This is a genomic window from Myxococcus xanthus, assembly GCF_013116825.1.
GTDB lineage: Bacteria > Myxococcota > Myxococcia > Myxococcales > Myxococcaceae > Myxococcus > Myxococcus xanthus_B.
Genome location: NZ_JABFNS010000083.1, coordinates 1 through 42,528, shown reverse-complemented (window position 1 = coordinate 42,528; position 42,528 = coordinate 1). Strand labels below are relative to the sequence as shown.

Sequence of the window (42,528 nt, the reverse complement as noted above, 5' to 3'; positions counted from 1 at the left end):
CACCACCCCCCAGGGAGGGAGCCTGGAGACGCAGTGTGAGCCACTCCCCTATCGTGTCAGGCTGACATCTCCGAGTCCCGCCTCGCCCTACCCGTGGCGCCTGCTCGCCCCACGTCCCACCCGCCACCTTCCAGGTCTCTGAGAAGACGCGGAAAATCCACCCCGCCAACCCCCACTGAAACACGCCAGACACGCTGGCGCGATCACGCAAGCAATTGGCGCGGAGGCGGAAAACTCCATCCTGGGTCTGAGCCAGTATGCCCTTGTCGCCAGTCACTTCGGCGGACCGAACGGGGGGAAGACGCATGTCGCACGTCGCGTATGGACCGGGCCGGGGGGCATCTGGGGGAAACACGAGGCTCGGTGCAGTGTCGCACGGCGACAAGGGAAGCAGGGCCACGGCTCAACGGCCGAGGCGCTTTTCCCGGGGGGAGTGGCTCGAGGCCACTGGGGGGGCATTGGAGGGCATCGTCATTCCGGAGTTGGCCACCTTCGCGGGGGCGAAGCGGGCACAGCTGGCGGTCCTGGCGAATTCAGCCGTGACGGAAGCCATCCAAATCCAGTCGAGGGACGTAACGCGGGTGGCGTCCATGCGCCCGCAGACGTTCGGACGCGCTCAGACACAGGCACGGCTGCGGGCGCTCTCACGGCCCGCGGTGCCCTGGGACGCAGCAGGACAGGTGAAGGGGGGGCCTCGGCTCCCCCGAGTGACGGTGCTGGGGGCACCGGGCACGCGCACCTGAAGGGGCCGTAAGCGGTGCAAGGGGGGAAGGTGTCACACGCAGCTTCGCTGGAGGGGTCCAAGGCCCTCCGGACACACACCAAGGGCGGGTAGGAAGACGGCGCCGCGGGGGCGGCAACGTCTGTGGAAGGGGGACCCGGGGTCACGCTCGCCAGAGGGGGAGGGCGAACCCGATAGATGGGTCGAAATCCGAGGGATGCTCCGAGTCCATCGGGGCATCCCTCGTTGCTTTGCGGGGCACCCGGCCCGTGTACTCACTCCACGAACAGCGCCGCCGAGCCCGTCACGGTCCGGTGGAGGGTGAGCCACAGCGCGTTGCCGGCGTCGTCCACGGAGGCGAAGTAGTCCACGTCCGCGGAGAGCGCCTGGCCATCCAGGGTGACGCGGGTGGGCGGCGTGGACGCGGTGTAGCGGCGCAGCACCAGCACGGGATTAGCCAGGGCGCGGCCGTTCGTCTCGAAGCGCAGCGAGGCGCGGTTGTTGGCGCCGACCTCCGCCTCCCAGGTGGCGTACACCGGGTTGTAGCCGGGCACATCCCGCGCCACGGAGTCATCCCGCCCCACCCCACCGGGGCCCTGGTCCAGGACGCGGCCCTCGGTGGCCGTCAGCCGCACGCCCTGCCAGGCCTCCACTTCCGCCGCCAGCCGCAGCACCGGGTCCGAGGTGTGCGTGCCCAGCACCATGAAGACGGAGTAGCTCTGGTACGGGTAGCCGGACAGCGTGGCGTCGTCGCTGTAGCGCGGGTACTCGCGGAAGCCCACCGCGCCGAAGTTGCTCCCCCACGCCATCCGGTGCGAGCGCGTGGGGCCCTGCTCGGGCAGTTCGTACTGGTTGAGCTGGTAGGTCCAGTTCCAGTCCTCGGGCATGGGGCCGTCCTCGTCCACCTGCCCCCAGGACGGGTATTGCCAGTAGCCGCCCGCGGGCTTCTGCGCCCACGTCTGCGTCTGCACCACGCCCATCTCCGCGTCGGGCGACGCAATCCACATGCGGGTGTAGGGCACCCCGTTGGGCTCGCGGTAGTCCCAGCCGCTCGCCCGCGTCAGCGGCCCCGCCCCGAGCGTCACGAAGCGGTAGCGGTCTCCCCAGCCCACGCCGGAGATGTCCGCGTTGCCGTCCCCATCGAAGATGATGTCGCCGTAGGGCGAGCGCACGTCCGCGTTGATGACGTCGGGCGGCGCGCCGGACGCATCGTGGGTGATGGCATAGAGCGGATGGCTCCGCCCGGTGGCGAAGAGGTAATGCACCGTCACGTCGACGACGTGGCCGCCAAGCTCCATGGGCCAGCGGAACTCATGCAGCGCGTGGTGGCGGCCCTCGAAGAGCGTGCGCCACGTGCCCCGGATGTCCCGCGTCCAGTTGCCCCACGGCGGGCTGACGCGCAGGTGGCTCGCGACGATGCCCCAGCCCGGCACCATGCCGTCCGAGCCATCACAGACGCGCGTCGCGCCCGCGACCTCGTAGGTGTAGCGGCGCAGGTAGCCGCCCGTCCATCCCTTGGGGTCCGTGGCGTCATTGCGCACCAGCGACGCCGAGCGGGGCTTGCAGTCCGCGTCACGCCACTCGAAGCGGTCGGCGCGGAAGCCTTCCAGATTCACATCCCGCTCCAGCCGGAGCGGCGCACAGTCACCCGCGGGCGGCGCCCCCGGCCGCACGTCCTTGCCGCCGCACGCGGCCAGCAGCGCGGCCAGCAGCACAGACGTGCCGCGCACACGGAGGATGGGTGATACGGCGTCCTTCAGCAGGTCGGGCGTCATGATGGTCGTTCCCCCAGGCAGCAGGCCGCGCTGCCCCACCCTTCCTGCCAAACCCGAATCCCTGGACGCAAGGACGGGCCGTGCGAGCAGGCGATTCACCTGCCCCATCCGCCCGCCCCCGCGCTCGGAGGCCCGCTCAGCCCGCGTTGGCGGTGCCGCGCTCCTGATGCCAGGCGGCCAGCACTTCCTTCTCGCGCTCGGCGGACAGGCCGGAGCGCGGCTTCGCCTGACGCTCGGGAGGCAGCGTCTTGAACCAGGCCACCGTGTCGCGAATCGTCTCCGCGGCCGGGCGGAACGTGATGCCCGCCGCCAGCGCCTTGGCGATGCTCACCTTGCCGATGCCGCCCTCTTTCCCGTTGCGCGGCATCCAGGCGGGCATGTCCGACCACGCCTCCACCTTGTGCTTCGTGAGGAAGTCGGTGTCCACCCACGTGAAGCGCGCGTCGCTGCCCAGGGCCGTCTTGTTCGCCTCCAGGAAGTCCCGCATCAGCAGGTCCTGGCTGGGGCCGGTGGCGTTGAAGATGCCGGCGGTGCGGGCCTCCACGGCGCGGATGATGAACGCCGCCAGGTCCCGCGCGTCGATGAACTGCAGCGGGTCCACGCCGTCGCCGGGCGCCAGCACCTCGCCGCCGCGCGCCACGCGCAACGGCCAGTAGGTGAAGCGGTCGGACGGGTCATCCGGCCCGACGATGAGGCCCGGCCTCACGTTGAAGACGCGGCCCGGCATGGCCGTCTCCGCGGCCTGCTCACACAGCGCCTTCAGCGCGCCGTAGTGCTTCTCCACGTCTTCGGTCGCCGCGTCCTCCACCGTCGCCACGGTGGCCGTCTCGTCGAGCCCTTGCCGTGACAAATCCTTGTAGACGGAGATGGAGGACACGAAGGTGTAGTGCTGGACGTGCGGGGCCAGCAGCTCCGCGGAGGCGCGCACGACGCGCGGCACATAGCCGGAGGTGTCCACCACCGCGTCCCACTTGCGACCCTCCAGCGCCTTCAGGCCCTCGCCCTTGTTCGGGTCGCGGTCGCCCGTCAGCTTCTCCACGTCCGGGAAGAGGCCCGGCTTCGTCTTCCCCCGGTTGAAGAGCGTGACGGTGTGGCCGCGCGAGCGCGCGAACTCCACCAGCGCCGGCCCCAGGAACGCGGTGCCGCCCAGGATGAGGATGCGCAGCGGCGCGGCGGGCGCGGAGGACTGCTCCCCTTGCCCCTGGGTGGAAGACGCGGCGGTGCCGGACGAGCCCGTGGTGGCGCACCCCATGGCCCAGAGCGAGCCGACCGCGGCCGCTCCCTGAATCACACTCCTGCGAGACAGCGTCATGCGGGATTCCTCCTGCGTGTGTGGACTGACTGCGTGTGGATGAGCGCTAGCGGGCCGCGACCTCTTCGGACACCGGCGCCTCGGGCGCTGCGGCCGGCACCGGCTCCGCCTGCCTCCGCTGGTGGCGCGCGAGATACAGCGACACGCCCAGCCACAGCCCGGCCAGGGGCACCGCCGCCAGCGACAGCCCCGTCATGCCCAGGCCCAGCTTCGTGAGGCCCCCCTGGAGCCAGGCGCTCACCGTGTCGCTGCCGCGGTACACCACCGTGTCGATGAAGCTCTTCGACTTGTAGCGCGCCTCGCGGTCCACGGTGGTGAAGAGGACCTCGCGCGAGGGCCGCTCCAGCGCGTAGTGGCTGGCGCCGCGCACCGCCTTGAACAGGATGAGCACGGTCAGCACCGGCATGGCGGCCAGCCCCAGGAAGCCCAGGCCCGTCACCACCGGCGCCACGGCGAGCCCCGCCCCCAGCCCCAGCCAGGAGATGACGCGCCCCGTGACGAGCGTCTGCAACCCCAGCGTCGCCAGCTGCACGTAGAAGTCGATGTCACCGAAGAGGGCGGTGCGGCTGGCCGCGTCGCTGCCAAGCGCGGCGACGAGCCGCACCTCCTGGAAGTAGAGGAACGTGGAGGTCGCCGCGTAGAGCAGCACCTGGAGCCCCAGCGCCAGCAGGAACGGCGACGTCACGATGAGCCGCACCCCCGCGAGCACGCCGCCGCCCACCGGGCCCTGCGCCGCCGCGGGCTGCTGCTGGACGTCCTGGGCCCAGCCGCTCAGCCGGCGCACACACTGCGCGCTCACCTCCAGCAGCACCACCGAGATGAGGATGAGATTCACCGGCCCCACCGGCTCGGCGAGCCGGCCCACCAGGAAGGGCCCCACCAGCATGCCCGTGGTGCCGCCCGCGGCGATGAAGCCGAAGAGCCGCTTGCTCTGTCCGCTGGCGAAGACGTCCGCCATGAAGCTCCAGAAGATGGAGACGACGAACAGGTTGTAGACGCTCAACCAGACATAGAAGACGCGCGCCACCGTCTCCCGCGCCACCCCGAACTTCAAGAGCACGAAGAAGCCCAGCAGGTTGAGCAGGAAGAAGCGATAGATGCGAGGAATCACCACCCGCCGGGGCCAACGCGACACCAGGGCGGAAAAGGCAGGCACCGCCGCGAGCATCACCAGGAAGGTGGCGGTGAAGAGCCAATCCAAGCCCTTCACGCTTCCCGCCGTGCCCATCTCGTTGCGGATGGGCCGGAGGATGGCATAGCCACACATCAGGGTGAAGAAATACAGGAACGACCAGCGGACGGCGCCGACTTCCTCATCCCGAACGTCCACGAATCGCCTGAGCATGGAGGAATTCACGTGAGCGGCCCAACGAGGCCCCGGGCAACGTATTCCCAGGACCTCCAAGATGGAACGAGCGCGGCGGGAAGATGTCGCAAGGATTACGCGCCGGCGGACAGGACCTCGCGGAGCGCCGCCTCCACCCGGGGCAGCGCCTCCTCAATTTCCTTCACCGACGTGGCCCCCACCGACAGGCGGAACCAGCCCGTGTCCGCGTCCAGCCCGAAGGCCTGGAAGGGCACCACGCCCAGGTTCGCCTTCTCCAGCAGGAGCTTGCGGATGTCATCGTTGGAGCGCAGGCCCCCCTTGCCCACCAGGTCGAAGCGCACCGACAGGTAGATGGCGCCCTGGGGCGCGATGTGCTGCACCGGCAGCCCCGCCTCGCGCATGCGCGTGAGCCCCTTGTGCAAGGCCTCCAGCCGCGCTTCCACGGACCTGCGCATCCGCTCCAGGAAGGACTCCGTCGCCGCCGTGTCGTCGAGGTAGCGCGCCACCGCGACCTGCTCCGCCTTGGGGGCCCAGGCGCCCACGTGGCCGAGCACGTCCCGCATTCGCGCGATGATGGTCGGCGGCCCCACGCCCCAGCCCACGCGCACGCCCGTGGCGGCGAAGGCCTTGGAGATGCCGTCCACGAACACCGTGTACGGCGCCACCTCCGGCACCAGCGACACCGGCGTGACGTGCCTGGCCGCGCCGAAGCTCAGCACCCAGTAAATCTGGTCGTACATGAGGATGAGCGGCTTGCGGCCCTGCTTCTCGCGCTCGCGGTTCTCCGCGACGACGCGCTCGCAGATGGCGCCCAGCGCATCCGGCTCAATCATGGTGCCGGTGGGGTTGAGCGGGCTGCACAGGCACAAGAGGCGCGCGGCGCCCAGGTGCGGCGCCAGCTGCTCCACGGTGGGCATGAAGCCCCGCGCTGCGTCCGTCACCACCACCGCGCTCTTCGCGTCCATCATGTGCGCGTAGTGGTTGTTGTTCCACGAGGGCACCGGGTAGACGACCGTCTCCCCCGCGTCCAGCACGCTTCGGTACGTGCCGTAGATGATGGGCCGCGCGCCTCCCGCGATGACGATGCCCTCCAGCGGATACTTCAGGCCCAGCGAGCGCTCATAGAAGCGCTGCACGGCCTGGCGGAGCTCCAGCACGCCATCCGACGGCGGGTAGTTCGTCTCGCCCGCCTGGAGCGCGGCGGTGATGTGCTCCCGCAGCGGGTCGGGGATGGGGAACTCGCGCGGGTTGAAGTCGCCCACGGTGAGGTTGCACACCTTCTGGCCCTTGGAGATCCGCTCGCGAATCTCCGCCGCGATGCGGAGGATTTCGCTGCCGACGATGCCACGCGCCATCGTTCCCACGGTGGCGTCGTCCTTGGAGGGGCGGGGAAGAGAGGTCAGGTCGAGGGGGGCCATGGGAGGATGCTCTCCGGTGCGTGCGCGTTCGGGGGCCGCGCGGACGACTTGCGGCGCGGACGATAGTCGCGGCCCCATCGTCCTGTGTCATCCATTCGTGGTGACGGCGGCCCTCCGGGGCAACCGGTTCTCCGTGGAAATTTCCAGCGCTCCCGGGGCGGTCCGCTGGTGTTATCTTTGCCCGCTTTCCCTTCGTGACACTGGCCCCCGGGCCGCCGCCCGTGCGAGACGAGGGGCCGCAGTCCCGAACTCGCAGGCCCTGGCAGGAGGGGAATGATGACGCGGTCCGGACGCAGGATGACGTCGCTGTGGTTGGCCGGGTGTCTGGCGTTCGCCGGGTGCTCCAAGAAGGAGGAACCCGCCGCGGCGCCCACCAGCGCGCAGCCTCAGCCCGAGGTCCAGGCGCCGCCCACCTCGCCGCCCCCGGGCACCATCCCCCGCGAGGGCGAGGCCGCCGCCAAGCCCCCCGTGCACACGGCCTCGATGGGTGACAGTGAGACCGAGCCGCCTTCGGACGCCCCCGCGGGAGACGCTCCCGCCGAGGACCCGAAGAACCGCGAGTGGACCACCACCCCAGTGTCGATGAAGCGGCGCCCGGCCCAGACGGTGACGCTGCGCTCGGTGCGCGCTGGCACGCATGCCGACTTCGACCGCGTGGTGTTCGAGTTCGACGGGCCGCAGGTCCCCGGCTACCAGCTCCAGTACGTGGACAAGCCCATCATCCAGTGTGGCTCCGGGGACGAGACGCCGCTGGCCGGCAAGGGCTTCCTCCAAGTCACGCTGACACCCGCGCGTGGCCATGACGACCAGGGCCGGGCCACCGTGGCCGCGCTGGAGATGAAGCCGAAGCTTCCCACCTTGCTGGAGCTGGTGCGCACGTGTGACTTCGAGGCCGAGGTGACGTGGGTGCTGGGAAACAAGGCCCCCACCGACTTCCGCGTCATGGAGCTGCGCGACCCCACTCGCCTCGTGGTGGACGTGAAGCACTGAGGGCCCAAGCGTCACCCGGCCCGCAGCTCGCGGGCCAGCGCGTCCAGCCCTTCCAGCAAACGCTGGTGCCGCGCCCGCGCCGGAGCCCCCTGCGCCCGCAGCGCCATGGCGAGCGCCGCGGGCAGGTTCACCGCGGCGTCTCCCTTCAACCGCTCGCGGTACTCCCGCGCCCAGTCCTGGGGCACGCGCAGGGACCAGTTGCGCTCATCCACCGTGCCGGGCGCGTTGTACGTCTCCGGCATCCCGAGCAGGTCGGTGAAGAACATCATCACGTTGCGCGCGCGGCTGGCGAACAGGTCCGCCACCTTCGCCTGCGCCAACCGTCCCGGGCTCGTGGACAGCTCGCGCGCCAAGGCCTCGCGCTCCGCGGGCTCGGGGCACAAGCGCGCGGCCAGGTACTCCGCCTGCGCGCGCAGCGTGCCCTTCCATTGCCAGTCCGCCACCAGGCGCCACAGGGACTTCGTGTCGTGGTTGCCCACCATCACCCAGTCCTCCGGGCCCACGTTCTCACTGCGGTACACGTCCGACGGGTCGTGCAGGTCCGCCTTCTGCGTCACGCGGAAGCGGCCCAGGCCGAACTGCGCCAGCACGCGCTCCAGCGGGTACGGCAGCGTGCTGAGCACCTCCGCGAGCAAGTCCCCCACCTGCCGCCCGTTGCGCCGGGACGCCTCCACCACCGTGTCGAAGAGGACGCTGTAGCGGCGCACCTGTTCGGGCGTGAGGTCCTTCACCCAGCGGTCCGCGTAGCGCGGCACGGCGCGGTCCACCTGCTCCGGGCGCACGAGCGCGAAGTGCGCCAACTCCGGGTGGTCCGGCAGGTCCGGTGACGAGAAGAGCCGCGCGCCATGTTGTACGGACCACAGCGGGTCCGGCAGGTCCGCGCGGTACACCCACGGGCACACCAGCCCGTGCGGATGGTCCAGCCGCAGCCCGTCGTATTCGCCGAGCATCTTGTCCATGCGCGCGTTCATGAAGCGCAGCACGGGCCCGCTGCGGCTCCCCGCGTTCGTCCCGGCGTCGTCCGGCTCGAAGTACTGCTCCGGGTCCATCACCGGATAGTTCCACGGCTGGCCGTCCGGGTTCGTCCTGCTGGGCGGCGCGCCCATGAGGTAGGTGCGCAGGAAGAGGCCCTGCCAGGCCCACGCGTCGCGCGGAGACAGGCCAATCTGGAGGTCGCCGTACAGCTTCAGGCGCCATGCGCCCACGCGCTCGCGCAGGCCGTGGTGCTGCGCATGGACCAGGAACTGACAGAAGGCGTAGCGCTCCAGCGTGTCCGCGTAGCGCAGCTCCAACTGCGTCAGGCGCGCGGCGGCCGCCGCTTCCTCCTCTGGACGGGGGTTCCACAGCCGACCGTCCAGCGAGTCCGCCCAGCGCCGCCAGTCCGGCTCGCGCTTCTCCTCGCACAGCACGTCGAAGAGAGCATCCCGCACCAGCCAGCCCCGGTGCTGCTGACGGAAGGTGTCGAAGCGCGAAGCCAGGGCCCGGATGGCCGGAGCGGCGTCCGGCGCCGCACGCTTCTGTTGGAAGGTGCGCCACGCTTCGTTCAGCAGGGTGGTCTGCGCGCGGAAGGCGTGACGGAAGCGCTCTCCGGGCGGCAGCGCCGAAGGGCGGCGGGCGGCGAGCTGCGCCACGCGGCCCGGTGGCAGCAGCGCGCCCCAGGGCTCGGGGGCCTCCAGCGGCGCGAGCGCCACGTTGAGGACGTTCCGCGAGAAGAGCGTGCCGTCATACGGCGAGGCGTTGAACTCCGTCACCTGCCCCTGCGGTCCCAACTGGATGCCGTTGAAGCCCAGCTCACGGGAGAACGCGAGGAAGCGCGCCGCCCCTTCCGAGTACGGCGAGCCCCAGCCCGTGTCCTCTTCTGGAAGGCTGGGGAAACTCGGGTCGTGGATGCTGAGCACCCAGTTGCGGACGTCGAGCGCGGCCAGGGCTTCGGTGACGAGTCGGTGGTGATTTTCAGGCAGCAAGGCGCGAGACATGGCGGAAGGGGCTGACCCTACGGCCCCTGGTGCGATGCGCCAACCGTCCTGTCGTCCCGAACCCGCCCGTTCGTTGCCGAGCCCTCAATCGTGCCGCGCCTGAGGGGCGGGCCGGGGCTCTCCACGGCCGCCACCTCCTCCCGGAACGTGAGGCCGCTGTTCGGGAGGCTTCATCCGGAAGAGCTTGCGCAGCATGCGGGTGGACCATGTCCGGCCGTCCACCAGGATTTCGTACACCGTGGGAATCACCAGCAGCGTCAGCAGCGTGGACGTCAGCGTGCCGCCAATCACCGCGCGGCCCAGCGGCGCGCGGAAGTCGCCGCCCTCGCCCGCGCCGATGGCCACCGGCACCATGCCCGCCACCAGCGCGAAGGTCGTCATGATGATGGGGCGCAGACGGATGCGGCCCGCTTCGATGAGCGCCTCGCGCAGGGGCATGCCCTTCTCGTGCGACCACTTGGCGAAGTCGATGAGGAGGATGGCGTTCTTCGCGACGATTCCCATCAGCAGCATGATGCCGATGAGGCTCATGAGGTTGAGCGTGTCACCGGTGATGAGCAGCGCCAGCACCACGCCGATGAGCGACAGCGGCAGCGAGATGAGGATGGCCAACGGGTCCAGGAAGGAGCCGAACTGGATGACCAGGATGAGGTACATCAGCATCAGCGCCATGCCGAGCGCGATGAACACGCGCATGAACACCTCGGCCTGGTCCGCGGACTCGCCGCCCGTCGTCAGCGTGTAGCCCGGCGGCAGCTTCACGCCGTCCAGCCGCTTCTGGATGTCCGCGCCCACCTCCGACAACGAGCGCCCCTGCACGTTCGCCTGGACGTTGATGACGCGCTCACGGTTCAGGTGCGTCACCTGCGCCGGACCCAACGTTTGACGGATGTCCGCCACCTGCCCCAGCGGCACCAGCCGGGGCGGACCGCCCGCTGCCGCGCCCACGGAGATGGGCAGTTGCGACAAGTCATTGGGGTTGTCACGCGCCCCCGGAGCCAGCCGCACCATGACGTCTCGCGTCTCCCCTATCGGGTCCACCCAGTCCCCCACGTCCAGACCCGCGAAGGCCGGCCGCAGCACCTGGGCCACCTGCCCCACCGTCACGCCCAACTGTCCGGCGAGCCCGCGGTTCAGCTCCACCTCCAGCTCCGGCTTCTGCCCCCGCGTGGACAGGCCCACGTCCACCGCTCCGGACACCTGCTCCACTTCCTTCTGGACCTGCTGCGCCAGCTGCGTGAGCACCCGCTGGTCCGGGCCGCGCAGCTCGTACTGGAGCTGCTTGAAGGCCCCACCGAAGCCGGAGGTGAAGACAGAGACGGTAGCGCCGCCAATGCGCTTCATCTCCTCGCGGAACTGGACGCCCAATGCGTCCTGACTCACTTCGCGCTCCGCCTTCGGCTTGAGCCGCACGTACACCAGGGCCTGGTCCACGCCGGGCGCGCTGAGTGCCAGGGGCACGCCGATGGTGGCATAGGTGTAGTCCACCTCCGGGTGGGCGCGCAGGGTGCGCGTCACCTCGTCCACCTTGCGCCGCGTGTACTCCAGGCTGGAGCCCGGCGGTGTCTCCACCAGCAACTCCACCTCCGCGCGGTCGCTCACCGGCACGAAGCCGGCGCCGCCCACGGTGCCCTGGAGCACCAGCGCGCCCACCAACGAGCCCACCGCCACCAGCACCATCACCAGCCGGTGGTCCAGCGCCCAGGCGATGACGTGCTTGTAGCGCTCCGCCTGCCGGTCGAACCAGGCGTTGAAGCGGTTCAGCGTCCGGGTGATGAAGCCCGGGTTCTGCTTCTTCGGCGGCTCCGGCCAGTACGCGCTCAGCATCGGGTCCAGCGAGAAGGACACGAACAGCGACACCAGCACCGCGCAGGCGATGGTGAGGGCGAAGGGCTTGAACCACTGGCCGGCCACGCCGTACATGAAGGCCACGGGCACGAAGACGGCGACGATGGAGAAGGTGGTCGCCGAAACCGCGAGACCGATTTCCGAGGTGCCCTCGCGTGACGCCGTGTAGTGGTCTTTCCCCATCTCCACGTGGCGGACGATGTTCTCTCGCACGACGATGGCGTCGTCGATGAGGATGCCGATGGCCAGCGTCAGGCCCAAGAGTGACATGGTGTTGAGCGTGAAGCCGAAGGCCCACACGCTGATGAAGGACGCCAACACGCTCACCGGCAGCGCCAGACCGGTGATGACGGTGGAGCGCCACGAGTTGAGGAAGACGAAGACGACCAGCACCGTGAGCAGCGCGCCTTCCACCAGCGCGGACTGCACGTTGTGCACGGCGTTCTCCACGCGGACGCCGGCGTCGCGCACGATTTCGAGCTTCACGCCCGCGGGGAGCCGCTGCTGGAGCGCTTGCACCCGCTCACGCACCGCGTCCGCGACCTCGGTGGTGCTGTAGCCCCGGGCCTTGAGCACGTCGATGCCCACCGCCTGGGCGCCGTTGAAGAGCGCCAGGGTGCGCGGCTCCTCGGCGCCGACGAAGACGTCCGCCACCTGCTCCAGGCGGATGGCCTGACCGTTGCGCGAGGCCACCACCAGGGTCCGGAAGTCCTCCACCTTCTCCAGGCGCCCCTTGAGGCGAATGGACTCCTCCGTCAGCGGCGCGTTGATGCGGCCCACCGGCGCCGCCAGGTTCTGCGCCTGGAGCGCCGCCACCACCTCCGCCACCGACAAGCCCGCCGCCTGGAGCGCCTCGGGCTTGAGCTGCACCGTCATCTCCCGCGCCACGTCACCGACGACCTCCGCCTGGGCGACGCCGGGCACCGAGCGCAGCTCGCCCACCACCGTCGGGTCCGCCACCAGCGACAGCGCCGCGACGTCCAGCCCCTCCGAGGTGAGCGTCAGCGACACGATGGGCTGGTCCGCCGGATCGAAGCGCGTGAGGATGGGCTCCTCCATCTCCTGTGGCAGGTCCGCGCGTTTGCTGGAGATGGCGTCCCGGATGTCTTGCGTCGCTTCCTGGATGTCCTTCTCGAAGTCGAAGAACACCGTGAAGGACGCCAGTCCGTCGGTGGCGATGGACGTCGTCTCCTTCGGGTCCACGCCGCTGATGGCGAAGATGGCGTCCTCGATGGGCTCGAGGATTTCCCGCTCCACCGTCTCGGGTGAAGCGCCTGGATAGACAATGGTGACGCTCACCACCGGGGGCTGGACGTCGGGGAACTCATCGGTCTCCAGGAGTCCCAGCGACACGAGACCGAAGACCACCAGCGCCAGCATCGAGGTGATGGTGATGATGGGACGCTTGATGGCGAAGTCTGAGATGAACACGGACGTGACTCCAGGCGTGGCGCATCAGTGGGACGGCGCAACGTCCTCCGCCGGTGGTTGCGTGGCCGCGGGCCGAGGCGTGGGCTGCCTTGCTCCCGACGACGGGTGCGGAGGTGCCTCCGAACCGCCAACGCCGGGCCCCGCCTCCTCCACGGGCTTCGAGTCAGGCCGCGGGGGCGACACCTTCACGCGCCCGCCCTCCGCCACCTCGCTCCGCGCGGCGCCCAGCAACACCACGTCGCCGTCCTCCAGGCCTGAGCGGACCTCGACCTGCCGCGCCACCTCGTCGCGCAGGCCCAATGTGACGCTCACCCGCCGCACGCGCCCTTCCTGGATGCGCAGCACGGAGGGCTCGGTCCCCGTGTCGTCGATGGCGTCGATGGGAATCGCGACCGCCTGCGTGCCCTTCGAGGCCACGCGCCCCTCCGCGAAGAGGCCGGCCAGCAGTTGGAGGTCCGTGTTGGGAATGGCCACGTAGATGCGGACCTGGCCGGTGGCCGGGTCCACCACCGGGTTGATGCGCTCCACCGTGCCGCGGAAGGCGCGGTCCCCGTAGCCCGTCACGTGGAACTCCACCGGCGTGTCCACCTTCACCTGTTCGAGCTGCGCGGCGGGCACGGAAGCCTCCAGGCGCAACGTGCGCGGGTCCACCACCGTGAAGAGCGGCGCGCTTGGCTGGACGACATCGCCCGCGCTGGCCTGCCGCTCGCTCACCACGCCCGCGAAGGGCGCCACGACGCGCGCGCGGTTGAGCTGCTCCCGCGCCAGGGCATGCCGGGAGCGCGCCTCCGCGAGCTGCCCCTTGGCCTGCTCCACGGAGAGCTCCGCCCGTTCGAAGTCGCGCTGGGTGATGACGCCCGCCTTGGACAGCCTCGTGGCGCGCTCCTGCTCGGCCTCGGCCACCTGGAGCGCGCTGCGGGCCGTGCGGACCGCCGCCGACGCCGCGATGAGCTGGTCCTTCAGCGTGACGTCCTCGATGCGCGCCAGCTCCTCGCCCTTCTTCACCACCTGGCCCTGCTGGGCCTTGATGTCGAGGATGGTGCCGCCCACTTCCGCGCGCACCGCCGCCGCCGTGCGCGCCTGCAGGTTGCCGGAGATGCCAGGGCCGGAGCGCAGCCGCCGCACCTCGGCGCGGGCCACGTTCTCCGGGCCCAGCGTCACCTCCAGCTCCTCTTGTCGAGGCGCGGGCGCTGCTTCCTCACCCTCGCGGCAACCAGACAGGGCGCAGAGCCCCATCAGAATCCCCGCCGAGGTTCCGCCGAAGACCTGTCGTATTCGAGCCCGTCTCACAGCGCGTCTCCCATCCCCGCCCCCCACGGCGAGCCGGCTAACCATGGTGTCGGCCCCTTGCCCCCGGTAGCCGAGGACAACAAGGTCCACCGCCAGCAAGCAGGCCGGGCTGACGGGCTGGCGAGCCTTCTCAGGCACGCCAAGCGGACGGCGCCTACTGCGCGGGAGGGACCTCGCTCATGATGAGCGTGCCGGCCTGGAAGTGAGCCCACTTGCCGCATTGGGTGCCCTGCGTCTGCCCCGGGCAGCTCACGGGCTGTGCCGCGCGCCTCGTCTGCGTGAAGCAGCGCGCACCATCGGCGTCCCACTCGGCCTCGTGCAGCCACGCCTCCGTATCCGTCTGCACGTTCACGCCGTCATGGAGGTTCACCCACTGACCATCCGTGGTGTGCGACGTGCCGTCGCCGCAGAAGTCCGCGCGCACCATGCGCGTGCACGCCTGATGGTGCTCCGCCAGGCTCAGGCCGTCCGCCGTGGTGCCCCAGGGCCGGTAGCCGAAGCGCACGCACTTGGCGATGGCCGCACCCTCGCAGGCGAAGGTGAAGCGCGCGGCGTCATCCACCTTCGCGCCGCCGCCCGCCACGCCCTGGCGGTAGTCCCACCGGCCCGCGACGGGGATGGCGCCCAGCGCGGAGCCGTCCGCCGCCGCGCACGCGGGCCTCCAAAGGGCATCCGCCGCGTCGTAGTAGGAGACGTGGTACGCCCAGACGTCCGCGTCCGCGCCCGCTCCAGGCTCGATGCCGTCGACGCGCAGCTCCACGGTGTCACCACTGCTCAGGTTGCCGGTGAAGCGCGCGCCCAGGAAGGACTGGCCGGACACCGGGCCGCTGGAGGCGACGCCGTGGAAGACGCTGCCCTCCAGCCGCACCGCGCCGAGGACTTCCTCCGCGATGCGGGCGCCCGCCAGGTCCACGGACACGAGCAGCTGCCCCAGCTCGGGGGTGTTCAGGTTGCGGCCATTCAGGTTGCGGCCATTCAGGTTCCGTCCGTTCGGCGCCACCAGCTCCGCCACGCCCGAGCGCAGCGCCACCGGCTCCGCCTCCGTCACGTTCCCCGCACAGCCCACCATGCTCACCGCGCTGACCAGCGTCGCCACCGTCTGCTTCCAAGCACCCATCACCCACCACCTTCCCGGCCCGACCACGGAATCAATGTCCGCAGCGGCCGCCCGCCCAGCAACTCGCCTGGGGACCCGCAGGCACTTGCTTCGTCCACTGCGCATCACCCGCCCCAGACGCCAGGGCGGACACAGGGTTCCTCCGTCCGGTAGCGCGCGGAGCGGATGTAGGGCAAGCAGGCGGGCTCAGGGGTGCGCGGTGGATGCCACGTCCGCGCACACCCGCATGCCCACCGTCACGTCGCGCAGGGACGGCTCCGGCAGCTCGCGGTTGGAGGCGCGCGCCGAGGTCGCCGCGAAGGCGAAGCTGCCCCCACGCGCCACGGCCTTGCCCGGCTCCAGCCAGGAGCGGGTCCACTCCCACACGTTGCCGGACATGTCGTCCACGCCGAAGGGACTGCGCGATGCGGGGTGGCTGCCCACCTCGTCGGGGCCGAAGCCTCCGGGCTGCTTACCGTAGGTGGTGTCGATGTTGGCGTCGTCCGGGGCCAGGGTGTCGCCATGCGGGTACTCACGCCCGTCCACGCCGCGCGCCGCGCGCTCCCACTCCAGCTCCGAGCAGAGCCGTGCGCCGGGGACACGGCCGCTTTCAGACAGCCACGCGGCATAGGCTTCCGCGTCTGCGAAGGTAATGCCGCTGACGGGGAAGCGCAGCCAGTCCTGCTCCGCGCGCGACGTGCGGCGGGCGTAGCGCAGCGGCTCTCCGGCCCGCGCCATGTAGAGCTCGTTCCCTGGCTGGAACCGCAACCGCCAGACGCCGTCCACCTGCCCCAGCGTGAGCAGGCCCGCGTAGCCGCCCGTTCCCACGCGCGGCAGCCGCTGTGCGCGTTGCGCGGGTGGCAGCGCCTCCACGTAGGCCAGCCACTCGGCATACGTCACCTCGTGCCGGGCCATCAGGAAGGCGGGGACGTCCACGGGGTGCAGGGGCACGGCGTTGAAGAACTCGCGCACGCTGGCCTCGGCCGCGCTGCCGAACTTCACCTCGCCCGGCGGCACGAAGACGAAGCCCTCCGGCACGCTGCCCATGCGCGGCAGCGGCACGCCGAGCCGCCGCGACTCGCCTCGCCGGAGCAGCACCCACTGCACCACCGGCTCATAGCCGAGCGAGCGCGCGGAAATCTGGTACGTGCCCGGCGCCACGGCTGCGTCCAGCCAGCGCCCCGGGTCCGCTAGCAGGGGCTCTCCCAGCTGAAACCTGCCCTGCGCATCGCGCGTCAGTGGACGCAGCTCCACCTCCGCCCCTGGGACAGGTGTCTCCAGTGTGAGGCTGGCCGCGGCGTTCCAGCGCCGCCAGCGCGTGCCCGCCGTGTCATAGAGCCGCAGACGCTGGAGCAACGCGGGCAGCGCCGCGGTGTCTTCGTCCTGCTCGGCCCACAGGGCGCGCTCGTAGAGGAAGTCCGCCAGGGCCTCGCGCACATCTACGCGGCCGGGCGCCAACGCCAGCGCGCGCTCCAGCCGCCCGGCCACTTCGTCGAAGCGTCCGCGCAGCTGGCCCGCTTGCGCACCGGCCCGGTTCCAGTGCCGGTCCGCGTCGGCGCGGCGGCCGGTGCCGTAGAGGCGGAAGGCCTCGTCACGCTCGGCGCGCAGCGTGCCCCAGTCCTGACGCACGGCGCTCAAGGCCTGGGCCGCCTGGCCCAGCTCCTCGCGCACCTGCCGGTCCAGGCTCCAACGCTCCCTCAGCTTGAGCCCGCCGTAGACGAGCCCCAGGGACACGACGAAGCCCACCACCAGCGCATGCCGCGTCCGCCGGCTGCGCACCATGGTGCGGCGCGAGGCCTTCAGGAAGTCGCGCTCGCGACGGGTGAGTTCTCCCGTGTCGAGCACCTGCGCCTCCTCCAGCTGACGCGGGCCCCAGAGGGACTCGCTCGGGAAGCCCAGCTTCTCCCAGTGCGCGGCGGCGGCCTCCAGCCGGGATTGGACCTCGCGTCGCTCGGAGGCCTCGGCCAACCAGCGCGCCAGCGTGCCCCAGCCGGAGAGCAGCGCCTCGTGGGCGAGCTCGTAGGACGTGCCCTCCTGGGCCTCGCGCGCCACGAGCAGCCGCGCGTGCACCAGCGCCTCCAGGGCGGCGCGGTAGCGGGCGTCGTCCCCCACCAGCTCGCGGTCCGTCTTCCGCGCGCGGGTGCCGTCCGCGGTGACGAGCCGCAGGAGCACGCCCCGGGCCGCCACCCGCTGGTCCGGGAGCAGCCGGGCCACCGCCGCATCCGCGTGCCGCGCGAGCGCGCCCTCCACGCCGCCCAGCGAGTCGAGCACCGCCTGCGTCATGACACCCGCCGCCGCGTCGCGCGCCTCCCACATCTCGGCCAGCGCGAATTGGAGCACCGGGAGGCCGCCCTCCGCCGCGGACAGGGTGGAGGTGACGAGCGCATCCACCAGCGCGTCGGATTCGAAGCGCACGCCCTTCACGCGGGCGGGGCCCGTCACGGCTTCCCGTGTCTCCTCGGGCGACAAGGCGCGAAGCAGATACAGCGCGCGTGGCACCTCCGCGCCCAGCCCGGGCACGGCGGACAGCCGGGTGAGGAAGTCACTTCGCCCCGTGGCGAGCAGGCGCACGCCACTGGCGCCTTCCGCGAGGGCCCCCAGAGACTGTCCCGCCAGCTCCGCCTCGGACGGCGGCGCCAGCGTCACCAGCTCCTCGAGCTGATCCACGTAGACGAGCAGCCCCTCCTGGGCCCCTAGCTTCACGCGGAGCCGGCGCACCAGGGACGTGGGCTCCGCGCGCAGGGCTTCGGCCAGGGTCTCCTCTTCCGTCTCCAGCACGGGCGCGAGCGCCGCGACCAGGGCCGCCAGGGGCCTGCGGCCCGGCACCAGCCGCACGCTGCGCCAGCGACGCCCGTCCTCCAGGCCCCCTTCGGTGACAGCGGGGAGCAGCCCGGCGAGGCACAGGGAGGACTTCCCCACGCCCGAGTCACCGGTGATGAGCAGGAAGGGCTCCGAGCGCATCCGCTCCAGCACCGCGCGCTGCTCGCGGCGGCGGCCGAAGAAGACGGCGCGGTGCTCCGCCTCGAAGGCCTGGAGGCCGCGGTAGGGATTGCCCTCCGGCACCGCCTGGACGGTGTCGTCACGCGTCAGTGCGTCCAAGGCATCGAGCAGCTGTGAGGCGGTGGCGTAACGCTCGGATGGCTCGCGACGCAGACACTTGTCGATGACGGCGGCGAGCCCGGCATCCACGCCGGACACCACCTGGGCCAGGGGGCTGGCATCCCGGTGGCGCACCCGCTCCGGGAGCTCGCGCCACGGCACGTCCCGGAAGGGGCCCTTGCCCGCGCACAGCTCGTACAGGACGACGCCCAGTGAGTACACGTCACTGCGCGCCGTCAGCGCCTCTCCCGCCCAGGCCTCCGGGGACATGTAATACGGCGTCCCCACCAGCGAGCCGCGCGGCAGCGATGGAAGGAAGATTCCGTCCAGCGAGCGCGCGCCCAGGTTCGGGCTGGCCTCCGGCTCCAGGTCTGGAGGCAGCTCCGGCGGCGGAGTCCCGGAAGCGGGCGGCGCGCCGTCCCCCGCCCCGGCGGCCCGGTCCAGGAGCTTCGCGAGGCCGAAGTCGAGCAGCTTCACCTCGCAAGCCTCGGTGAGCACGGCGTTGCCGGGCTTGATGTCCCGGTGCAACACCCCGCGCCGGTGCGCGGCGCTCAGGCCCCGTGCCAAATCCCGCCCCATGGCCAGCACGCGCTCCCAGGGTTGGGGCTTGGGCAGCCGGTCCAGGCTCATCCCCCGGATGAACTCGGAGACGAGGTAGGGCTGCTCCTCCAATTGTCCCACCCGGTAAAGGGTGACGACATTGGGGTGCTGGATGCGCGCGGCTGCCCGGGCCTCCACGAGGAACCGCGCCAGGGCGTTGGGCCCCAGGGCGGGGATGAACTTCACGGCAACGGGGCGCTCGAGCAACGTGTCATGGGCCAGGAACACCCGCCCCGTGCGCCCACGCCCGATGGCCCGCACAAGGCGGTACTCGTCGAACTCCTGGGGAGGAGTCCACGCATCTGGAGGCGGCGAGGCGGCCGGAGAGCCCACACCCGGTGCCTATGCATCCGTCCGTCAGGGGTCAACTGAACGGGCCGCGAGGGAGGAGACTCCAGGACGCCAGGGCCGATGGAGTGTCCGTTGCCGAGCAGTGGTGTTGTCCTTCGGCCTCAGCCGCCCCGAACCTTCCCCTTGCTCGGCTTCAGCATGTTTCGGATCTTGTTCTCCAAATCCTGCGGCAGGCAGGGCTTGGCGACGAACTCGTCCGCGCCAGCGTCCCGGGCATGCTCCGCGTTCCCCGCGAGCACATGGCCGGTGAGCGCCATGACGGGGATGTCTCGGGTGCGGGAGTCCTGCTTGATGCGCCGCGTCGCCTCCCAGCCGTCCATGACGGGGAGGGACAGGTCCATCAGGATGATGTCGGGCTCGCCCTCGCTGGCCTTCTCCACCGCTTCGACGCCGTTGCGGGCGGTGTCCACCTCGAAGCCGACGAACTCCAGGTACTCCGCGTACATCTCCCGGGCATCGTCGAAGTCGTCCACCACGAGCACGCGCTTCTTGTTCCCCCCCGCCGCGGGCTCCTTGGCGGTTGGCATGTCTTCTGCCGGGACTGTCATCGCCGTGCTCTTCATGGGACAGACGCCTCTTGGGTTGGAACGGGCGTTGAACAATCTATACACGCCCCTCCCGACGTGCCCACCCCACCCGGCTCTTCAACGAATGCGGACCGGAGTGCCAGTACGTGTTCATTGGAGAACAGGTGGGGCGACAGGTGAAACGTTGACCGTGAATCAGTTGTTGGGACGGTAGACGTAGAGGTGGCGACGGCTGGGGGTGCCTGCGGACTCCTCGATGCGGGCCAGCACCCATTGCTCGGGGCCCGTCATGAAGAACTGGGCGGGTCCCACGGGCGTAGCGCCTGGGCGGGGAAGCAGCGGCGCGCCCATAGGCAACCAGGAACTCTCGTCCCACCGGCGGACATAGTGGTTCACGGGACCACCCGCGATTTCAGGTTCGGAGAGCAGTGCGACCAACCGGCCCTCGGGGTCGAAGTCCAGGACCTCCACCGTCGCGTCTGTTTCACCGGGATACAGGCCCTCTTGGTAAAAGCCGAGGAGCTCGGACCCCAAGAACGGGTCATAACGGACGACAGAAGGCCGTCTCCCCTCACCGACGCTCTGACCTGAACTGGCGAGGAGAAGGCGATCCGCTCCATCCAACACAGGTACAACAGGCGGTTCCCCTACCCCAATATCATTCAAAGGGTACATTCCCTCCCAATGTGTCCCCGTCCATCTTTTGACATGAGCGTATGTGGCCCCCCGCTCACCTGACCGAGTGACCCAGAAAACAACCAGACGCCCCAGCGAGTCGAACATCGCCCCAAAGCCAGAATAAACAAGACTCCCATTCAAAGAAAACGAATGCCCCAACTCCTCCCACCGATCCGCCCCCCAACGAAAACCGTATACAACCATCGACGGCCCAGCAACCTGCGCCAGGACAGTCAGATATCGCTCTCCCTGAGAATTCACGGCAAAGCCGAACGAGACAAACCTAGCGTCCGGATTGACTGTCGTGACGGGGGACCCCAAGAGAGACCAACTGCTTCCATTCCAACGCTGGATATGAATACTGGAAGCCCCGTCCACCGTCTCCCTACTCCAAGCCACAAAAATCTCATTCCCTGGCGCAATCAACAAGGAGCAATCTTTGAAGACCGATTCCTCAGCAATGGCCCCAAGTACGCCCCCCAACGGCTCCCACGCCGCCCCTGACCACCGCATGACGTAGACACCATGGTCCGAAGGCGTGCGCCCATCGACAAAGGCAACGACAGGCCTTCCTCTGTCATCCTGCACAAGCGAAAACGTCGAGACAGCCGCTCCGTCGGCAGCATCGGAAGAGATTGCCCTGCCGTAGGGCAAGTACCTGGGGATGCTCCACTCCCAGCCAAGTGCCGTTATATCCAGTTCATTCCCCGCAATGTCTGTCACCGAAGGCGCAATAATCACGGATACTTCTGAATCCACGGGGAGTTGCGCAGCAGGCGCCAGCGTCACCGTCGTGCCCTCGGCTGACAGGCGCACCTCCGCGGCGACATCCATTTGATTGACCAAGAGCCTGACGGACTCAGCAGTCACCGTAGTCGGCTCAACGGCCTCGGAGAATACGGCCTGAATGGGGGCATGCACGGAGACTTCCTGGTCTCCGGACCGCGGATTCTGCGTCACCAACCGCGGTGCCGTCCTGTCGACAATGAGTGCGTTCGCCTCACTCACGAATACGCGGTCCCCCTGTAATACCCTTGCTGTGAAGACGTGCTGGCCCTCATCCAGTTCACGGGTGCTCCAACGCAGTTCGTAGGAAGGCCAGGGCAACGTCGCTGCCGGGACGCCATCGACCAACAGCTCGACCGACTCTGGCACCAACTCAGCGACCGAAACGCGTACATCGACATCACCATTCGTGATCGCACGCGACAGCGACAGCGTCACGGCGGGATTCGAAGGTCCCGCGTCCGGCGTTTCAGGCACAACTTCGATTCCGGGCACGTTGATGCAAGCCCAGAACAATGAACTGAAACACACTGCAAAAACCCTGATCGAGTCCATAGGATCGGCTCACGACTGCAGCGATTGTGCCAGGCAATGCCGGTTCTTTCCGAGAGCAATGCCTGGGAATCCAGCCATTTACCTCGCGAAACCAACCGGAACGTAATCCAAGGCATACAGCGTCGCGGACCGTGGGTCCAAGCTGATGGACGCCACATGGACTGCGTGACCTTATCGCCTGAAATGCAGAGCCCTCCATGGACAACCATGGAGGGCCCTTGAAACAACTTATTGCCGTGTCAGCGACGCAGGCGCGTCACGGAGACGCAGCAAGTGCGGGCAGCTGAACCAGCCCGGTCTTCGCCAAGTCCAAGACAAGAGGCTGCCCCATGTAGTTCTCGTAGGTCCCATTGATGGAGCGCGACGGCAGGGCGGAGAACTTCACGACAATTTCGAAGTTGGCAAAGCTGGTGCTCGGAATCAGGTTCGACCCGAAATACGTGAACACCCATCGCGTGGTGTAACCCGACTTGATGATCAAGAAAGCGGGGAGTTCCTGCCGAGTGCCCGTCCGAGGAGGAATAATTGGCTCCTCCTCGACAAGCGGGAATCCCGTCGGATGCCCCACTTCTCCCGCGTAGTCTCCAATAACCCCAGGCGTAGTCCCCCCAATATCCCAGTTCACATGAGCATAAACGTGACCACTCACGTTCGACGGGCGTGTAATGGGGTGATTGAAGGACAGGAAGACTCTCTCGCCGGAGTTCAACTGGTCCGCACCAGGGGTGCCCACCGCCGACACCTCTTCATACTTGGACTCCACGATGGACATCTGGCGCACGGCCGACGCGTCACCCGTGAAGAAGTACCCGGTCCGCGAGTACATGCTGCCGCCCTCTGCGGACACGGCGCGCACGTCGATATTGTACTCCTTGCCATCCGCAATGGCGCCACCCGGGTTGATGGTCGCGCTGTAGCCACCATTCGCCACGTTGGTCGTCACGGGCAGAAGTTCCGCTGCATTCTCGCCCGTCATCAGAACGGACAGCGACCCCTGCTGGATGGGCTGGTTGAAGAACAGGTGGATGGGCTCACCCACACGGACCAGGTTGCGCAGAGGATGGAAGTCAGCGCCGCCGCCCCGGAGGCTGGCCACGTTGCTGCTCTCGATGCTCAGCGGCACGTTCTGCGGCCGCGAGTACGGCAGGCTGATGAGCCGCGTGGTGCTGTTGGCCACCACCTCGGCCCCATAATACGTGTTGACGTAGCCGCCGGTCTCCGGGACGCCGTCACCGTTGGCGTCGATGGGCGACACCCACAGCCTGTACTCGCCGTTGCCGTTGCGCAGGCGCGCCAGCTCAGACGCGCTCGGGATGCCCGTGAAGGTGAGCAGGCCCTGCTCGTTCGCGGTCGCCTCCACCACCACGGAGCTCACCATCGACGAGGACTCATCGCCGTTGGAGATGGCACCCGCCGGCGTGGCCTCCAGCGTCGCCCGAGCACCCGCCGCGGGACGGCCCTGCGGCGTCACCACCAGGAAGTTCAGCGTGCCGTCCAGCCGCGCCAGGGTGATGGGGCCGAAGCTCGCGTTGCCGTTGTTGATGGGGACGTTGCCCGCGGACGACGGAACCTGCGCCGTCGCGCGCAGCGTGGCATAGCCCGCCTTGGAGAACGTCAGCAGCACGTGCGAACCGGCCGGGACGTTCTTGTAGGTGAAGTTGCCCTTCGCATCCGAGACGGTCGACACCGGCTCCGCCGAGCTGCCGATGGTCATCTCCACCGTGACCTCGGTCAGCGGCCGCAGGTCCGTGCTCAGCACCTGACCGGACACCGTGCCCTTGGGATTGGCTGGCGTCACCACCGTCACAGTGTCCGGTTCGCGCACGCCGTCCGCGATTCCGTCTCCGTCCGCGTCAACCAGGTCGTCTCCACAACCGAACGCCAGGAACGGAACCACGGCCATTACCAGATGCTTCTTCATCATCCCCGCCTTGAAAGAAAAGTCCCCAAGTATCGCCGCCCCAACACTCCATGAGGCGTCAGCCGGACACTCTCCGACACCTGCCCGTTCCGTCAAGGAGCCCCCCTGATTCAGAGCGGGTTCTCATCCGCCGAGACGCCCGTAACCGGGTGTGTCATGGATCACTCGGATAACCCCGTATGTCCTCATGGACATGAGTCACCGCTGACCCGATGGCGTGACCCACCCGGGCTTTCCCCAGACTGCTAGCGTGAGCCCATGCCAGATGTCTTGGATGTAAATGACCCATGTCTCGGCTGCGCCATCGTGCGCGGTGAAACACGACCCGTGGGAGGTGTCATCGCGCGCGCGCCGGGACTGGTGCTGCATGGCGTCGCGGGCCCCAGCCCCGTGCCCGGCTGGGTCGTCATCTCCAGCGCCCGGCATGTGCGCGCCTGGTATGACCTGGAGCCAGACGCGGCGAGTGAGCTCGGCCCCTTCGCCGCCCGGGTCATGCGCGCCCAGCGCGAGGTGCTGGGCGCCGAGCACGCCTACGCCTTCGCCATTGGCGACGTGCTGCGCCACTTCCACCTGCACCTCGTCCCCCGCTATTCGCAGACGCCGCAGCGGCTCTGGGGACGGGCCGCCTTCGACGCCCCCGCCTCCGACCACCTCCCCGCGCGGGAGCTGGAGGCCGCGGCGCAGGCGCTCGCCGCAGCGCTGGCGGGCTGAAGCCCGGGCCCAGGGCCACCCTCGCGTGATAGAGACAGCGGCCTCCCCTCCCGTCGAGAGGTGTCGCCCTGTCGCCCGAGCCCCGCAACCGCGTCCTGGAGAAGATGCTTGAGCGGCTCTACGCCGCGCTCGCCTCCGGCCCCAGCCTCAACAGCCGACCGCACAACAGCCGCCAGCGCGTGGACCTCGCCACGCTGAGCCGGTTGGATGGCACCGCGCCCCACACCTTGCTGGCCGCCCTTCTCGGAGAGAAGGCCCAGGCCCGGCTCGTGGTGAAGCCGCCTCCTCCCGAGGCTCGCCCGCGCAAGGGCTCCGTCCAGGCCCGCGCCGCTCGCGCCCAGGACGACGATGCCACGGGGACGGATGCCGATGACATGCCGGACGCGGCGCCCAAGGCCGCGCACGCACTGGACGAAGACCACGTCCCTTCCCGCGACGTGGCTTCCGACGCCGCGCTTCCGCTGGACACCCCCCAAGGGCCTTCCCGCCACGCGCGTCCCGACAACGCGCCTCCAGCGGATGAGGCCCCCGCGCCTTCCCGCGCGGAGGAGGAACAGCAGGACCTGCTCCGCAAGCTGGCCACCATCGTCGAGGACGCCCGTACCTTCGAGCAGGACACCGGCGCGCACGTCCTCCACGTGGGCTTTCCCCTGCTCCACCTGCCACCGGGCGCCAAGGACAAGCGCGGCTTCGGCACCCGGCGAATCCTGGCCCCCATCGCCTTCATCCCCGTGCGGCTCACGCTCAAGAAGGGCCGCGTGCCGTCGGTGGAGCTGGAAGGCGCCGAGGCCGGCGCGGACCGCGTGGCCCCCAACACCGCGCTGCTCGCCTGGCTGGAGCAACAGACGGGCCAGCGGCTGGGCGACCTCTTCGCGGATGAAGCGGGCGAGGACCCGTGGCGCGAGCTGAACGAATTGGTGGCCGCCGTGTGCAAGGCCATGGAGTTGCCCGCGCCCGCCCCCTTCACGCCGGAAACCCTCCTGGCCCCCATTCCGCGTGGCGACGATGCCCAGCCCCAGGCCGCCATCCTCCCCAGCGCCGTGCTGGGTCTGTACCCCCTGTCCAACCAGAGCCTCGTGGACGACATGCGCGCGCTCCTGGACGGAGAGCCCATCTCCGGCCCGCTGGAGAGCTTCCTCCGCGTGGATGTCTCTCTCGGCCTGCCCCCAGGACACGGCGGCGGCGAGCCCAACCTGGAGGGGCTCAAGCAAACGGGCGAGGAGCGGCTCGTCACACTCGCGGACCCGTGCCAGGCGCGCGCGGTGCGGCTGGCACGCAGCAGCCGGGGGCTCGTCATCCATGGACCTCCGGGCACGGGCAAGTCGCAGACCATCGCCAATGCCATCGGCGACCACCTGGCGCGCGGGGAGCGCGTGCTGCTCGTCTGCGACAAGCGCACCGCGCTGGACGTGGTGAAGCACCGCCTGGACCACCTCGGACTGGGACACCTGTGCGCCGTCGTCCACGACGCCCAGCGTGACCAGCGCGACCTCTACATGGGCATCCGCGAGCAGCTCGACACGCTGCCGGAGACACGAACCGACGCCGCCGTGGCCAAGGAACTGGCGCGCATCGACACGGAGCTCCAGTCCCTCCATGACGAGCTGACGGCCGCCGACCGAGCCCTCTCCGAGCGCCCCGACGGAGGCACCGCGCCCTCCTTCCACGAACTGGTGGGCCAATGGTTCTCCGTGGAGGCCCCCGCCGCGCTCACGCCCGCCGTGTCGAGCCTCGCCCACGCACGGATGGGCGACGTGACGCCGCACGAGCGCGAGGTGCGCGAGGTGCTGGAGCGCGGCGGCAAGGAAGGCTATCCGGAGAACCCGTGGCGCGAAGCCCTGGGCGGGGAGCTCGCCACATACCTGGCGACGCCGCTGGCCACCTACCGCGAGCGCCTGAGCGCTGTCGACAGCGCGGCGCGGGACGCGGATGCGCTCGTGTCACCAGACATGCCTGTCTTCGGCGCGGACCCTCGGGCGGAGGGCGCGGCGCGCGCCGCCTTCGCTGAGAAGCTGGCGCCCCTGCTGGAGTCGGCCCGTCCGGACGTCCTCGCGCGCTGGGGCTCGGCGACGCCGGACGCGGTCCAGGCCGCGCGGACTCAGCTCGACGGGCTGGCGACACAACGACAGGTGCTCGCGGAAGGACCGCTGGACGCGGAGCTGGCGCTGGTCCACCGCGAGCAGCCCCAGGCCTTGAGCGTGCTGGCCCCCGCGATGGCCGCGCTGGGCTCGTACCTGGAGATCGCTCGCAAGTGGTACGCGTTCTTCTACTTCGCGCGAAAGGCCGGGGCGCGCCGGGTGCTCCAGCAGTTCGGTCTGACGCTGAGCATCCTCGCCGCAGAGCGCGTCACGCGGTTCTTCACGGGCGTGAAGGCCCGGGCGCTGCTCACCGAGTACCACCGCACCACGCTCGTCCCGGGCGACACCGCGACGCTCACCGATGAGTCCTTGTCCCAGACGCTTCGCACCCACGCGGCGCTCTTCGAGCTGCTGCAGGAGTTGGAGCGCACGCCCTTGCTCGCGTCGTGCCGGGACGCGGTGCGGGCGGCCCTGACGGCGGACGCGGAGGCTCGCGCGGCGCTGCTGGCGGGATTGCGGCTGTCCGCGGCCCGAGGCGACGCCGTCGCGCGGCTGGAGGCCCGGCTCGCCGAAGCGGGGCTCTTCTCCGCGTCATGGCTCGACTCGCGCTCGCGTGGGCTGCGCTCGGGCGAGCGTTTGGCATCCGTCACCACCGCCCTGGTGTCACGGCTCCCCACCGTGGAAGGTCTGCTGCGCATGAGCGCGGTGCTGACGGGCATGCCTCCGGCGCTGGAGTCCGCCGTGGAGCGGCTGGCGCGTCAAGGCGCGGAGGCAGGGGCCGGCTGGCGCGCGGTGTTGAAGGCGACGCTGGCGGCGGAAGCCTCCGCGCGCCTGAGGGAGGCGCCAGCGCTCCAGCACATCGACGCCGAGCGCGTGCGCACCACCCATTCGCACTACCGCGTGCTGGAGGAGAAGAAGCGGGTCCTCGTGCGCGACGCCCTGGTCCACCGCTGGACGCAGCGCCAGCGCGAGCGGCTGCTCGCGGGCACGGGCGGCCGGCTCAACGGGCAGGGCGCGGAGCTCCGCCGACGACTCATGCTGCGAGGAGAGCGCGCCCTGCGCGTGCGCCAGGTCATCGCCACCGGTCAAGGCATCGAAGGGGGCGACCCGCTCTTCGACGTCCGCCCCGTGTGGATGGCCAGCCCGCAGACCGTGGCGCAGATCTTCCCCCGACGCCCCATCTTCGACGTCGTCATCTTCGACGAGTCCTCGCAGTGCCGGCTGGAGGAGGCCCTGCCCGTCCTCACCCGCGCCCACCGCGTGGTCATCGCAGGTGACCCGAAGCAGTTGCCTCCCACGCGCTTCTTCGAATCCGCCGTGGTGCAGAACGCGGAGCAGGAGGCCGAAAGCGAGCAGGGCCTCTTCGAGGAGCAGCAATCCGAGGTGGAGGACCTGCTGTCGGCGGCGCTCAACCTCGACATCGACCAGTGCTACCTGGACGTGCACTACCGCTCCCAGAACGCGGACCTCATCGCCTTCAGCAACGACCACTTCTACGACAAGCGGCTCCAGGCCATTCCCGCGCACCCGTCCCACAGCGTGCCCCACGCGCCATTGCGGCTGCTCCCCGTGGGCGGCACCTATGAGAAGCGCACCAACCTGGTGGAGGCACGCGCCGTGGGCTCGCTGGTGAAGGAGCTGCTCTCACGGCCGCAACCGCCATCCATTGGCATCGCGTGCTTCAACCTCACCCAGCGCGACGCCATCAACGACGTCCTCGACGAGATGGCCGCCAGCGACGCGTCCTTCGCGGCGCGGCTGGCCGAGGCGCGCGTGCGCCGGGGCTCGGGCTCATTTGAAGGGCTCTTCGTGAAGAACCTGGAGAACGTCCAGGGCGACGAGCGGGACCACCTCATCATCAGCACCACCTACGGCCCGGACCGGCACGGCCGCTTCTACCGGCGCTTCGGCCCGCTGGGCAGCGCGGGCGGAGGCCGGCGGCTCAACGTGCTGGTGACGCGGGCGAGGGAGCAGATTCACCTCGTCACCTCGATTCCGCGCGAGTCCTACCAGTCCGCGCCCCCCATGGAAGCGGGCCGGCAGCCCAACGGCGGCTGGCTGCTCTTCGCCTACCTGCGCTTCGCGGAGGCCTTGGAGTCGGCCTATGCCCAGGACGCCCAGCGCGAGCCCGAGGACACCCTGGCCCAGACGCAGCGACCCGCCGAGACAGCGGAGGTGTTCGTGCGGCCCACGGACGCGGGTTCGGCATTCGCGCAGGCCCTGGCAGGACATCTGGCCACGCAGCACCGCGTGTCCTCGGAGGTCCACTGGGGCAATGATGGCTTCTGCGTGGACGTCGCGCTCCGGCACCCCACCCGCCCAGGCGATGTCACCGTCGGCGTGCTGTGTGACGGCACGCGCTACCCCAAGGCCGCGGACCGCGTGGAGTGGGACCTCTTCCGCACGGGCGTGCTGGAAGGCCAGGGCTGGCAGCTCGTGCGGATGTGGACGCCCTCTTTCTTCCGCGACCCCGAGGGTGCCACCACCCAGGTCCTCCAGGCCGCGGGCGACAAGCTGATGCGCGAGCCTTCCGCCTCGCCTCAGGCGGCCATGTCCGCGCGGGGCGTGGTGCACTGAGGCGGAGGCTGCGTCACTTCGCCTTCGCATCCGGCAGCCACAACACGCCGAGCTCCAGCTCCACCGCTTCAAAGGGCTCGGCGCGGACGCGCTCGTCGTCCGACCACGTCCCCTGCTCGAGCCACTGTCCCCCGCTCAGCCGGAACACCTCCAGCGTCCGCGCCTGAGGGTCCACGAGCCAGACGTGCCCGACGCCCTCCCGCGCGTAGATGCGCTTCTTGCGCGAGCGGTCCAGGGCCGCCGTGGAGGGCGAGAGCACCTCGCAGACCCAATCCGGTGGCTGCGTGAAGAAGGGCGTATCCGGGACTTCCGGCATCCGGTCGCGGCGCCAGCCCGCCAGGTCTGGCACCAGGACATCCGCGCCGAAGTGCAGCTCCGGCTCATCCAGGAAATACCAACCTCCAGGCCCGCCGCGTCCCCGTTCGAAAGGGCCATATAGCTCTCCGCCCAGCCGGGTGGTGGCCCGCGCATGTCGGCTCGTCGGCCTCGGCTGGGCAATGAGCTCCCCGTCGACAATCTGCCCCACCTGGTGTTCCGGCAGCGCCTCCAGGTCCTCGTAGGTCGCCGGGCGCTTCGTCTCGTGGCCCATTCCCGTGTCCCGTTCCTCTCTCACCGTGATGGCCGACAGCTCCTGAATCATGGCCCCCGCCTCCCCGGAGTGGAACCCCACTCCTCGTTGCATGTCCAGGCTCGACATTACCCACCAGGTCCGACACCCAATTGCCAACCCATAAGCCCCCATGGACCTCTCACCCCAGAGAGGGAAGAATGCTCGGCGTCCCATGCGTTCCTCCCGTTCTTTCGCGTTCGTCCTCTCGATGTTCCTCCTGTCCGCCCCCGTGCTCGCGGACAACAACGCGGATGAAGCGGACATCGCGTTCGAGCTCGGCAACGATGCCTATTCCAAGGGGCAGTACGCCGAGGCGCTGCGCTCGTACTTCACCAGCTACCGCCTGGTGCCCAACCGGAACGTCCTCTTCAACATCGCCCGCTGCTTCGAGGCGCTGGGCAAGTTCAACGAGGCGTACCGCTACTACAACGACCTGCTCGCCGAGGACCTGCCCAAGGAGGACGCCGCCGAGGTCTCCCGCTCCGTGGACCGGCTCCGTCCCAAGGTCGCGCTGGTGCGCGTCACCTCCAACCCCAAGGGCGCCGACGTCTACGTGGACCGCATGGACCTGGGCAGCCGGGGCCGCTCTCCGCAGACGCTCGCGCTGACGCCCGGCCGTCACAAAGTCATGGTGAAGAAGGAAGGCTACCGCGCCGCGGAGGCCACCCTCACCCTGGTACGCGGCCGCGAGACGGACCAGACCTTCGACCTCACGCTCATCACCGGCGGCGTGGAAATCACGGGCACGCCGGAGGGCGCCGAGATTCGCGACGCCCCCAACGGCAACATCCTGGCCCGCGTGCCCGGCCGCGTGCGGCTGCCTCCCGGCCAGCGCGTGCTGCACGTGCGCGCCCCCGGCTACGCGCCCAGCCAGTACGTAGTGGATGTCCCCGCCGACGGCAACGTGCCTGTCGCCGTGGCGCTGCGCCCCCAGGACCGGCCCTCCGGGCGGCTCGTCGTCACCGCCAACCGCGACGGCGCCACGGTGCGCGTGGATGGCAAGCCCGCCGGCTTCACGCCCACCGTCGTCACCCTCCCCGAAGGCGAGCACACGCTGGAGGTGGAGAGCCGCGAGGTGCGCCCGCTCCGCCAGACGGTGAAGGTGGTGGCCGAGGAAGAAGTGAAGGTCCACGCCGAGCTGCGCTACGCGCCGCCTCCGGTGCGCGCCGCATCGAAGAGCCTGGTCGCCGTCGACGAAGCGCCCGCCTCCACCACCGTGCTCACGCAGGAGGAGCTGCGCGCCTTCGGCTGGCGCACCGTCGCCGAGGCCGTGGCCGGTGTGCGCGGCTTCTATCTCACCGACGACCGGACCTATACGTACATGGGCGTGCGCGGCTTCTCCCCGCCGGGCGACCTCAACACGCGCATCCTCATCCTCTGGGATGGCCACTCCATGAACGACGTCTGGGCCGGTCAGGGCTTCGCCGCCCGCGACCTCAGCGTGGACATCCAGGAAGTGGAGCGCATCGAGGTGGTGCGCGGCCCTGGCAGCGCCCTGTACGGCACGGGCGCCTTCTTCGCCGTCATCAACGTGGTCCCCCGTGAGTCGCTGGGTTCGGACAAGCACCTGGAAGTCACGGGCGCGGTGGGCGCGCTCGGCACCACCCGGGGACACGCCGCCGCGTCGTGGGAGGACGGCAACCGCTCGGTGCTGGTCAGCGCCGCCGCCTTGACGTCCACGGGCGCGGACACCACCCGGCTGGGCACCAGCGGTCCCATCATCACCGGGCTGGACGCGGAGCGCGCCGCCGGTGGCTCCCTCCGCGCCCGGCTGGGCGACCTGTCCTTCCAGGCCCAGTTCAACGTGCGCAACAAGGAGTTGCCCACCGCGCCCTATGGCACCGTGCCCGGCACGGAGGGCAACTTCGTGCAGGACCTGCGCGCCTTCGCCGAGGCCCGCTACGAGCGCCAGTTCACCGAGCGCTTCAGCCTGTCCGTGCGCGGCGCGTTCGACGTCAGCCGCTACGAGGGCACCTACGTCTACCCGGAGGAGGACGGCGGCGCCCGGACCGAGGGCGGCGCGGCGGACTGGCTCACCGGCGAGGCCCGCGCGCGCATCGGCCTGTTCGAGGGCAACGTCTTCACGCTCGGCGTGGAAGGTCAGGCGCAGCTTCGCGTCCGGCAGGACGCCGGTGATTTGCCCCTGGAGACGCAGGCGCGCACGCTGGTGTCCGCGTACCTGCTCGACGAGTGGAAGATCCACCCACGGCTGAGCGTGTCGGCCGGTCTGCGCCTGGACAAGTACGTGGACCTGGACAGCACGCCCATCACCCCGCGCCTGGCCGTCATCGCCCGGCCCTACGAGCAGGGCCTCACCAAGCTGGTGGCGGGTAACGCCTTCCGCGCGCCCAACGTCTACGAGCTCTACTACGCGGACGGCATCTCCCAGGGCGCGGCGCTGAACCTGCGGCCGGAGACCATCACCACCTTCGAGTTGGAGCACTCGCACGACCTGACGGACGAGCTGCGCCTCACCGTCGCCGGCTACCACAACCGCATCTCCAGCCTGGTGCAGCTCACCGCGGAGGACTCGGCTTCAGGCGACTGCGGCACTGCCGCCTGTCTGCGCTTCATGAACACCGATGGCACCACACTCGCCTGGGGCGCCGAGGCCGGCGTGCACTGGCAGCCGGGCCGCTGGCTGATGGTGGACGTGAGCTACTCCTACGTGACGCTGCGCAACGCCTCGGAGGAAGTGGCCAACGCGGCGCCCGCGCACCTGATGGCGGGCCGGATGATGCTGCCCATTGGCGCTGGCGACATGCGCGTGGCCACCCAGGCCATCTACCAGAGCGCCCGGCCCACCGGCCCGGGCGGCGCGGACAGCGGCGAAGCACTGCTGGTGGGCTTCGGCCTGTCGGGTGACTACGGCCCCCTGCGCTACTTCGCCGGTGTGCACAACCTGCTGGACGCCCGCTACTCGCTGCCGGTGTCGGACGAGAACTCCATCGCCCCCGTTCCCCAGTACGGCCGCACCTTCACGCTCCAGCTCACGGGGACTTTCTGACGTGACGGCCGGCGCCACCTTCACCTTCATCCACCCCGGGCATCCGCTCTACGCGGGCGAGATGGAGCTGCGCTTCCGCGTGCTGCGCGAGCCGCTCGGCTACACCCGTGACGACGTCGCCTTTCCCTTCGAGGCGGAGAGCCTGCACCTGGTGGCGCACCAGGAGGAGGGGGTGCTCGGCTGCGTCCTCTTCAACCCCGAGGATGCCCACGGCGGACGGCTGTTCCAGATGGCCGTGGCCTCCCACCTCCAAGGGCAGGGGCTGGGTGCCCGGCTGGTGCGTACGCTGGAAGTGGAGCTGGTGCGGCGCGGCTTCACCCATGTCCACCTGCACGCGCGCGAACCGGCGGTCCCGTTCTATGAGCGGCTGGGTTACGCCGTCTTCGGCGCCCCCTACACCGAGGTGGGCGTCCCCCACCGAAACATGCGTAAGACACTCGGGGCCTAGCGGACCTACGAGCGCCTGGACCTCCTCGAACGCTGCCCCCGTGACGTTCGCGCGCTCCATCGCCCTCTTGAGGTCCTCATTCACACCTCGGCTGATGTGGTCGGGTTCCAGAGAGAGCCGAGAAGCTTGAGCACCGCCTGGGGCCGCGCACGAGAGTAGGCGAGCCCCGAGCGTAACGAGTCCTGAAGCTCGGTCATTTCGTCGAAGAGCAGGTTGTGAGTGGTGCGTCCGCGCAGAGGGCGCCACAGCCGCTCAACAGGCTGAAGCTGCGGGCTGTAGGGTGGCAGCCAGTACAATGTCAGGTGAGGGTAGCGCCGCGAAGCCCAGTCCACGGGCCGCGACGCCCTCGGCCAGCATCTTCGAAGCCACCCGGGACGCCCCTGCAAGCCAGGACCCGATGCTATGACAGACGCATGACGACGCTGAAGGAGTGGCTCCTGGCGGTCCTGCCGTTCACGGCGCTGGTCCTGCTCTGGCGCTTCTCGGTGTCGCGCGAGAAGCGGCACACCCAGACGCTCTACCGCGCCGTCGACGAAGGGGACGTGAGCGAGGTCCAGGCCATCCTCTCGAAGCAGGCCTTCCCGAACCTGCGCTCCGTGGTCGTCGCGAGCGCCATCGTAAGGGCCGTCGAATCCAGACAGGTTGCCGTGCTCGACTTCCTGCTCAGCCCCGAGCTGAAGCCCGTGACGCTCACCCAGAAGCTCGATTGCTTCCTTGGTCTTTCTTCGCCACGACGTCCGAGGATGGACCGTCGCCTGAAACGACGAAGGGCCCGAGCGTGGGCACGAGCCCTCGTGGAACGTCACCCGCGCGAGGCGAGGCCCTCGCGTCGCCGCTCCCCCAGGGTCATCGACTGGACGCGGGCTGCAGGAACAGCAGGTAGTGGTCCGGAAGGCCGTCGTACTCGGACACGATGGAGTAGCCCGCCTGCTGGGCGGCGGCGGCGAGCGGCGGGCGCATCGCCCGGAGGTGCGTCACCGCGATACGGCCATTCGGGGTGAGGGCGAGACGCAGCCTGGTCAGGTAGGCCACACGGTCCGAGAGGAAGTGGTCCACCTCGGAGAGAAGGATGAGGTCGTACGCGCCGGGTTCGAGGCCTGGCTCGTCCGGTTCCACCTTGCGCACCACGACGTTCTTCCGCTCGGACATCCGTGCGCGAAGCCGCTTGAGGGACTCGTCGTTGATGTCGGTCGCGACCACCTGTCCCGCCGGACCAACGGCCTCCGAGAGGCGCTGCGTGAAGTAGCCCAGGCCCGCTCCGACATCGGCAATCCGCTGTCCCGGCGTAATTCCCAGCGCGGCGATGAACCTGGCAGGCTGACGGGACTGGTCATACGAGGCCTGCACGCCTTCGACCCCTCCGAGGCCATGGAGGCCGGCGGGCTGCTCCGCCGCAGGGGCCTCCGTCGGCGTCCGGGATGGCTCGGGGCGCTTTTCCTCTCCGCCCTCGGAGCGACATCCGCCTGTCGCGGCCGTCACCAGACAGAGCAGCAGCCGCGCGAGACGACGGGGCGTTGCATGGGCACGAAAGAGAGTCATTCCGGGCGACCTCTTCGGAGGGGGAGGAGCAACGGGTGCTCCTCCGAGGATTGCCCCCCATGCTGGCTCACGGCGTCAGGAGAATCCACTCCGACGCCGCGACGAGCCCGCCCGTGGCCACGTCCAGCGCAGCGAACTGCGCGCCCTGCACGCCCACGCGCCGGTTGATGTCGAAGGTGACGGGCGGAGACACGCCCGTGTCGAAGTCGCGCAGCGCCTCCAGGTGCTGCACCAGTCTGGGTCAAGCACTGAGGCGCGAGGAGGAACGATGACTCGCCATCTATGCGCCGTACTCGCCGCGTGCGCCGTGCTCGGCGCGTGCTCGGACGCTGACAAGAAGCCCTCGGGCACGCTCTGAATCACAGGATGTCAGCACCGTTCTGCTGACGTCACGAGCCGGTCACAGCCACGGTCACGAGGCTTGCGTGGATGCCCAACGCTCGGGGTGCCGACCGCCCTTCGGCCCTTGCACCGTGCGCAGATGTCTTTGGGCTTCGCGTTCTCCAAGGACTCCGCGTGACCGCATGGGCAGGACTGCCACCTTCTTTCGCTCCCACCCGACGATCCCAGCCGTTTCACGGCAGCTTTCCCGTGTCATGACAGTCGATTGCGCTTCTCGCTTCGGGGTCCTTCACATGGCCGATTCCCGGACCTCCAGTCCGGTGAGTCGACACCCGATCGAAACCCCATGCCCCCATTCCGAAGTCTGTGGATCGCGGCCGCCCTACTGATGGCCGCCTGTGGAACGACTGAGCTCGCGCAGCCCGACGACGTACAGGATGCGACGACGGCCCAGGGCCTCTCCACGCTCTCCGTGCGAGGAACCACCAGCGCGAGCGGCCTGGCCATCACCGCCCTCTCCATCCCCACCCCCGTCGGTACGGCCGCCGGAGATGTGCTGGTGATGCAGCTGAGCAATCGCGAGGCCGTCGCCGCCGTCGCCACCCCACCCGCTGGCTGGACGCTGCTGCGCTCCGAGCAGAGCGCCTCGGCCATCAAGTCCTGGCTCTTCCTCCGCGTGGCCAGCGCGGCCGAGCCGAGCAGTCACACCTTCACCCTCGACCTCGCCAGCTCCATGGCGGCCACCCTGGTCGCGGTGTCGGGCGCGGATCCGCTCCAGCCGATCGACGTGCACGTGGGCCAGAAGAATGGCAACAGCGCGAGCCTCGCGCTGCCCGTCGCCACCACGTCGTCCGCGAACGGCCTCGCGGTGTGGTTCTCGGCCCAGGTCTGGGGAGGCGCCGCGTGCCCCGCGGTCCACACCCCTCCGACGGGCTTCACCGAGCAGCTCGACACCTGCCTCGTCTCGTCGTCGCGCGGCGTGCTGCACAGCGCCGCCACCTCGGAGCTCGGGGCCGCAGGTGCCCAGCCCGCCTTCACCGGCAGCTCCACGCTCCCCAACACCAACATCACGCACGCGGTGGTGCTGCGTCCCGTCCAGCCGCCGGCCACCGGGGAAATCACCCTCGTCGGCACCACGCACGCGAGCGGCAAGACGGTCACCAGCCTGACCCTCTCGACCCCTCCGGGCGTCGCCGCCGGTAACGTGCTGCTGGCGCACCTTGCGAACCGGAACCAGATCGGCGCCGAGCTCACCCCGCCTGCAGGTTGGACGCTGGTGCGCACCGACATGAGCACCTGGAGCATCCGCGGCTGGGTCTTCGTCCGCGTCGCCACCGCCAGCGAGCCCGCGAGCCACACTTTCCAGAGCTCCATCGCGAGCTACCTCGTCGGCAACCTCGTGGCGTATGCCGGCGTCGATCCCGCCAACCCGATCGACACGCACGCCGGCAAGAGCAACAGCGGCTCGACGGCCTTCACGACGCCGCAGCTGAGCACCTCGACCGCGGGCGGGGCTGCCGTCTGGTTCGGCGCGCAGGCGTGGACCGGCGCCGCGTGTCCAACCCCGGCGATTGAGCCCCCCGTGGGCTTCGCCGAGACCTACGACACCTGCCTGGTGTCCTCGTCCCAGGGCCTCGTCTTCAACGCCGCCTTCATGCCCCTCGCCGGTGCCGGCCTCCAGGGACCGTTCAACGGGAGCTCGACGTTCGCCGAGACCAACGTCGCGCAGGTCGTCGCCCTTCGCCGCGCCGAGGTCGCGCCGTCCTCGGGGGTCGCGTTGCGTGGGAGCTCGCACCACAGCGGCCTGTCGCTCGCTTCGCTGTCGATCCCCAAGCCGTCGGGGACCGAGGCCAACGACGCGCTCATCGCGCGGGTGACCGTGCGCAACAACATCTCCGCGACCGTCACGCCGCCCGCCGGCTGGACGTTCCTGCGCTCGGAGCAGAGCGCCTGGGCCATCCGCACCTGGATCTTCTACCGCGTCGCGGGCGCCTCCGAGCCTGCGAGCTACGCGTTCGAACTGGACGCGACCACCCACATGGCGGGGAGCGTGGAGGCCTTCAGCGGCGTCGATCCGGTCCAGCCAATCGACGTGCACGCAGGCCAGAAGAACGGCGACTCCGCGTCGTTCACCGTGCCCGACGTGGTGACCGGCAGCGCGGGTGGCCTCGCCGTCTGGTACGGCTCACAGGTCTGGCCGGACGCCACCTGCCCTGCCACCGGCATCGAGCCGCCGCTCGGCTTCACCGAGGCCTTCGACGCGTGCCTGGGTCACACCAACGGGCTGCTCTTCAATGCGGCCTACCGGTCGCTCACCGCGCCGGGCCTCCAGACGGGCCTCTCCGGCAGCTCCGCGTTCGTGCAGACCAACACCGCGCACGTGATCGTCCTGCGCGCCGCCAACGCCCCCGCCTGCATGGTCGGCGACACGTACGCGAGCACCTTCACGCTCCAGGGCACCGTGACCGCGCCGGAAATCGTGGAGCCCTCGGGCCTGGCCGCGAGCCGCGTGGTCGGCAACGCGCTGTACGTGCACAACGAGGACACCACCGCGATCGTCGCGATCGACACGCTCAACGCGAGCACGATCGGCACGTTCAACGTGACCAACGTGACGCCGGCCGACTGGGAGGACCTCGCAACCGGGCCCTGCCCGAGCGGCTCGTGCATCTTCATCGGTGACATCGGGAAGTGGAGCGCCAACTTCCCTCCGGGTGGCAGCCCCACGTCGTTCACGATCTACCGCGTGCCCGAGCCGGATCTCGCCAACGGCCAGACCTCGGGGGGGCTCGTCGCCGAGGCCTTCCCGTTCGTCTATCCGGACGGCGCGAAGGACGCGGAGTCGCTGATGGTGCACCCCACCACCGGGGACATCTACGTCGTCACCAAGAACGGGGGCACGGGGCAGAGCGGCGTGTACAAGTTCCCCCAGCCGCTGACGCCGGGCGTGCAGGCCACGCTGCTCCACGTCCACACGATCCAGCTGCCGCTGAACGGAGACGCCAACTTCTCGGCCGCGACCGCGGCGGCGATCCACCCATGCGCGGATCGCTTCCTCCTTCGCACCTACCGCACTGTCTACGAGTTCCGTGCGACGCCGGGACTTGGCTTCGAGTCGGCCGTCTTCGCAACGCCCGTCACGCTGACCGACACCACCGAGGGCCAGGGTGAGGCGATCGAGTACGAGGCCAACGGCGCGAGCTACTTCACGATGAGCGAGAGCCCCTCGCCCTTCAAGCTCAAGCGCGTGCCCCTGCAGTAGGACCGCGTCGACACGCCGAGGAGCAAGGCCGGTCGTGGGGCACGTCCCCATGGCCGGCCTTGCTGTTCCCAAAGGAGCAGAGCATGTTGACACCGCACGTGCCGCTGATGACGAGGCTCCCGGTCGCGCCCAGGAAGGTGCCACCAACTGCTCCCCCCAAGGACACGAGCACGAGGCGGGGCAGGTTCACGCTCAGCAACCCTTGGTCCGCGTGACGCGTGTCTTCGGGCTGCAGGCCCGATGGCTCGAGCGTCACGGGGGACTCTTCCGACACCTGCGCCGCGCCCTCGTCCTGGGGCAACGCCTGTGACTCGGCTCGCGCAGCCATCGGCGCGAACACCATCGCCACGGCCACCATCAGCCATCCGCTCAACGGCATCGCGTGCACCAGGCTTCCCCGTGGGACGCGAGTCCATTCGCGCACCAGGACCGTTCAGGTCCAGACAGAATCGCGAATCGACACAGGCGCTCGAAGACATGGTGCGATTACCGCAGTGCGAACGGCCTGAGCCGCTTGAGCTGGGTTGCGGTATGCCTACCCCTCAAGCACCAACATTGAGCGCCCCTCAGGCTCCCACACGCCGACAGCTATCCTGCCAGGTTCCAGGCTTTTGAGTGACTCGATGTCTCCGCTTTCACGCAGATCAATGGGGAAGTCCGCGCGCACGGGGCTCCCAAGGTCTTGATCGGTGAGGATGAGGGAGTCTTCGACCGCGTACAACGCAATGCTCTCCTCGTCGACCCAGCAACCCGGAAGACCGATGCCGTTTTCTGCATCCAATTCGTCCGCAGTGAGGCGACCTGTTTCTTCTAACGAAGGCCACGCAAAGACGCGAGCAACCTCAGGATCGTCCGGGTAGGGGGTTACGAGGAGCTTGGTGCCAGATGGATTGAAGCCCGCGATGACAGGATCCTGCCCAGCCAGAATTTCTTCAACGCGCAGTGAACCACCAGCGAGTTCGATCTTGTAGGTGCTGGATCCTGACTGCCCCATCGGCAACTCCACGAGGAGCGTCGGTGATGATGGATGGCGGGTGATGAACGCGGTCGCATCTTCAGCCGCCACCTGAACGTCGTCCAAGATCTTCCCCGAAGCGGGATCGATCAGCAGGATACGGTGCGAGCTGTCGCCAGGCGCCGTAGCGATGATCAGTTCCTCGACACATGCAGCAGCATCACAAACGAGATCAGGAACCACCACTGCGTGGTCACCTACGATGAGCAGGTTCTTCCCGTCTGACAACACGAGACGTTCGAGGCCGCGGGCGGCGAGGAGAAGCGTGGCATCGGTGTCGTAAGCGGCAATCACATCAAGATTGCTGTTCAGTAGCCTGACTGCACCCTCCTGCAAGCACGCGTAGCGGTGCGGTTCTGGAGCCGTGCCTGCGGGAACCAGGGTGACTGGACCCGCAATCATATTGACCAACGCCGGAGAGTTGTTCACCCGAATACTGTAATCGCTCCGCAGTGATTCGTGCCTCAAACGTTTTTGCCGGGGATGCCAGCCAGCAAGATTCGAAGCTCCGAAGTCCTCGCGGACTGTTACATTGTCTGCGCTGGGGACTTCTCGGGTCTCCGGGCGATACGAGACGATGGCCGGACGCGTCGCCGTCCTCCATCCGGACCCGGTGAATGCACGCGCAGGCGTTGGCGAGGTGGCGCGAGCGCTCCGGGAGTGGGGGAACCATGAGGCCCCGTTCCGTTGCGCCTTCGCGCTTCTCTCCGCAGCGGAGGGCCTCGAGCGCTCCGCCGAAGACGAGGCCCTCCACGTCGCCGGGTCCACCGCTGTGAACCTGTCGCCCCGTCTACGCCAATGCCTGCACGGAAACGCCCTTTGCCGCCTGTAGGGATGCCGGCAGAGGAAGGCCCAAAGAGGTCATCGTCGAGCGACGCTTCTTGGCCGCGCGGCCCCGGCGCCGGGGCCCATCCCTCCGGGGCCCCTCACCCGGTCCTGCGCACCGGGGCCTCGGCGAGGAAGCTCTCCGCCGAGTCGTCCAGCTCGTCCATCCACTTGCGACGGTGCGGCGTGGCGCGAGTGCCGGTGACGATCGACGTGAAGGTGCGGTCGCGGTAGCCGAGGATGTCCTCCTGCTTGTCGCGCAGCCACTGCTTCAGCAGCTCCGCGACCTTCTCCACGCTGAAGCCCGGGTAGTCGGTGCGGTCGAGCAGGTCCCGGATGTAGGCGGTTTGGAAGTCCACCGCCCCGAACGAATCCTGGACCCCCTCCTCGCGCTCGACCCACGCCGCGATGTCCGCCTCGCGCTCCTCGGCGGACGGCAGCGCGGTGCGCCCCATGATGACGTCGCGCACCAGCCATGCCTGGGCGTCGAACATGTTGAAGGTGTAGTACTGGTCCTGCATCCCCAGGTAGGCGAGCTCCGGCTGGCCTTGCCAGAACACGCCCTTGTAGAGCCCCGGCGGATAGAGCCGGTTGTGGCTCTCCAGGCGCAGCGCATTGGGAAGGAAGCGGTACTTGTGCTGGTAACCCGTGCACAGGATGACCGCATCGAGCGTCGCGGAGGTCCCATCCGCGAAGTGCGCGCGGTTCCCCTCGAACCGCTTCACCAGTGGTACCTCCTTCATGCCCATGGGCCACCTGAAGCCCATGGGGGCGGACCGGTAGCTGATGGTCACCGACTTCGCGCCCAGCTTGTGGCACTGCACGCCGATGTCCTCGGCGGAGTAGCTGCTCCCGATCAGCAGGAGATTCTTTCCCGCGAACTCCTCGGCGCCGCGGAAGTCGTGCGCGTGCAGCACGCGACCGGGGAAGGAGTCGATGCCCTCGAAGAAGGGCACGTTCGGCGTGGAAAAGTGGCCGGTTGCGTTCACCACCCGGTCGAACGACTCCTCGCGGACCTCGCGCCTGGCGAGGTCGTCGACCACCACGGTGAACTTCCGGGTCTCCTCGGACCAGGAGAGCCAACGAACGATGGTGTTGAACTGGATGTACTTGCGGACGTCGCACTTCTCCACCCGCCCGCGGATGTAGTCGTAGAGCACCTCGCGCGGCGGATAGGACGGGATCGGCCGGCCGAAGTGCTCGTCGAAGGAGTAGTCGGCGAACTCGAGCGCCTCCTTCGGACCGTTCGACCACAGGTGCCGATACATGCTGCCGTGCACCGGCTCGCCGTAGCGTCCCAGGCCGGTCCTCCACGTGTAGTTCCAGAGCCCGCCCCAATCCTCCTGCTTCTCGAAGCAGACGATTTCCGGGATCTCCGCTCCCTTGCGGGCAGCGGATTCAAACGCACGCAACTGGGCCAAGCCGCTGGGGCCAGCTCCGATGATCGCGACACGAAGAGCCATCTGGACACACCTCGAGCAGGGGAGCTGCCCGGCGCACCTGGGCGCCGGCGACCGTCCCGCAGGTTCATGCACGTGGGCGCACGCGCCCCATGCACCGGAGTCCGTGGACTCCGGGTGGATGGAATGCCGAGCGGCGCAGAGGCCGGGGCAAGGAACGTCGGACGCGAGCGAGGGCGCCATCGACGCAGGAGCGTTTCGCATAGCTGAGCGCGCGAGAACGGATTCCTATGGGGTCAAACCTTCACCAGACTTGACCGTGGATGTCAACGCTCAAGCTGCCTTGCGCCCTGACAGCGTCCGCTCGTCCGCCCGCTCGCCCTGCAAGCGCACTCTTGGTATCTCGACCGTCGACCGCAGGGATGCGCCATCGCTCAGCCAGCGCACCGATGCCTTGGGGCCGGCGTCACCACAGCGAGAGCTCGGTCAGACTCAGCGGCAGCCCGCCGTTGTCAGTCTTGCTGCGCAGGCGGATGTAGCGGGCGCTGGTCGCGGGGATGAACGCTCCGACGATGCCGTCCATTCCGACGCCTGCCCAGGATTCGCCGTCGACCGAGAGCTCGGCGGTGATGCCGCGCACCACCAGCAGCGATGCAGGGCGAGCCGTGTCGAGGTCGACCGTCAACACGCGATCGGCTCGCGCGGCTCCACACCCCTGGCCCAGGTCATCCGGCACGCAGCCGGTGTCCACGGGCGGCTGGAACCTGTTCACAAAGTCGCCGTCGGTCAGGGCGCACGCGGTGATGGCCACCGGCACACCGCTGGCTCCCGTGGCGGTGCAGCGAGATCTGGAAGGTGACGCTCTAGGCGGTGGCTCCCGAGGGCAGCGCGCCGAAGGTGACGCTGGCGTTCTCGCTACCCGTGGTCACCGACAGGTGCGGTTCGAGCATAGGAAGGACAGGAGCGCATAAGAGGAATGGGGGCCCTGTTGAGGGGGAGGGAGGGTGCAGAGG

At 69.4% G+C, this 42,528-nt stretch carries 25 protein-coding genes; 7 read left to right on the top strand and 18 right to left on the bottom strand.

Going from position 1 to position 42,528, the window contains the following annotated elements; genetic code table 11:
* Window positions 1-458 precede the first annotated feature (458 nt).
* A complete protein-coding gene (locus HNV26_RS23135) occupies window positions 459-743 on the top strand; it encodes a hypothetical protein (RefSeq protein ID WP_140860295.1) in 285 nt (94 codons plus the stop codon).
* A gap of 253 nt (window positions 744-996) precedes the next feature.
* Here the strand turns inward: HNV26_RS23135 and HNV26_RS23130 are convergent, their stop codons facing one another.
* The 4 genes from HNV26_RS23130 to HNV26_RS23115 all read right to left on the bottom strand — a co-directional run bounded on the left by HNV26_RS23130 (window position 997) and on the right by HNV26_RS23115 (window position 6,553).
* Window positions 997-2,496 carry a hypothetical protein gene (locus tag HNV26_RS23130; protein ID WP_171443180.1) on the bottom strand — a complete coding sequence of 500 codons (1,500 nt, stop codon included), beginning with the start codon at window positions 2,494-2,496 and terminating at the stop codon, window positions 997-999.
* 136 nt (window positions 2,497-2,632) lie between these two features.
* A complete protein-coding gene (locus tag HNV26_RS23125) occupies window positions 2,633-3,808 on the bottom strand; it encodes an SDR family oxidoreductase (protein WP_171443181.1) in 1,176 nt (391 codons plus the stop codon).
* 46 nt (window positions 3,809-3,854) lie between these two features.
* Window positions 3,855-5,153: an NTP/NDP exchange transporter gene (locus tag HNV26_RS23120; RefSeq protein ID WP_171443182.1), complete on the bottom strand. Its 1,299-nt coding sequence runs from the start codon at window positions 5,151-5,153 to the stop codon at window positions 3,855-3,857.
* Between the two features lie 95 nt (window positions 5,154-5,248).
* Complete coding sequence (locus tag HNV26_RS23115; RefSeq protein WP_171443183.1) at window positions 5,249-6,553, bottom strand: pyridoxal phosphate-dependent aminotransferase; 1,305 nt, start codon at window positions 6,551-6,553, stop codon at window positions 5,249-5,251.
* Between the two features lie 276 nt (window positions 6,554-6,829).
* On the opposite strand from HNV26_RS23115, the gene HNV26_RS23110 reads away from it, so the two are divergent.
* Window positions 6,830-7,543 (top strand): AMIN-like domain-containing (lipo)protein, encoded by a 714-nt coding sequence (locus tag HNV26_RS23110; RefSeq protein ID WP_436410055.1) that lies wholly within the window; start codon window positions 6,830-6,832, stop codon window positions 7,541-7,543.
* Window positions 7,544-7,554: 11 nt separating this feature from the next.
* On the opposite strand, the gene HNV26_RS23105 is transcribed toward HNV26_RS23110, so the two are convergent.
* From HNV26_RS23105 to HNV26_RS23070, 8 genes are all read right to left on the bottom strand, one after another.
* Window positions 7,555-9,519, bottom strand: coding sequence for a 4-alpha-glucanotransferase (locus HNV26_RS23105; protein WP_171443185.1), 1,965 nt, complete (start codon window positions 9,517-9,519; stop codon window positions 7,555-7,557).
* Between the two features lie 84 nt (window positions 9,520-9,603).
* On the bottom strand, window positions 9,604-12,798 hold the full coding sequence (locus HNV26_RS23100; RefSeq protein WP_171443186.1) for an efflux RND transporter permease subunit: 3,195 nt from the start codon (window positions 12,796-12,798) through the stop codon (window positions 9,604-9,606).
* Window positions 12,799-12,822: 24 nt separating this feature from the next.
* Complete coding sequence (locus tag HNV26_RS23095) at window positions 12,823-14,088, bottom strand: efflux RND transporter periplasmic adaptor subunit (protein WP_171443187.1); 1,266 nt, start codon at window positions 14,086-14,088, stop codon at window positions 12,823-12,825.
* A 154-nt stretch (window positions 14,089-14,242) separates the two neighbouring features.
* A complete protein-coding gene (locus tag HNV26_RS23090; RefSeq protein WP_171443188.1) occupies window positions 14,243-15,313 on the bottom strand; it encodes an ADYC domain-containing protein in 1,071 nt (356 codons plus the stop codon).
* A 78-nt stretch (window positions 15,314-15,391) separates the two neighbouring features.
* Entirely contained in the window at window positions 15,392-19,216 is a 3,825-nt protein-coding gene (locus HNV26_RS23085) for an nSTAND1 domain-containing NTPase (protein ID WP_171443189.1), read from the bottom strand.
* A 119-nt stretch (window positions 19,217-19,335) separates the two neighbouring features.
* On the bottom strand, window positions 19,336-19,797 hold the full coding sequence (locus HNV26_RS23080) for a response regulator (protein ID WP_090486438.1): 462 nt from the start codon (window positions 19,795-19,797) through the stop codon (window positions 19,336-19,338).
* A 159-nt stretch (window positions 19,798-19,956) separates the two neighbouring features.
* Window positions 19,957-21,663 carry an Ig-like domain-containing protein gene (locus HNV26_RS23075; protein ID WP_366816925.1) on the bottom strand — a complete coding sequence of 569 codons (1,707 nt, stop codon included), beginning with the start codon at window positions 21,661-21,663 and terminating at the stop codon, window positions 19,957-19,959.
* 373 nt (window positions 21,664-22,036) lie between these two features.
* On the bottom strand, window positions 22,037-23,704 hold the full coding sequence (locus HNV26_RS23070; RefSeq protein WP_171443191.1) for a carboxypeptidase-like regulatory domain-containing protein: 1,668 nt from the start codon (window positions 23,702-23,704) through the stop codon (window positions 22,037-22,039).
* 255 nt (window positions 23,705-23,959) lie between these two features.
* Here HNV26_RS23070 and HNV26_RS23065 point away from each other — a divergent pair, with 255 nt between their 5' ends.
* Together HNV26_RS23065 and HNV26_RS23060 are read left to right on the top strand one after the other, a co-directional pair.
* Entirely contained in the window at window positions 23,960-24,412 is a 453-nt protein-coding gene (locus HNV26_RS23065) for an HIT family protein (RefSeq protein WP_140860284.1), read from the top strand.
* 104 nt (window positions 24,413-24,516) lie between these two features.
* Window positions 24,517-29,067, top strand: coding sequence for an AAA domain-containing protein (locus tag HNV26_RS23060; RefSeq protein ID WP_253816931.1), 4,551 nt, complete (start codon window positions 24,517-24,519; stop codon window positions 29,065-29,067).
* 13 nt (window positions 29,068-29,080) lie between these two features.
* Here HNV26_RS23060 and HNV26_RS23055 read toward each other — a convergent pair whose 3' ends face one another.
* Complete coding sequence (locus tag HNV26_RS23055) at window positions 29,081-29,707, bottom strand: Uma2 family endonuclease (RefSeq protein WP_171443192.1); 627 nt, start codon at window positions 29,705-29,707, stop codon at window positions 29,081-29,083.
* Between the two features lie 142 nt (window positions 29,708-29,849).
* Between HNV26_RS23055 and HNV26_RS23050 the strand changes: the two genes are divergently transcribed.
* On the top strand, window positions 29,850-32,684 hold the full coding sequence (locus HNV26_RS23050) for a TonB-dependent receptor domain-containing protein (RefSeq protein ID WP_253816930.1): 2,835 nt from the start codon (window positions 29,850-29,852) through the stop codon (window positions 32,682-32,684).
* Window position 32,685: 1 nt separating this feature from the next.
* Window positions 32,686-33,132: a GNAT family N-acetyltransferase gene (locus HNV26_RS23045; protein WP_171443194.1), complete on the top strand. Its 447-nt coding sequence runs from the start codon at window positions 32,686-32,688 to the stop codon at window positions 33,130-33,132.
* A gap of 846 nt (window positions 33,133-33,978) precedes the next feature.
* Here the strand turns inward: HNV26_RS23045 and HNV26_RS23040 are convergent.
* Both HNV26_RS23040 and HNV26_RS23035 read right to left on the bottom strand, forming a co-directional pair.
* Complete coding sequence (locus HNV26_RS23040) at window positions 33,979-34,671, bottom strand: class I SAM-dependent methyltransferase (protein WP_216612634.1); 693 nt, start codon at window positions 34,669-34,671, stop codon at window positions 33,979-33,981.
* 67 nt (window positions 34,672-34,738) lie between these two features.
* Complete coding sequence (locus HNV26_RS23035) at window positions 34,739-34,903, bottom strand: hypothetical protein (RefSeq protein WP_216612633.1); 165 nt, start codon at window positions 34,901-34,903, stop codon at window positions 34,739-34,741.
* A gap of 456 nt (window positions 34,904-35,359) precedes the next feature.
* Between HNV26_RS23035 and HNV26_RS23030 the strand changes: the two genes are divergently transcribed.
* A complete protein-coding gene (locus HNV26_RS23030; protein ID WP_171443195.1) occupies window positions 35,360-38,275 on the top strand; it encodes a cell wall anchor protein in 2,916 nt (971 codons plus the stop codon).
* Window positions 38,276-38,810: 535 nt separating this feature from the next.
* Here the strand turns inward: HNV26_RS23030 and HNV26_RS23025 are convergent.
* The 3 genes from HNV26_RS23025 to HNV26_RS23015 all read right to left on the bottom strand — a co-directional run bounded on the left by HNV26_RS23025 (window position 38,811) and on the right by HNV26_RS23015 (window position 42,332).
* A complete protein-coding gene (locus tag HNV26_RS23025) occupies window positions 38,811-39,719 on the bottom strand; it encodes a hypothetical protein (RefSeq protein WP_366816924.1) in 909 nt (302 codons plus the stop codon).
* Window positions 39,720-40,216: 497 nt separating this feature from the next.
* Window positions 40,217-41,578 (bottom strand): trimethylamine monooxygenase, encoded by a 1,362-nt coding sequence (locus HNV26_RS23020; RefSeq protein WP_171443196.1) that lies wholly within the window; start codon window positions 41,576-41,578, stop codon window positions 40,217-40,219.
* 403 nt (window positions 41,579-41,981) lie between these two features.
* On the bottom strand, window positions 41,982-42,332 hold the full coding sequence (locus HNV26_RS23015) for a hypothetical protein (protein WP_171443197.1): 351 nt from the start codon (window positions 42,330-42,332) through the stop codon (window positions 41,982-41,984).
* Between the last annotated feature and the right edge of the window lie 196 nt (window positions 42,333-42,528).

Coding starts and splice junctions, on each gene's coding strand:
- HNV26_RS23130 (WP_171443180.1), bottom strand. CDS start 2,496: ATGACGCCCGACCTGCTGAAGGACGCCGTATCACCCATCCTCCGTGTG.
- HNV26_RS23125 (WP_171443181.1), bottom strand. CDS start 3,808: ATGACGCTGTCTCGCAGGAGTGTGATTCAGGGAGCGGCCGCGGTCGGC.
- HNV26_RS23120 (WP_171443182.1), bottom strand. CDS start 5,153: ATGCTCAGGCGATTCGTGGACGTTCGGGATGAGGAAGTCGGCGCCGTC.
- HNV26_RS23115 (WP_171443183.1), bottom strand. CDS start 6,553: ATGGCCCCCCTCGACCTGACCTCTCTTCCCCGCCCCTCCAAGGACGAC.
- HNV26_RS23110 (WP_436410055.1), top strand. CDS start 6,830: ATGACGCGGTCCGGACGCAGGATGACGTCGCTGTGGTTGGCCGGGTGT.
- HNV26_RS23105 (WP_171443185.1), bottom strand. CDS start 9,519: ATGTCTCGCGCCTTGCTGCCTGAAAATCACCACCGACTCGTCACCGAA.
- HNV26_RS23080 (WP_090486438.1), bottom strand. CDS start 19,797: ATGAAGAGCACGGCGATGACAGTCCCGGCAGAAGACATGCCAACCGCC.
- HNV26_RS23070 (WP_171443191.1), bottom strand. CDS start 23,704: ATGATGAAGAAGCATCTGGTAATGGCCGTGGTTCCGTTCCTGGCGTTC.
- HNV26_RS23065 (WP_140860284.1), top strand. CDS start 23,960: ATGCCAGATGTCTTGGATGTAAATGACCCATGTCTCGGCTGCGCCATC.
- HNV26_RS23060 (WP_253816931.1), top strand. CDS start 24,517: ATGCTTGAGCGGCTCTACGCCGCGCTCGCCTCCGGCCCCAGCCTCAAC.
- HNV26_RS23055 (WP_171443192.1), bottom strand. CDS start 29,707: ATGATTCAGGAGCTGTCGGCCATCACGGTGAGAGAGGAACGGGACACG.
- HNV26_RS23050 (WP_253816930.1), top strand. CDS start 29,850: ATGCGTTCCTCCCGTTCTTTCGCGTTCGTCCTCTCGATGTTCCTCCTG.
- HNV26_RS23040 (WP_216612634.1), bottom strand. CDS start 34,671: ATGACTCTCTTTCGTGCCCATGCAACGCCCCGTCGTCTCGCGCGGCTG.
- HNV26_RS23030 (WP_171443195.1), top strand. CDS start 35,360: ATGCCCCCATTCCGAAGTCTGTGGATCGCGGCCGCCCTACTGATGGCC.
- HNV26_RS23020 (WP_171443196.1), bottom strand. CDS start 41,578: ATGGCTCTTCGTGTCGCGATCATCGGAGCTGGCCCCAGCGGCTTGGCC.